36 protein-coding genes are annotated in these 44,931 nt (G+C 56.7%); 17 read left to right on the forward strand and 19 right to left on the reverse strand.

Annotated elements, in window-relative coordinates; translation table 11 throughout:
• The first annotated feature begins 862 nt into the window (after positions 1-862).
• The 3 genes from EXR70_09885 to EXR70_09895 all read left to right on the forward strand — a co-directional run bounded on the left by EXR70_09885 (position 863) and on the right by EXR70_09895 (position 4,453).
• Positions 863-1,714, forward strand: a complete 852-nt coding sequence (locus tag EXR70_09885; protein ID MSP38786.1) for an AAA family ATPase — start codon at positions 863-865, stop codon at positions 1,712-1,714.
• Positions 1,715-1,744: 30 nt separating this feature from the next.
• Positions 1,745-2,761: a cupin domain-containing protein gene (locus EXR70_09890; protein MSP38787.1), complete on the forward strand. Its 1,017-nt coding sequence runs from the start codon at positions 1,745-1,747 to the stop codon at positions 2,759-2,761.
• Positions 2,762-2,995: 234 nt separating this feature from the next.
• Positions 2,996-4,453 carry a M20 family peptidase gene (locus EXR70_09895; GenBank protein ID MSP38788.1) on the forward strand — a complete coding sequence of 486 codons (1,458 nt, stop codon included), beginning with the start codon at positions 2,996-2,998 and terminating at the stop codon, positions 4,451-4,453.
• 3 nt (positions 4,454-4,456) lie between these two features.
• On the opposite strand, the gene EXR70_09900 is transcribed toward EXR70_09895, so the two are convergent.
• The 9 genes from EXR70_09900 to EXR70_09940 form a co-directional block, all read right to left on the reverse strand.
• Positions 4,457-4,960, reverse strand: a complete 504-nt coding sequence (locus tag EXR70_09900; protein MSP38789.1) for a hypothetical protein — start codon at positions 4,958-4,960, stop codon at positions 4,457-4,459.
• Positions 4,961-4,974: 14 nt separating this feature from the next.
• The gene (locus EXR70_09905; GenBank protein ID MSP38790.1) at positions 4,975-5,997 is read right to left on the reverse strand and encodes an ABC transporter substrate-binding protein; all 1,023 of its coding nucleotides are present in this window, start codon (positions 5,995-5,997) and stop codon (positions 4,975-4,977) included.
• Positions 5,975-7,750 (reverse strand): thiamine pyrophosphate-binding protein, encoded by a 1,776-nt coding sequence (locus EXR70_09910; GenBank protein ID MSP38791.1) that lies wholly within the window; start codon positions 7,748-7,750, stop codon positions 5,975-5,977. The genes EXR70_09905 and EXR70_09910 overlap by 23 nt, the downstream gene beginning before the upstream one ends.
• 150 nt (positions 7,751-7,900) lie before the next feature.
• Positions 7,901-8,518: a glutathione S-transferase family protein gene (locus EXR70_09915; protein MSP38792.1), complete on the reverse strand. Its 618-nt coding sequence runs from the start codon at positions 8,516-8,518 to the stop codon at positions 7,901-7,903.
• 3 nt (positions 8,519-8,521) lie between these two features.
• On the reverse strand, positions 8,522-9,775 hold the full coding sequence (locus tag EXR70_09920; GenBank protein ID MSP38793.1) for an MFS transporter: 1,254 nt from the start codon (positions 9,773-9,775) through the stop codon (positions 8,522-8,524).
• Positions 9,776-9,831: 56 nt separating this feature from the next.
• Entirely contained in the window at positions 9,832-10,674 is an 843-nt protein-coding gene (locus EXR70_09925; GenBank protein ID MSP38794.1) for a hypothetical protein, read from the reverse strand.
• A 24-nt stretch (positions 10,675-10,698) separates the two neighbouring features.
• Entirely contained in the window at positions 10,699-11,454 is a 756-nt protein-coding gene (locus tag EXR70_09930; protein ID MSP38795.1) for a hypothetical protein, read from the reverse strand.
• Between the two features lie 24 nt (positions 11,455-11,478).
• A complete protein-coding gene (locus EXR70_09935) occupies positions 11,479-12,909 on the reverse strand; it encodes an MFS transporter (GenBank protein ID MSP38796.1) in 1,431 nt (476 codons plus the stop codon).
• Entirely contained in the window at positions 12,906-13,295 is a 390-nt protein-coding gene (locus EXR70_09940) for a hypothetical protein (protein MSP38797.1), read from the reverse strand. The genes EXR70_09935 and EXR70_09940 overlap by 4 nt, the downstream gene beginning before the upstream one ends.
• Before the next feature lie 194 nt (positions 13,296-13,489).
• Between EXR70_09940 and EXR70_09945 the strand changes: the two genes are divergently transcribed.
• Positions 13,490-14,455 carry a hypothetical protein gene (locus EXR70_09945; GenBank protein ID MSP38798.1) on the forward strand — a complete coding sequence of 322 codons (966 nt, stop codon included), beginning with the start codon at positions 13,490-13,492 and terminating at the stop codon, positions 14,453-14,455.
• Between the two features lie 148 nt (positions 14,456-14,603).
• Here the strand turns inward: EXR70_09945 and EXR70_09950 are convergent, their stop codons facing one another.
• Together EXR70_09950 and EXR70_09955 are read right to left on the reverse strand one after the other, a co-directional pair.
• Entirely contained in the window at positions 14,604-15,617 is a 1,014-nt protein-coding gene (locus tag EXR70_09950) for an ABC transporter substrate-binding protein (protein MSP38799.1), read from the reverse strand.
• Positions 15,592-16,602: a hypothetical protein gene (locus EXR70_09955; GenBank protein ID MSP38800.1), complete on the reverse strand. Its 1,011-nt coding sequence runs from the start codon at positions 16,600-16,602 to the stop codon at positions 15,592-15,594. The genes EXR70_09950 and EXR70_09955 overlap by 26 nt, the downstream gene beginning before the upstream one ends.
• 296 nt (positions 16,603-16,898) lie before the next feature.
• Here EXR70_09955 and EXR70_09960 point away from each other — a divergent pair, with 296 nt between their 5' ends.
• Positions 16,899-17,501 (forward strand): hypothetical protein, encoded by a 603-nt coding sequence (locus EXR70_09960; protein MSP38801.1) that lies wholly within the window; start codon positions 16,899-16,901, stop codon positions 17,499-17,501.
• A 147-nt stretch (positions 17,502-17,648) separates the two neighbouring features.
• Here the strand turns inward: EXR70_09960 and EXR70_09965 are convergent, their stop codons facing one another.
• The gene (locus EXR70_09965; protein ID MSP38802.1) at positions 17,649-19,271 is read right to left on the reverse strand and encodes a fumarate hydratase; all 1,623 of its coding nucleotides are present in this window, start codon (positions 19,269-19,271) and stop codon (positions 17,649-17,651) included.
• Positions 19,272-19,368: 97 nt separating this feature from the next.
• On the opposite strand from EXR70_09965, the gene EXR70_09970 reads away from it, so the two are divergent.
• The 4 genes from EXR70_09970 to EXR70_09985 all read left to right on the forward strand — a co-directional run bounded on the left by EXR70_09970 (position 19,369) and on the right by EXR70_09985 (position 24,420).
• Positions 19,369-20,379: an extracellular solute-binding protein gene (locus EXR70_09970; GenBank protein ID MSP38803.1), complete on the forward strand. Its 1,011-nt coding sequence runs from the start codon at positions 19,369-19,371 to the stop codon at positions 20,377-20,379.
• A 403-nt stretch (positions 20,380-20,782) separates the two neighbouring features.
• Positions 20,783-23,038: a molybdopterin oxidoreductase gene (locus EXR70_09975; GenBank protein ID MSP38804.1), complete on the forward strand. Its 2,256-nt coding sequence runs from the start codon at positions 20,783-20,785 to the stop codon at positions 23,036-23,038.
• Between the two features lie 91 nt (positions 23,039-23,129).
• On the forward strand, positions 23,130-23,690 hold the full coding sequence (locus tag EXR70_09980) for a glyoxalase (GenBank protein ID MSP38805.1): 561 nt from the start codon (positions 23,130-23,132) through the stop codon (positions 23,688-23,690).
• A gap of 82 nt (positions 23,691-23,772) precedes the next feature.
• Positions 23,773-24,420 (forward strand): hypothetical protein, encoded by a 648-nt coding sequence (locus EXR70_09985; protein ID MSP38806.1) that lies wholly within the window; start codon positions 23,773-23,775, stop codon positions 24,418-24,420.
• 43 nt (positions 24,421-24,463) lie between these two features.
• On the opposite strand, the gene EXR70_09990 is transcribed toward EXR70_09985, so the two are convergent.
• Positions 24,464-25,081, reverse strand: a complete 618-nt coding sequence (locus tag EXR70_09990; GenBank protein ID MSP38807.1) for a hypothetical protein — start codon at positions 25,079-25,081, stop codon at positions 24,464-24,466.
• 264 nt (positions 25,082-25,345) lie between these two features.
• Positions 25,346-26,848 carry an Rne/Rng family ribonuclease gene (locus tag EXR70_09995; protein MSP38808.1) on the reverse strand — a complete coding sequence of 501 codons (1,503 nt, stop codon included), beginning with the start codon at positions 26,846-26,848 and terminating at the stop codon, positions 25,346-25,348.
• Between the two features lie 251 nt (positions 26,849-27,099).
• Here EXR70_09995 and EXR70_10000 point away from each other — a divergent pair, with 251 nt between their 5' ends.
• From EXR70_10000 to EXR70_10035, 8 genes are all read left to right on the forward strand, one after another.
• Complete coding sequence (locus EXR70_10000; GenBank protein ID MSP38809.1) at positions 27,100-27,732, forward strand: HNH endonuclease; 633 nt, start codon at positions 27,100-27,102, stop codon at positions 27,730-27,732.
• A gap of 238 nt (positions 27,733-27,970) precedes the next feature.
• A complete protein-coding gene (gene smc / locus EXR70_10005; GenBank protein MSP38810.1) occupies positions 27,971-31,525 on the forward strand; it encodes a chromosome segregation protein SMC in 3,555 nt (1,184 codons plus the stop codon).
• Positions 31,526-31,631: 106 nt separating this feature from the next.
• Positions 31,632-32,558: a signal recognition particle-docking protein FtsY gene (gene ftsY, locus EXR70_10010; GenBank protein ID MSP38811.1), complete on the forward strand. Its 927-nt coding sequence runs from the start codon at positions 31,632-31,634 to the stop codon at positions 32,556-32,558.
• A 78-nt stretch (positions 32,559-32,636) separates the two neighbouring features.
• Positions 32,637-32,984, forward strand: coding sequence for an iron-sulfur cluster assembly accessory protein (locus EXR70_10015; protein ID MSP38812.1), 348 nt, complete (start codon positions 32,637-32,639; stop codon positions 32,982-32,984).
• Between the two features lie 66 nt (positions 32,985-33,050).
• Complete coding sequence (locus EXR70_10020) at positions 33,051-34,145, forward strand: alcohol dehydrogenase (protein MSP38813.1); 1,095 nt, start codon at positions 33,051-33,053, stop codon at positions 34,143-34,145.
• Between the two features lie 56 nt (positions 34,146-34,201).
• Positions 34,202-34,774 carry a 16S rRNA (guanine(966)-N(2))-methyltransferase RsmD gene (rsmD, locus tag EXR70_10025; protein ID MSP38814.1) on the forward strand — a complete coding sequence of 191 codons (573 nt, stop codon included), beginning with the start codon at positions 34,202-34,204 and terminating at the stop codon, positions 34,772-34,774.
• A gap of 14 nt (positions 34,775-34,788) precedes the next feature.
• Positions 34,789-35,283 (forward strand): pantetheine-phosphate adenylyltransferase, encoded by a 495-nt coding sequence (locus EXR70_10030; protein MSP38815.1) that lies wholly within the window; start codon positions 34,789-34,791, stop codon positions 35,281-35,283.
• 11 nt (positions 35,284-35,294) lie between these two features.
• Positions 35,295-36,491, forward strand: coding sequence for a pyridoxal phosphate-dependent aminotransferase (locus tag EXR70_10035; GenBank protein ID MSP38816.1), 1,197 nt, complete (start codon positions 35,295-35,297; stop codon positions 36,489-36,491).
• A gap of 91 nt (positions 36,492-36,582) precedes the next feature.
• On the opposite strand, the gene EXR70_10040 is transcribed toward EXR70_10035, so the two are convergent.
• The 5 genes from EXR70_10040 to EXR70_10060 all read right to left on the reverse strand — a co-directional run bounded on the left by EXR70_10040 (position 36,583) and on the right by EXR70_10060 (position 44,902).
• The gene (locus EXR70_10040) at positions 36,583-40,029 is read right to left on the reverse strand and encodes a type I restriction endonuclease subunit R (GenBank protein ID MSP38817.1); all 3,447 of its coding nucleotides are present in this window, start codon (positions 40,027-40,029) and stop codon (positions 36,583-36,585) included.
• A gap of 234 nt (positions 40,030-40,263) precedes the next feature.
• Positions 40,264-40,623: a hypothetical protein gene (locus EXR70_10045; protein ID MSP38818.1), complete on the reverse strand. Its 360-nt coding sequence runs from the start codon at positions 40,621-40,623 to the stop codon at positions 40,264-40,266.
• Between the two features lies 1 nt (position 40,624).
• The gene (locus EXR70_10050; protein MSP38819.1) at positions 40,625-41,851 is read right to left on the reverse strand and encodes a restriction endonuclease subunit S; all 1,227 of its coding nucleotides are present in this window, start codon (positions 41,849-41,851) and stop codon (positions 40,625-40,627) included.
• A 100-nt stretch (positions 41,852-41,951) separates the two neighbouring features.
• A complete protein-coding gene (locus tag EXR70_10055; GenBank protein ID MSP38820.1) occupies positions 41,952-42,971 on the reverse strand; it encodes a DUF1016 domain-containing protein in 1,020 nt (339 codons plus the stop codon).
• Positions 42,968-44,902 carry an SAM-dependent DNA methyltransferase gene (locus EXR70_10060; GenBank protein ID MSP38821.1) on the reverse strand — a complete coding sequence of 645 codons (1,935 nt, stop codon included), beginning with the start codon at positions 44,900-44,902 and terminating at the stop codon, positions 42,968-42,970. The genes EXR70_10055 and EXR70_10060 overlap by 4 nt, the downstream gene beginning before the upstream one ends.
• Positions 44,903-44,931 lie beyond the last annotated feature (29 nt).

Consider the following 44,931-nt stretch of genomic DNA (forward strand, 5'->3'; position numbering starts at 1 on the left):
GCCAACCGAAGGAGAACCCAACACCAAAATCTAAATCGACGTGCCAGCTCAACAATAAACCCCAGGGGCTTCAAAGCCCTTTTCTCTTAACCTGACTGGTACACTATTGCGCCGCTATCTGGCACATTTTCTCTCCGCCATTGACATGTTGCGGTTCACCAACGCCAGCCGAGCATCGGCCTACCGCCCGACGAAGCTGAGATCGTCGATTACGTACGCACCGTCCTGCACAAACATCGCGTCGCCGAGCCGCAGTTCCAATCCCTACTCAAGCGCCTGGGCGTCGCCGGCATGGTCGAACTCACCGCCACCATCGGCTACTATGCAATGATCTCGTGCACGCTTAACGCCTTGAGCTGACATCGTCGCCCAATCCCAAGGACTACCCGATTTGAGCCCTCACGGGCATAGAGAATGTTCGCCGATTCTTTTCACCACGAAGTGTCGATGAGCATTCGCTCGTCTACAGAGTATGAAAATCAACGATCTCTCAGCATGGCTCGCTACTTGACTCGTCATACCGGCGCAGGCCGGCATCCAGGGGGGCGGAACGGATGGATACCGGCCTGCGCCGGTATGACGGAATCCTTATGTCAATTCATCGGGTAGATCATCCAAGGGTGACTATTTTCGAGGGAGACATAAAGCGCACGAAGTGCGGAGTTTAGAATATCCGAAACCTTCGTGTCCTTCGAGACTTCGTGGTGAGTACCTCTTATTGTGAACTCTGCAATGCCACAAAAACGACGAGCCAACCTGTCGCCGGCTCGTCATGCAATTGCCGCATGGGCCCAAGCTCTTGATATTTTTGTCGGTTAGATTAGCATCTCGGTTTGTGCTTTTAGCTGGGAGATTCTACTAAATGCAATCAAGCGAAGGACATCATCATCTATCCGCTGGAAACGTCATTTCGTTCGAAAAACTTTCATTGCTCTTTGGCGGTACCGACGACACTGGAGTGGTCCGCGGTAGTGAAATGGTCGGCGACCGATACCGCGACCTGTTGCAGGAAATTGCCGCCATCACCGAATATCAATGGCGCTCCGGATCGACTCGGGGCCTGGTCAAAGGTTTCATGCTCAGCGGTCCTCCCGGCACGGGCAAGACCACCCTGGCCAAACGGCTGGCCTATGAACTCGGTCGCAGGTTTGAGACCGAGGACGAGCCGCCAGTCGCTTTAGCGTTTATCGATGGCGGTGAGATTTCGCGCTCCCGGTACGGTGAGAGCGAGGAAAGAATTCGCGATATTTTTCTCCATGCAAGATCGGGATTCACGGCGCAGGGGCAGCGCTCCGTGCTGCTGTTCGATGACGTCGAATCCATTTTCATGGCGCGCGGCAGTCAACACGCCAAAGAGTGGCACTTTTCTCAGGACAGCGTTTTCTTTCATTCCATAGACGATCTCGATACCTCCCGCGCCACGATCATCTTGACCAGCAACCGCCCCGATCTGATCGACGAAGCGATTCGCGATCGCTTCTTGAGTTATGTCGTTGAATATCCGGACCTCGACACGCTCCTCCAGATGGTCCAGCAAATTCCGGCCATTGAGCAATTGTCCGGCGCGCAGCAAGCCACGTTAAAAAACGATCTGATTGCCGCGGTAAAGAATGGCACCGTCCGCAGCATGCGCGACGGCCAGCGTTTCGCAATGCGCCACTTCGTGGCGAAGCTACTGAAAAAGGAATCGCTGGCGCAACAGATCGCCGACTAATTATTTCACACACTGACAAAGGAAATCGTTATGGCAAAGAACTTCTATGAACAATGGCTCGAAACGCCCAACAAACTCCAAGACGAACTTGAACTCGGCCGCCTGGTAGCCGCTGACAAAGACATTCCATGGGTTTCAACGCCTCACGATGTCAAAGTGAAACTGATGGTTGCCAACCATCTCGGCTTTGCCACCATGGGCAGCAACGTACTCAAGTCGGAAATTCCGGTTGGCTGGCATACCGGCAAGCATCGGCATGGTGAAGAGTCGATGCACATCCTCGAGGGCGAGGGGTTCAGCGTGATCAATGGCCAGCGTTTTAACTGGCACCAAAGCAGCACGCTGCAGATTCCATTTTGGGCCGAGCATCAACATTTTAATACCGGCAAGGTTCCGGTCTTAATCATTCACGGCATGTGTTTCGATCTCGAGTCCTATCTCCGCGTTGCGCGCATCGAGCAGATCGAGACCTGCGGCCCCAATGAGCCCTCGATGATCGCTGCCGTGCCTGAGGAGACGTCACAATATTACCCCGATGGCACCCGTGCGATTATCCATCTTGAGCAAGCGCCGACCAACAAAGAAAAGTTGCCTGACGGAGAGAGTTACAATCCGCAGGGGGCGATCGCCGCGACAAAAAACCAGCACGACTTTTCCAACTATCTCATTGTGCCTAAAAATGGCTTCCGTGCCGTCAGCGTCGCGATTACCAATCGCTGGATTGAGCCGGCCTTCCATGAGAGCGGCAGGCACAAGCATCTTGAAGCTGTGGTTTATGCCATTGAGGGGCAGGGGTACACCGATATGCAGGGCAAGCGCATTCCTTGGCAAGCTGGCGACGTTCTCTATGTGCCGCCGGCTATGTGGGAACACCAGCACATTAACGAAAATCCAAATCCGATTACCCAGCTTCGTATCGGCTTCAATATCCGCCAGTGGATCACCTCAATCTGGCCCCAAGGTTTTACCAGCACGCGCATCTATAACGATGAAGGCGACCCAATAGAAGCAGGCCGGATCACGCGTAGACGCGAGCGCTCCTACTAATTAAACCTGGCCATTTCGGCTGCGGGGACTTGACCCCGCAGCCGAAAATATCGTGCTCAGATCTCGCCGCAGATTTTTCGCGGCCACCGTTAGGCTGATCCCGCCTATCTCACGCTCCACATAGTTCGGCTCCGCTCTTAGTTAACTCTCCACTCGTCCTCGGGCTCTACAAGTAATTCTCTGGCTGATCGAGCGACTTGCCGTCGCCGACCAAAGTTGTTACCCCGGAGTTGCATGAAAAAGCTTCTTGGCGTGATCGGTTTGGTCACCGCTGTCCTTAGCGGCGCGCTCGCGATCGGGGTTCTGCGCTCTGTGTCGCGTCAGGTCGACGTCGCCCCCGCAGCGCCGATTCAAATCGACGTCGACGCCGCTGCACAACGACTTAGCCGCGCGATTCGCCATCGGACGGTCGCGCCGGTCGACTCGGCATCACAGGCTGAGTTCGAACGCTTTCATGCTTTTCTTACCGAGTCATTTCCCGAGTTGCATGAGCGCTTAGCGAGAGAAACCGTCAATCAGCACAGCCTGCTTTACACTTGGCAAGGCCGCGAGCCGAAGCTCAAACCGATCTTATTGATGGCGCATATGGATGTCGTGCCGATCGATTCAGCCAGCGAGAACTTCTGGACCCACGCGCCGTTCTCAGGGCAAATCGCCGGCGGTTACATCTGGGGCCGCGGCGCCATGGATGACAAGGCGAGCGTGATGGCGGTCCTTGAAGCGGTCGAGCATTTGCTGAGCGAAGGATTCCAACCAGCGCGCACCATTTATCTGGCCTTCGGTCACGACGAAGAAATCGGCGGCAGCCAAGGCGCGGCCAGAATTGCCCAACTGTTGGCATCTCGGAAAGTCGAATTGGAATTCGTCCTAGACGAAGGGATGAATATCTTGAGCGGTATCGTTCCCGGTATCGCCGCGCCAGTGGCGCTCATCGGCATTGCCGAGAAAGGCTACTTGAGCATTCAACTCAGCACCCAAAGTGACGGCGGTCATAGTTCGATCCCGCCCAATGTCACCGCCATCAGCGCCGTCAGTAAAGCCTTGCAGCGACTCGAAGCCAAACCATTTCCCGCCTCACTGCACGGGCCGAGCCGCGCCATGTTTGAATTCCTCGGACCGGAAATGGCCTGGAGCAAAAAAATCGCCCTGGCCAATCTCTGGCTGCTCGAACCCTGGGTGCGAAAACAAATGGCCAAATCGCCACTCACCAACGCCCTCCTGCGCACCACCGTAGCACCAACAGTCTTCAACGCCGGCGTCAAGGAAAACGTCCTGCCGAGCCAGGCCAGCGCGGTAGTCAACTTGCGGCTGATTCCTGGCAATAATACCACGAATGCGATCGAGCATGTGCGCAAGGCGATTAAGAATCCGAAAATCGAGATCAAACTGCTCGGCGTTCGCATGGAGCCTTCCGCAGTATCGGATATCGAAAGCCCAAGCTTCCAGCTGATCCAGCGAACCATCGGCGAAACCGCGCCACAAACCATCGTCGCGCCGTCGCTGCTGGTCGCCGCCACCGACTCGCGCCACTACGCCGGGCTTACGAAGAATATTTTTCGATTCTTGCCAATAACGCTCAAGGCCGAGGACACCAAGAGATATCACGGTATCGATGAACGGGTTTCGGTTGCCGATTACTTGCGCTGCATCAATTTCTACGCACAGTTGATCAAGAACTCCGCGACGCAATAAAATTCAACGAATGCGTTCCCACTCCGCTTCGTAGGCCTTCGCCAACTCCGGACAATCCAAAACCAGCAGGTTCTCCCAATTGTTTTCCGACTTGAGCGTCCAGTTATACGAACCCGTCAGGACGCGCTTGCCGTCGATAATCGCGAACTTGTTGTGATTCCGGCCGTTGGGCGCCACGGTTTGCACTTCCACCCCGCCGGCTTTGAGCTTGTCGATCAAGGCAAGGATTTTCTTGCTCGCGCTGCGCGCCGTATCGACTTTCACGCGCACGGCGACTTTTTTCATCACCAGAGCGAGCAACTCATCACCGAGCTCGCCGTTATCGAAACCGTACAGCGCCAAAGTCAAACGCTCCTTAGTGTCGCGAATCGCGTCGGTCACTGCTTTGCCAACGCTCCCCTGACTGGAAAATTTCGACGCCACGCGGCAATCCACTAATTCCGCAGCGGCACCGAGTCGTGGCCAAAGAAGCATCGAAATAACAAAATACCAAGTAAAAGATTTCATTGGCGCCTCTTTTTCTAACGACTATACAGCGCCTTGATAAAGCCGTTGTCGTCCAGCTCTTTGATATACCTGTTGTCCATGAAGTCCGACGCTTTGACGTTGGGTGTTTGCGGGTTGCGCTGGCGGATAAAGTCGATGACCGCTTGCAATCCTTTGTCGCTGACGTAGGGAGCCCGCGGAATGATCCGGCCGACGAAATAATCGTAGCTGCCGTTGAGCACGTCGCGGTCGTCAGTGCGCATATATTTAGAAAGAATTTTTAACGTCGGCTCGCGATTGCTTTTCGCGTAGTGAATGCCGGCGACGAAGCCCTTGACATATTTCATTACTAAATCTGAATTGTCGCGCATCAGCGTCCGCGTGGTAATCAATCCCGCCGCTTCGTACGGAATATTCGCCTGGCCCAAATCCAGGATCGAGTGAAAGCCCATCTTCTGACCGGCGACGTAGCCGGACACGGTTACGACGGTCGCATCGACTACGCCCTGGAGCATCGCCCCCAACCGTTCAGTATCGGTGCCGAGACTAATGAAGCTCACTTCCTTCTCGCCGAGTCCAAGCCGCTGCACGGCGACGCGCGCGCCGAGATCGGAGTCCGTTCCCGGCCGGCTGATGGCGATCTTCTTGCCTTTGAGGTCGTTGGCGTTTTTGATTTCCTTTTTAACGAGTAGATAGAACAGCAAACCCGGCGCCGCCGTGGCAATAAGAACGGTATCAACGCCGCCCAGCTTAGCGAGCACCGACGAGCTCGCGCCGAAGGAACCGAAGTGCGCGTCTTTAGTCGCCAAGGCGTTGATCGCAATCGTGCTGCCACGGAAAAATACGATATCGACATCCAAGCCATATTGCTTGTACAACCCCGCGTCGCGCGCCACCCAGAACGGCGTCAGATTCGCTCCGGTCGAACCATAGGCCAACACCGCGCGCTCAAGCTTCTGCGAATACGCGGGTGCGGCGATCAACGTCAGGCTAATTAGCGTGCTGAAAAAAAAACATTGGACAAACTCCCCAAACTCAGCGCATCTGACACACGACATCGACCAACGCCGGCTTGCCTGACTTCACGATATTCACAGCTTCGCGCAAAGTTTTAATCAAATCCTTCGGCTCCGTGATCGGCCCGGCGCCCCAGCAGCCGTAGGTGCGCGCCATGGCGCCGAAGTCGACGTTGGGATCCTCGATGCGGATACCGATGGTTTTATTTTCCACCGGCCGGTTGCGCACGACGGCGATCCGTTCTTGATGCTCTTCGTCGTTAAAATAGGAACGATTGCTACACACGATGCTGAGCAGGGGAATCTGATGGTGCACGGCGGTCCAGATGGAACTGACGGTGAATAACAGATCGCCGTCGGGCTGAATGTTGACGCAAAATTTGCCCGAGCCTTTATGCGCTAAGGCCGCGCCCAGCGATGCCGGCATGCCGTAGCCCAAGCCGCCGCCTTTATATTTGCCGAGAATCTGATTGAACTTGGTCGCCGGCAAATAAAGATTCTCCTTGCCCTGGGAACTGCCGTTGGTGAGCACCCAGTCTTCGCCTTTGAGCGCCTCGGTAATTTCCGCGTAGATGCGCGTCATCGACACCGGCTTGTCGTCCCATTTCGATTGCAATTCTTTTTCCAACGCGGCCTTTTTCTCCTCGTTAATCTTGCCCCATTCGGCGTGCCGCGTGGCGATGTCGTCTTTTAAATCGGCGAGTTTGTTCTCCGCCTTGAGCCGCCGCACCAGCTCCGGCAGAAAAACCGCTGTGTCGGCGAGAATCATCAGATCGGCTTGGCGCAGTTTGTTGAAATCGGTCGCCCAAGCGCGCACCAGCAGATCGTCCAGCGCAACGTTGATCACTTTGGCATTGGCCGCCAACAGCGGCGTGGCGCGCCGGTTGCCGCGCTCTTGCGCCCGCCGCACGGTGGCGCCTTCGAGATCGGGAACATCGAGCGCCAAGATCAAATCGGCGCGCGGAATCACTTTGTCAGCCTGTCCGGTCAGATTGAGCGGATGCTGCACGGGAAAATTAAAGCGGCCCAACTGATCGAGCACCGGCGCCGCCAACAGCTCGGCCAATTCGCCGAGCGCATTGAAGCCAGCCTCGCGCCGCCCGACCCAATCGGCGACGATCACCAGCCGCTTGGCCGCTAAAATCATCTGAATAGTTTTTTCAAAACCTTCTTCAGGCGCCTGTAGTGGCAACGGCGCGGGATAACGCGAGACATCGAATGGAATATCGCCAGCTAATTTTTTTTCCTGCACGTCGCCGTCGTAGCAAATATAAACCGGCCCCATCGGATCGGTGGTCGCCAAACGGTAAGCGCGGATGAACGAATCCGGCACCGCCTCGACGCTCGCCGGCTGATCGTCCCACTTGCAGAAGTCGCGGACTAAATTGCCTTGCACGTTGGCGGTATGCACCCAGTCGATCCAGGGCCGGCGATTGGCGGAATCCATCGGACCCGTGCCGCCGAGCACGATCACCGGCAACCGGTCCGCCCAGGCATTGTAGATCGCCATCGACGCATGTTGCAGCCCGACGACGTTGTGTACCGCCGCGGCCATCGGCCGGCCCTTGGCGCGCGCATAGCCATGCGCCAAAGCGACGGCGATCTCTTCATGGTTACAGAGAATGATTTCCGGCGCGTGATTGCCGCCGTAATTGACCAGCGAGTCGTGCAAGCCGCGAAAGGTCGCGCCGGGATTGATCGCGATATATTCGAACTCGAACGCCTTCAGGAGATCGACGACAACATCCGATCCCCACTCGGCCCGAGGTTTTTCGATTTTTCTGTGTGGTGCCATGGCGACTTCCTTTCGAGCGAGATGTTCGAAAAACGAGCAGGTACGGATTCACCACGAAGGACACGAAGAGCATGAAGTTCGGAAATTAGATTTTCCGAAACCTTCGTGTCCCTAGTGGTGAAAATATCCTCCCAGTAAACTTAATACGCCTCATTTTTTTGGAATCTCCATCCCCCTCTGTACCGCCGGCCGCTCGGAAATCTGGTCGAACCAGCGCTTGACGTTGGCAAACTCTTCGAGCTTGACGTTGTGGCCATCATGGCGGCCGACCCAGGGATAGGTCGCGATATCGGCGATGGAGTAGGCGCCGGTGAGATATTCGCTTTCACCCAGTTGTTTATCGAGCACCCTGTAGAGCCGCACCGCTTCTTTGTAGAAGCGCTCAATGGCCGCGGGATTTTTGTCTTCGAGACGATAAAAATAATTCGCCTGGCCTAACATCGGTCCGACGCCGCCCATTTGAAACATCAGCCATTGAATCACCGTGTAGCGCTGGGCCAAATCCGCCGGCCAAAGCTTGCCCGCCTTTTCGGCGAGATACATAAGAATCGCGCCGGACTCGAAAAGTTTGAAGGGCTTGCCGTCCGGCCCATCGCTGTCGATGATCGCGGGAATCTTATTGTTCGGATTGATCGCCAGATATTCCGGCTTGAGCTGATCGCCCTGACCGATATTGATCGCATGCACTTCGTAGGGCATGGCGATTTCTTCGAGCATGATGGAAACCTTTTTGCCGTTAGGCGTTCCCCAAGTATAAAGTTGAATCATTGGCTAGTTCCTTTCAGATTGAGCTTTGACGGCTTGGCCCGCCGCCCACACGATAAACACGGAGACCACCAAACAGGCAAGGGAAAACCAAAACGGAATCGCATAACTGTGCGTGACGTCGAAAAGATAGCCGCCGAGCCAGGCGCCGATGGCGCCGCCTAGACCGATGCTAAAAGTAAAATAACCGAAGATCGCGCCGAAATGTTTACCGTGAAAAATATCGGCGGAGATCGCCGACAGGACCAAGGCGCGCGAGCCTTGGCCCAAGCCGTAACAAACCGCATAGGTGTAAAGCAGCCACGGCATCGACGTGTCATGGATCGACAACAGCGCGACAATTCCGAAGGCGGAGATGATCTGCACCCAGGTAAAAACCATCTGGCGATTCATCACGTCGGCGAGATAGCCGAACAAGATGCGCCCGCCGATGCTGATCACGCCCATCAGACCGAACATCGACGCGGCGAACACATTGGCATAGCCGACGTCGACGGTGTGGGCGATCTGATGCGTGACGATGATTTGATTGCCCAAGCTCGCCAGCGTGCGCGCGATGAACAGCAGCCAAAACGCGCGATTGCTAAGCGCGCGTTTCACCGTCCAGTCGCTGTCCGAAGTTTTTTCTGACTCCTGGTTCGTCTCCTTCGCTTGCGGTCCGCCGGCTTGATTATCGCGCGGTAAAAAATACAGCACCGGCGGAATGACTAACAAACTCGTGATCGCCGCCAAACCGATGTAGGCGGGCGACCAACCCCATTTGTCGATCATCAACTGCGCCACGGGGACAAGCATGACGATGCCGACACCGCCGCCGGCCCAGGCGATGCCGAGCGCCGTGCCTTTGCGTTCGGGAAAATTGCGCGTGATGATCGCGACGTGGGGCACCATGCCGATCAGTGCGATGCCCGCCGCGCTGACGATGCCGATCCAAAAGTAAAACTGCCAAATCGACGAGATCGTCGACGCGAAACCGAGGCCGATAAACAGCACCAAGCCGCCGAGCGTCAACGTCTTGCGCCCGCCGATACGATCGATCAATCCGCCGGCCCAAGGTAAACAGGCGCCTTCGAAAATGATCGCCAGGGAGATCGCACCCGCAGTGGTCGCCCGCGACCAACCGAAGGCATCGAGCATGGCGACGAAAAACACGCCGAAGGTGCCGTGCAGTCCGCGCCCGACGGCGATGTGGAGAAACGCCAAAGCGACTAAGCCATAGCGTTTGAGCGCCGCGGCGCGACTGTCGATCGAATCAGACATAAGAATAAACGAAAGCCATAACCCGCGCGGATGGAAAAGTCGAATCGATGGCGTAACTATTTCAACAGCAACGGGGCGGCGGCCACGGCCATCTTAGCGTTGTTGTGATCGGCGCCAGCTACGGTGGCGATTTCCCATTGGAATGGCGCATTCAATTGGCTCGCGGCGAGCCGCGCCGCGCGAAAAAAATTCTCGCCGCGCGCCAAACGATGGGCTCCTTGGCGCATCGCTCCAGCGCTGCGATTGAGCTGAGGATGTTTGGGATCGACATCCTTATCGCCCAGCAAGATTAAAAGTTTTTTGCCAAGTGCTGCGGTTAAATCAGTCGCATCGAGGCCGCTGGCTTTCAGGCCGTAAGGAAATCGAACCTCGAAGTCGGGCATCATGTACCAGCCCGCATTCGCGGCCACGGCAGTTTTCGCCCGCGCTTTGGGATGCGACAGAATGAAACGGTGAACGAACTGGGCTCCCGCCGAGTGGCCGTAAAGCAGATAGTCCGATGCATTCAATCCGGTTAGCTTGATTGCATGGTCGAAAAGTTTTTCCAATGCGGCGGACGCAGCATCCTGTTTTGCCGCCGCGTAACCGCCGCCGCCGGGAAAATTCTCCGCGGCGAACTCGGGCACCAACAGCAGAGCCTTGGCGCGCTCAGCATAAGGTTGCCACTCATTGCGATAGCGCTCGGCATCGCGCTGCACGCCGTGCATGACGAACAGAACCGCCGCATTGGGCGACATCTCCTTAGGCCGGTAGCTCCACACCGTGATCGGCCGAATTTTCACAGCGTCTTGATAGTCGAAGTTGAATCGGTCTTGACCGATCTTTAATGCCGTCTCCTGCGCCATCGCTGGCGCCGCCATATTGAACAAAAGCAACAATGCCGCTAGAGGGTTACGCATGATCCAATTCTCGATTCCGTACGGCTATTTCTTCCTCTGAAACTCGAAGGTCACGTTCACCGTCTCACCGCTTTTGAGTTCAACCTGTTGCGCCGCCGAACCCAGCGTCTCATGCCATACTTCGAGGGAATATTTTCCCGCCGGCACATCGGTGAGCATAAACGTTCCGTCGGCCCGCGAAACATCGAAATAAACGTTGTCGGTGACGACGATCCAGCCGCTCATCCAGCCATGCACGTCGCAGCGGAGCGAGATAATCTCCGGCTTGGCGAACTGTTCTTTGATCTCTTTTAAATATTTCGGCTGGGCGCGATTGAACGGCGCATTGAGCTGACTCTGCGTATGCACGTTATGCAGAATGCCGTCGCTGTTCTTGATCGCCACCGTCGCGCCGGTCGGAACGACCAGCACGTGGGGAACGTATTCGCACTTCGCTTGATCCAACAGTGCGTCTTTGCTCGGTGCCTTACCCTGGCTGAGCCCGGCGATCTGCACCACGGCATTTTTCAGGCCTCCGTCACTGCCGACCTGCACTAACGGATCTTGCTTGGCGTCACCGCAAACTTCTTTATCTTTACCGACGGAGAGTTTGCCCGCGCTGTGCGTACCTTTGAAAATCACCTTGCCAGAGATCGTCCCGGTAGCGGACGGTGGTGGATTGGATTGGGAGCTTTCCGCTGGCGACGCTTTAGCTAGCGCGGATTTCTGCTCCGACTCTTTGGAACAGCCGACGGTAAACAGCATTACCAAACTCAGCAACAGTTTTATTGTTTGTATCATGGTCAAGCTCCGATCGTCGCTAAATTAATGCGTCTGCTCCTTGCGTTCGCCGCGCAGCGCTGAAGAGAGCATAGCCAGCAGCGCCATGGAACCGCCGACGAGAAAACTGAAGTTCATCGCGCGCACGAACATTTCCGGATTGGCCGCCGTCGGCGTCGCGGTCGGGTCGCCGGTGTAATAACGAAACGCCGTGGTCAACAACAGGGTGGCGAGCGACACGCCAAAGGTCGTGCCCAAACCGAACATGACATAAATCGCGCCGGTAGCGACACCGCGATGTTCGTTGGGCACCGAGGTGATCATCGCCGTGTGGTTGGCAGTGAAGAACAACGCGGTCGCCAAGCCCCAGAGCGCGAGAACGCCCACCGCCGCGAGCCAATGGGAGTCCGCACGCAAATACGAACCGAAGAATCCCGCCGCGGCTAAAAATGAAATGCCGATGGTGCCCGGCACCCGCGGCCCCATTTTATCCACTGCCCGACCGACCAGCGGCGACAGCGTCACGGTGAAAATCGGCGCGCTGACGAACAGCAAGCCGATGAACGATGGCTTGAGATGCAATACTTCTTGTAAGTAAAAAGGCATCACGAAGCCGATCATCACTTGAGCGACGCCGACCAGAAGTAATGCCACACTACTCAGCGTGAACATGCGAATACGAAACAGCGACAGATCGAGGATCGGACTGGCCGTGGTGCTTTCACGATAGAGAAAGCCGGCGAAGACAATCACGAAGGCAATCATCAATACGCCGCGTAGCGCCGGCGACAACGATTCCATGATGCGATGATCGACGCAGGCGACCAGCGAAGTGGTCGCGGCGATCAGCAGCAGCGCGCCGAGATAATCGATGGTCCGCTGCGCGCCCGTGACCGGCTGGGGCGGCGGCACGTTGCCTTTCATGCGATTGATCACCGTCAACACCATGCCGCACATGGCGATTGGTATCAGCGCGAAAAACACCGCGCGCCAATGAATATAGTCGATCAGCAAGCCGCCCATGCTCGGGCCGATCAACACGCCGGTGTGAAACGCCGTGGTCATGAAGCCCTGGGCCCTGCCGGTCGACTCTTTAGGCAACGCTTCCATCGCCAGCGCCCGCCCCTGGGACTGCGTCATCGACGCGCCGACGCCTTGGAACATGCGAAACAAAATCAGCTGCGTGACGTTTTGCGACAAGCCGCAGGCGAGCGCCGCCAGCGACGAAACGATCAAACCGAGACCGAAGAGCGTGTGGCGCCCATAAATATCGCCAATACGGCCAAATATTAACGACAAACTGATTTGCGAAATCTGATAGGCGATCACCGCCCAAGAAATGCCGACGATGGTGGTCTGCAGACTATTCGCCATCGTCGGCAGCGACACGGAAAAAATCCGGCTCGACGTGCCGGCGAGAAAATTTCCCAGCGCCGCATTACAGAGCAGCAGCCAATTGATTTGCGCGGTGGTCATGACCAGTAGTTTTCGACGATTTCGATGCAGCCAGCCAAAGCGCTTTCGACATCGGCCGTAGTTGGTTCCAATGCATGGCGCGCTTGAGCAAACGCTTTCAAGCGCTCGGCTTCAGTGATCGTAAGCAAATTTTTCGCCGCGGCGGCAGGCACTAAATCCAACGAACTCTGCGCCGACCATTGCGACAGCTGCAAGCGCGCCTTCAACCAATCCGCTAGCGCTTGATCGCACAACACCAACGCATCCCGCGGCGCCAAACCGCCCACCGACCAGCCATTGAGCGCCCGGCTCAGCATACGAATCGCCCGCCCCTCCGCCGAGTGATGGCCGCACAGCCGTTCTTTCTCGGCAAGGTTGGCGAACGTAGATTGAGCATCGAATGCCATAACAACATGAAACAGCAACTATGTTGTGACATAATTCACCACGAAGTTCACGAAGGACACGAAGGTTTCTGACAATAAGAACTCCGAACTTCGTGCGCTTCGCGCCTTCGTGGTGAAACCAATTTGAGGTTGACAGCACCACGCGGCAATAACTAAGGTGAGGCCAATCAATAAACTTAAATGGAGGACACGACATGGAACCCCTACCCCGCGGCGCGAATTTTCAACGGGCCTTGATGCTTTGGGAAATCGGTCTGCATATCGCCGGCGATTCCACCACGCCTTACTACGGCCCACGCGACATGTGCATCACCGTCGGCAGCGGCTCCAATGAAACGATCAAGCCATGGTTGCGCATGTCGACCGGCTCGCCAATCTTGGCCCACGGCATCTGTCGCGGCGATCTTGAAGTCGCGATGATCAATCCCTCCGGTCTGCTTACCCAAGCCCACCGCGGCACCGGTTTATTTCCCGCGCCACTGCCGGTGCGTATCTTAGCGGTCTATCCATCCCTCGATCATTTCGTCTACGTGGTTCATCCACGCACGGGACTCAAATCGTTGGCCGAGATCAAAGCGAACAAATATCCATTGCGCTTGTCGATCCGCGAAGACGCCACTCACTCCACTCGCGTGCTGGTGGACCAAACCTTGGCCGCCTACGGTATGACCATCAAAGACATCGAGTCGTGGGGCGGCAGTTTGCAATTGAACGGCGGCCCCGGCGACCAGCGCCGGCTCGACGCGCTGCGCGATGAAAGTATCGACGCGATCTTCGACGAAGGCTTGCCGCTGTGGTTTGAAGCGGCGCTGACCGCCGGCATGAAGCCGATCACGCTCGAAGATGCTGCGTTCAAATATCTCGTCGACGATCTCGGCTGGCGCCGCTACACGATCAAACCCGGCCGCTTCAAAGGCTTGGATCGAGATTACAGCTGCATCGACTACAGCGGCTGGCCGCTCTATACCCGCGCCGCGCTCCCCGACGGCGACGCCTACAAAATCTGCGACGCCCTAGCCGCCCGCAAAGAGCAAATGTTTTGGGAAGACTCTTACACCGGCATCGGCCAGTTGGGTGAAAACACCGACGCCACCCCGCGCGACGTACCGCTCCACCCTGGGGCGGAGAAATGGTACCGCGAACATGGCTTTAAAGTTTAACGAAGCAGATTGATTTCACCACAGAGCACAAAGATGTCTAAGAAAAACTTTCTCTGTGTGCTCTGTACTCTCTGCGGTGAAATATCCGACTAACTCCCAGGCAAAATTCCACCGTGTGCCGCCAGACCAACGCCGCCCTAGAACCAACTCAGCGCCCCAACTCCTGGGCGACCTGGCGGGTTAGCGTGAAGTCGGCTAGGTCAGCGGGTTTCGCGGTAACTTTCATTTTGCTTTGCTCGGCGATGCGGTTGAGTTCGATTTGAATTTCGCCGTCGCTCAACCAAAGCGTCGGATTGAGCGTCTCCATGATCGCGTCATAGCAGGATTCGGCGACATCTTTTTCCATTTTGTATTGCGAGATGATGAAGCCCACGGTGTCCGCTCTGCGCGCCTTGGCGAAATCCACCGCTTTAATCACGGCGCGGAGCGCGCGGCGAATTTTTTGCGGCTCCTTGGCCAATTTTTCCGTCGTCGTGACCAGGCCGGTGGTCGGCGCGACGTTGATCACATCGCTAGCCCTAACCAAATCGCGATAACCCTGCCGCTTGGCGAGAATGCTGTAGGGCGGTGTCAGCGCCACCGCGGGCATGCCGCCCTGCTGCAAAGTCAAATAGCCGTTGGCGACGTCGCCGGTGGAAACCAGCTGCACGTCTTTATCGACGCCGGAAGGCTTGAGCGCTTCGAGCACTTGATAGAACTGCGTGCCCCAGTTGCCGCCGACGCCAATCATTTTGCCGCGCAGATCTTCGACTCGCAGTATGTTTTTTTGCGCGACGATCCACAGATCGGCCTTCTTGGTGATGTTGAGCACCATTTTGAGCGGTGCGCCGTTGACCGCCGCGCGCAGCGCCGAACCACCGGCGGTGGTGAAGTCGATGCTGCCAGTCGCCAAGGCGGCAACCCCTGTGTTGGTGCGCATGACGATAATTTCGGCGGTCAAACCCTCGCGCGCAAAGAATCCTTCTTTGGCGGCGAGCTGAACCGGCCAAGATGCTAAACCCGGCGACGATGGCGAGATGCGAACGCGCTCTTGGGCGGCAACGGGATTGAAGTCAACCTGAAATACAATGAGGCCGAATAGCGCGACCAAAAGATTTCGCGCTAACCCTAAACTCAAACCCCGAAACCCGAAACTCCTAAATCCCATACAGCGCCTTGGCATTGTCGTAGAGAATCTTGTCGATGATGCGCGGTTCGACTTCGCCTTTCTCCTTGATCGTGCGCAGCGCGGCGATTTCAGACGAGGTATCGTTGTGGCCGTAGTCCGAACCGATGACGATGTTGTCTTCGCCGGAATATTTCAGCACGTAGGGTAGATCGTCGTCGGTTTGGCAGGCCACGTACACGTGATTGTCGCGGATCAGATTGCGCGCCGCCATGTTGTCGGCGCGGTCGAAGCGCCGGGCGATTTCCACTGCCATGTAGGGCACCCACTGGGCACGCACTTCGATGAAGCCAAATCGGAGATTGGGAAATTTCTTCGGCACGCCGTCGTGTACGATGGCGTGAAACGCCGAGAGCACCGGCGCCTTGAAGCGCATGAAGCCGCTCTCGCCGTCGAACATTTGCACCCAGTCGAAGTTACCTGTGGAGGCATGGACGCAGATCGGCAGCCCGGCGATCTCCGCCGCTTGGTACAGCGGAAAGAAAAAGGGGTGGCTCAGCCGCTTGTCGGCGATCAGGCCGCGCATAAAAATCCCGCAGGCGCCGTGCGCCTTGGCGAAACGCACTTCTTCCACCGCGCTATCGATGTCGATCACCGGCACCACCGCAATCCATTCGAGCCGTCCCTCGCCCTTGGCGCAAATATCGATGAGCCACTGATTGTAACTGCGGCAGATAGCGTTCTCGACCTCCGCCTTGGCCGTCAGCGGTCGCAGGAATAGAGAAGGATACAACACCTGCACGTCGATGTTGAGCTCGTCCATGTGTTTGAGCCGGCCCTTGATATCGCGCATCTCGCAAATTTCCATGGGCAAGTTGCGGTCGAAGTTGACGCCGCGATGAAACACTCGACCGTCGACCAACCAGTTTTGCGGTCGCCCGCCGCCGGGTGAGATGAGAAAGGGTCGGAGCTTTTCGTTCTCGATATGACTCCAGGTTTCTTCGCTTTCGATCACATGGGCGTCGGCATCGATGGTCGGCATGAATCTTCCTCCGTGGAATTGTCCTAGCGCTGATGAGTAATAACGCTAATCGTGGCCGTGGGTCAAATAAACTAATCGTGGTCGTGATCGTGTCGAGACGGATATTTCGGATTTAAGCACGAAAAACACGAAAGGCACGAAATTCGGAAACCCCTTTTCGTGATTTTCGTGGTTTATTTCTTATCCGAGGATCTTCGACCGCAAACCCCGCTGAAGACTTTCGCCTTTGCAGCCGTCCAATAGCAAGCTACAATTGGCAATTGAATGATGAATTGTATTCGTAAAGGAGACTACTAATGAGACTGACCAGGCGTCTAATGGCGTTTCTGTCTTTCGGATTGCTGGCGTTAACCGGCTGCCCGGCCCTCGATATTCCCGGCGGCTTGGGCGGGCTTGGCGGCGCTGGCGTCAACAATGACGTCGTGGGTGAAGTGCAGTTCGTCGATAGCCGTAACCGCACAGTTGAGATCCGCACCGACTCGGGGCAGAAAACCGTACTGCGCTACGATAACAACACTCAAGTCGCTTACCGCCAGAAAAACTACCCGGTGACCAGTTTGGAGCGGGGCGACTACATCGCGGCTCGGGTGCAACAAGAGCGCGACGGCAGTTATTCGGTATCGGCCTTCACCGTGCGCGAAACCGCCCAAGATCGGGGCGCGGGCGCGAGCACAGGAAATCAATTCAATCGCCTTGAGGGGAGGGTTGAAAACGTCGACAGCCGCCGAGGAACTTTTGAACTCCGCGATCAGCGCAACCGCATCGTCGTCGTCAGCGTCGCCTTCAACGCGCCGCGCACGGTCAGCGAGCGTTTCAACCGGCTGCGCAACGGCGACTACCTGCGCATCGACGGACGCGGCACCGGTGCCGACCGTTTCGACCTGGAAAACTTTCTTTGAGTGAAACCGCCGACTTCCCCTTCCGTCATTCCCGCGCACGCGGGAATCCAGGTTTTTCCCCGTAGGGGCGGACCTGCGTGTCCGCCCTCGCCTGGATTCCGCGTTCGCGGGAATGTTTGAATCCCTCGAATTATACTCGAGGGTTGGTCAACGCAGTATCTGCTTAAAAAAGTCGTTGCCCTTATCGTCGACTAAAATAAATGCCGGAAAATCTTCCACCTCGATTTTGTAAACCGCTTCCATGCCGAGCTCGGGATATTCGAGAATTTCTACCTTCTTGATATTTTCCTTGGCCAGGATCGCCGCCGGCCCGCCGATGGAGCCGAGATAAAAGCCGCCGTATTTTTTGCACGCGTCGGTGACCTGCTGGCTGCGATTGCCCTTGGCCAGCGTGATCAGCGCCGCGCCCTGCGATTGGAACAACTCGACATAGGAATCCATCCGCCCCGCCGTGGTCGGGCCGAAAGAACCCGAAGGCAATCCTTCCGGCGTCTTTGCCGGTCCGGCGTAATACACCGGGTGATCCTTCAAATACTGCGGCAGCCCCTCGCCTTTGTCCAAGCGCTCTTTGAGTTTCGCGTGGGCGATGTCGCGGGCGACGATCATCGTGCCGCTAAGCGCAAGTTGCGTGGTCACCGGATTTTTTGTCAGCTGGGCGAGAATTTCTTTCATCGGCCGGTTGAGATCGACCTTAATGACATTGCTCGCGACTTTGCCGCGATACTCTTCGGGAATCAGCCGCCCTGGCTCACGCTCCAACTCTTCGAGCCAGATGCCATCCTTGTTGATCTTGCCTTTGACATTGCGATCCGCCGAGCACGACACGCCCATGCCCACCGGACAAGAAGCGCCATGGCGCGGCAAGCGAATCACGCGCAAGTCTAGCGCGAAATACTTGCCGCCGAACTGCGCGCCGTAGCCGGATTTGTACGCCTGATCGAGCATGCGCTTTTCAGTCTCGGTATCGCGAAAGGCGCGGCCATGAACGTTGCCGCTAGTCGGCAGTTGATCGAGATAACCGGTGGACGCGAGCTTCACCGTCTTCAAGCAAGCCTCCGCCGAGGTGCCGCCGATGACAAAGACCAAATGATAAGGCGGACAGCCGGCGGTGCCCAGAGTCATCATTTTTTCGGTGAGAAATTTCTCTAGGCTCGCCGGATTGAGCAGCGCTTTGGTCTCTTGATAAAGCATCGACTTGTTCGCCGAGCCGCCGCCCTTGGTGACGAATAGAAAGTTATATTCCATGCCGTCGCTGGCCAGCAGATCGATCTGCGCCGGCAAGTTGGTGCCGGTGTCGACTTCCTCATACATGTTGAGCGGCGCGGTCTGCGAATAACGCAGGTTTTCTTCGGTGTAAGTTTTATAAATTCCTTTGGCGATAAACTCTTCGTCCTTGACGCCGGTCCAAACCTGCTGTCCCTTCTTGCCGAACACCGTCGCCGTGCCGGTGTCTTGACAGAAGGGCAATATCCCTTTTGACGATGTGTCGGCGTTGCGCAGCATCGCCAATGCGACATAGCGATCGTTCTGCGACGCGTCAGGATCTTTCAAGATCGCCGCGACCTTTTCCAAGTGCGCCTGACGCAGCAAGAACGAAACATCGCGGATCGCGATGTTGGCCAGATAGGTCAGACCTTCGGGAGCGATTTTGAGAATGTCTTTGCCTTCGAACTGGGATACAGAGACAAATTCCTTCGTCAGCAAGCGATATTTCGTGTCGTCCTTCGCCAACGGCAGCGGATCTTGATAGAAAAATTCAGGGGTCGCCATAAGCTTTTCAACCTCGCAAGTTTTTTGTAATCCTAATGGAAAAACAATCCATTGTCGACGCACCGAAGCCGGCCGTCGTTGTTGACACAGCCGGCCCATGTCATCTAACTTGCCCGACATGAAATTGCTGATGGTCGCTCTTGTTGCCGCTCTCTATGCGATTGCGCCCAATAACCTACAGGCCCAGACGCTTGACCAGCTTGTCGCCGGCGCGAAAAGCGAAGGCAAACTGGTGATCTACGCTTCCGCCGCGGCGCAGCAGCTGCAAATGTATCTCGCTGCCTTCAACAAACGCTATCCGTTTATCAAGACCGAGTACTTTCGCACCGACAAACAAAAACTGATGACCCGCGTGCTGCTCGAAGAACAAGCCAAGCAACGCCTCGCCGACGTCGTCCACACCAGCGTCATAGAAACCCATATACTCAAAAAGCGCGGCGCGCTGAGCCGCTACGTGCCGATGGAGTCGGCAACCTATCCCAGTCAATACAAAGATCCCGACGGCTACTGGACCTCGGTGTACGCCAGCGGCACCTTGCTAGGATTCAACACACGGCAAGTCAAACGTGCGGATGCGCCAAAGAGCTACGAAGACTTGTTAAACCCAAGGTGGAAAAACGCCATGGCCATCGACAACACCAAGATCGAATGGTTCTCCATGCTGCTCAAGCTCAAGGGCCGCGGCTTCATGGAAAAACTCGCGGCGCAGAACGCTCAGGTTATGGCGGGCAACACCAATTTGCTCAACCTGCTCGCCGCCGGCGAGTTCGCGGTCATGGCGGGCGTGTACGAATATTCGGTTGATAACCTCAAAAGCAAAGGCGCGCCGGTGGACTGGATCGGCCTCGAACCGGTGATCACCTACACGGTCGCCGCATCGTTGCCGTCACAGCCAGCCCATCCCTTCGCCGCCAAGCTATTCATCGAATGGCTGCTCACCAAGGAAGGCCAGGAAGTAATCAACCAATACGGCCGCGTGCCGATCCGCGACGACATCGATTCGAAGTACGGTAAACTGTTGAAGCAGCACAAACTGCTAATGACCGACGTCGATCTCAGCCAGCGGGAAGTTGAAGTGAACGAGATGATCCGCAAATTATTCCGATGAATTTACCGTAAGTCTAAGTTGCCCGCGCGATGAGAAAATTCGCTCTCACCACGAAGATCACGAAGGACACGAAGGTTTTCGTAGGGTGCGCTTCGCGCACCGGTCAGTCTCGGAATATCTCTCGCAAAGACGCAAAGGTGCTAAGATCGGAGAAGAGGAAGCGAATTTGTTTGTGGACTGTTATTCTTTTTTTCCGAACTTGGCGTCTTTGCGCCTTGGCGAGAGAAATTTCCGAACCCGAGGGTCTTCGACTTCCGGAAAATTTGCGCGAGCTGCGCAAATTTTCAACTATAGTAGTACGAAGGACACGAAGGTTTCGGATGATTAAAGTTCCGAACTTCGTGCTCTTCGTGTCCTTCGTGGTGAATACACCCTCCGATTCCAGCAGGGACAATTCGCCATCATGATCGAAACCCTCCACACCTACTGCGCCATGTGCACTTCGCGCTGCGGCGTGATCGCCACGGTCGAGGATGGCAAATTGATCAGCGTCAACGCCGACCCCGATCATCCCAACGGCTGCATCTGCGTCAAAGGCAGCGCCGCGCCACAAATCGTCTACGCGCCAGATCGATTGCAATTTCCCATGGTGCGCACCCGCGCCAAAGGCGACCCCAATCCCGGCTGGGTGCGCATCGCTTGGGAGCAAGCCCTCAATCTTGCCCAGTTACGACTAACTGACATCAAAGACAATCACGGCGCCGAAGCCGTGATTTTTTCCCGCGCGACCACGGCGGGCAGCTCCGCCATCGATTTCGACGGCTGGCTGCAACGCTTGGCGAATGCCTTCGGCAGTCCCAATCTTCTAACATCGAATCACATCTGCACCTGGAACCGCCGTGTAGGATCGAAATACACCTACGGCAGCACCATGCCGCTGCCCGACTTCGACAACACGAAGTGCATGCTCATCTGGGGCATCAACCCTCCGGCGACTTCGCCGGCGCAGGCGATGCGAATCAGTCGCGCGCGCAATCGCGGCGCCAAGCTGATCGTCATCGACCCACGAAAAACTACGTTGGCAGCGAAGGCAGATTGCTGGCTCCGCGTCCGGCCGGGAACAGACGGCGAGCTGGCAATGGCGATGATCCATGTGCTGCTCGAAGAAGACCTTTTCGACGCCGACTTCGCACGTACCTGGACCAACGCAACCTGCTTGGTTCGCAGCGACAACGGGCAGATGCTGCCAGGAATGGGTTCTGCCGCACTCTTTGGCAGCGTCACTGTGAAGCTCGCCGACGGGAAATCGCTGGAGTACCGGCCCGTCCTACAATTACTCAAAGAAGCCGCCGCGCCCTACGCGCCGGAATTATCCGAAACCATCACCACGGTGCCAGCCAAAGAAGTCAGAAAAGCGGTGCGGCTGTTCGCCAAAGAGAAACCGTCAAGCTACTGCACCTGGGTCGGCCTCGAACAAGACCACGACGCCATGCAAACCAACCGCGCCGTCTGCATCTTCTACGCTCTCACCGGCCAATACGATCGGCGTGGCAGCAATGTGCTTTTCGCCGCGACGCCAACGAATTCGATCACGGGGCGTGAACTACTGTCCCAAGCGCAGGCGGTGCTGCGCCTAGGCAGTGAAAAACATCCCCTCGGCCCGCCGGTTGATCCCGGAATCGTTCAGGCCGCGGAAGTCTACGACGCGATCCTCACCGGTAAACCGTATCCCGTAAAAGCCGCGGTCTTATTTGGCACCGATCCGCTGTTAGGCCACGGCGGTCCATTGCGCGGCAAAGCCGCCTTCGAAGCCCTCGACTTTTACGTTCACGTCGACACGACGCTCAATCCCAGCGCCAACTTCGCCGACTTGATCTTGCCGGCAACGACCTGCTGGGAGCGCGCAGCACTGCTGCCTTCGTTCGAAATCGCCGAGGACACGGTCAACTGGTGCCAGCTGCGTCCCGCAGTTGCGACACCGATTGCTGAATCGCGCTCTGAAATGGAAATCATCTTCGACCTAGCCAAACGTCTAGGGCTGACTCAACAATTCTTCGACGGCGACATGGACGCCGCGCTCGCTCATCAACTCGCGCCGGCAAGCATTTCGCTTGAACAACTAAAACAGAATCCCCTTGGTGTGAGAGCCAACGTCTCGACTCGTTATCAAAAGTACGCAGCGTTCGATGCGACGAGCGGCAAGCCGCGCGGTTTCGACACGCCGTCGGGTAAGATCGAAATCTACTCGAAACCGTTCGCAGCAGCTGGATACGCGCCTCTGCCACAATTCGCAGCGCAAGCAGAATCGAACGATCGATATCCCCTAACCCTGACTTTTTTCCGCGACATCCATTTCTGCGACCAACAACACCGCAACATTCCAAACTTGCGACGCGGCGTTCCCGAACCGTTCGTCGAGATGCATTCGCGCGTTGCGCAGGCACAGGGAATTACCAACGGCGAATGGATTTCACTTGAAACCAAGAGCGGCAAGGTCAGACTCAAAGCGAAATTCAACGATGCTCTGCACGCAGATGTCGTGACAACGGTCTACGGCTGGTGGCAAGGCTGCGAAGAATTGAATCTCGCCGGCCACGATCCGTTCAGCCCCAACGGCGCCAACGCCAATCTACTGATTGACAACTCCGACGTCGATCCGATCAGCGCGTCGGTGGCCCATCGCGGCCAGCGTTGTCGCGTGAGCAAGTTAGTGCATTGAACAGGATTATTGGTAACCGCGCGCTCCCACCCTCCCCCTTTGGAAAAGGCGGAACGAGGGGGATTTTCCTATTTGTCTCAAGCCATTTTCTATGGTAGAAAACCCTCACTCAAACACAAACAAAGTAGTAAGGATAAAATTTATGGCAAACGGAAAAAGTCCCATCGCCGTCAAGAAGCTCGGCCACGTAGTCTACTCGGTGAGCAACTTGGAACGGAGCATGAAGTTCTGGACCGAGATCATGGGCTTCAAATTTTCCGACAAGAACGAAGGCGGCATGGTGTTTTTCCGCACCGCCACTGACCACCACACCATCGCCTTGATGGAAGCAACCGACAAAAATGAATTGCCCAAGCGCGGCCAGTTGGGCTTCGACCACATGGCGTTCGAAGTCGGCAGCGTCTCGGAGCTGTTCAAGATCCGTGAATTTCTCAAATCAAAAGGCGTGACGATTTTCTACGAAGGCCGGCGCGGCCCCGGCGGCAATCCCGGCGTCGAGTTCTACGATCCGGACGGCTACAAGATCGAAATCTACGCGACCATGGACCAAGTCGGCACGGACGGCAAAAGCCGGCCCGCCAACGAATGGAACCGCGCGACCACGCTTGAAGAAGCGGTAGCCAAGCCGCTGCCCCACGCCGAATATCATTAAGCGCAATCTGTTTGTCTCAATCTTCTATCACGCCGCCGCGGCGCCAAGTCACGGCGGCGTTTATGTTTCCTGAAAGTCGAACATGGACACCGATAACCTGTTAGAAATAATCCAACACCGCCGCAGCGTGCGCGTCTACAAAGCCGGCAAGGTTTCCGTGCAGCAACTGGAAACAATTTTGGAAGCCGCGCGTTGGGCGCCGTCGGGGGCAAACACTCAACCCTGGGAGTTCGTCGTTACCCGCGACCGCAAGAAAATGAAACAGGTGCGCGAAATTTATTCGCAAGAATGGCGCGACCGCAAGCGTGAAGACCCGGTGCACTACAAAGGTTTGAAAAAAGATTACGTCGGCGACGTCAGCGTGCTCGTGCTCGCCTGCGGCGAAGCGCGCAGCAAGCAAGTCTATCTCACGACCCGCCAACCCGCCGACCGCGAGAAACTATTTCAAGCGAGCATCGCCAACTCGGTGCAACAAATGATGCTCGCCGCCGCCAGTATGAATCTAGGCACGGTGTGGGTGTCGGTACGCGAAGAAGTCGAGCCCGAGTTGAGAGAACTGTTCCAAGTGCCGAGTGAGCTAAGACTGCTCTGGGTCATGCCCATCGGCCACGCCAGCAGTTGGCCGAAAGCCAAACCGCGCCGGCCCATCGCGGCTTTCACGCACTACGAAGTCTACGACCGCAAGAAACTGCGCCAAGACTCAGATATCCACGCCTGGCCGAAGAATTGACGCCATCTCGAATGGCCGATCACGACGCCGACTTGAAACTCAGTTAGGGCAACAATCTAACGTGATATAGATTGCCGCGTGTGTCGCCGCAGGCGCCTTTCGTTTGACCGAGGGGGCGAGTCTCGCCGTAAACACATTCCAACGTAGTATCTGCATTCGACACAGTTGAAATGATCCATGGCCGATCGCTGAGAATTTGCAGTTTGTTCAGAGTGGCGCGATCCAAGATTTTTGGTTTGGGCCAATCGGTCGCGCCCGGCTTTATCGTCGTAAAAGTGCCTCTGAGCTGCTGAGTCGCAATATCGTTAACCAATGCTTTGCCGCTGCCACTGCCATCGTCGATAAACTGGGCCTCAAGGGCGTTACTCGATTTGATTTTTGGTCCATCGTACGGAACCAACGAAGCTAGAATTTTGGCCTTGGGCTTTGGCGCTTGAAGCGGGGCGACTGGGGGCTGTACAGACGATACAAAAGTCGAATAGGTAGAACCGCTGGCATTGATCAACGCGTAAACAATAAAAACGCTGCCGCCGGTAACCAGCCATGATATTTTAAAAGTCGTCAGCCACGCTTCGGATTCAATCAGGATGTATAGAATCGCGCCGAAGCCGATCCAAATCCCGATCGCGACCATCAACCCTTGGGAATCAACAACGACCATGACTACCGTTCCATTCAAGTTTTCGGGTGAATAGACTGACCGTATAGAACGCGGAAGCAATAGCTTCTTACTAGAAAGAAGGCGCCAACGTCAAACACCGACCGATCCTGCGCACTAGACAGCGCGACAGCGAAAGTCGCGTTTCACAGGAACTAAAGCGCACTGACTTAGTTACGAGAGACGGTCGCACAAACCGGTATCGGGGCGCAGCACGCTGCGCTCCGACGATTGTTTTGCCTTCTTAGCGGCCAAATCACCGAAGCCTTACGCTTCGGTGATTTCGTATTTCTCGTGGTGCAGTTCTTGGCTGGCTTTGATGATGATGCGGTGGTTGATTTCCCGTTCGAGGTTTTCCAGGCTGTTGTTTTTTTCGTCGTAGAGAAAGTTGGCGATGTCGGGGTGTAAACGCACGACGATGTTCTTGCCGCTGTCAACGATCGGATAGCGCCGCTTGATCGCGCGCAGCACATCGTAGGCGATGGTCGGCGCGGATTTGATCCGGCCTCGTCCTTCGCAATGGGGACAGGAGCGCAGCAGCTGATTTTCCAAACTCTCACGCGTACGCTGGCGGGTCATTTCCACCAGGCCGAGTTCGGAGATCTTTAAAATATTGGTGCGCGCTTTATCATTCTTGAGCGCATCCCTGAGCGCGTCGTAAACTTTTTTTCGGTTGCCGTCTTTCTCCATGTCGATGAAGTCGATGATGATGATGCCGCCGAGATTGCGCAGGCGCAGCTGACGGACCACTTCCTGCACCGCTTCGAGATTGGTTTTGAAGATGGTCTCTTCCTGGCTGCGCTTGCCGACGAAGCGGCCGGTATTCACATCGACAGCGGTGAGCGCCTCGGTGCGCTCGATGATCAGATAACCGCCGGAGCGCAGCCAGACGCGGCGGTCCAACGCCTTGACGACTTTTTCTTCGATCGCCTGTTGCTCGAACAGCGGCTCCTTGTCGTCGTGGAGAACGATTTTCGATTTCAGCCGCGGCATGAAGTGGCTGACGAACTCGACCACGCGGCGATGATCCTTGGGCGAATCGATCACCACCTTATCGGTGTCGGCTGTGAAAAAATCGCGGATCGTGCGCGCGATCAGGTCGAGATCCTGATGGATCAAAGCGGGCGCGCTGGCGCTTTCGGCTTTTTGCTGGATACCGGCCCAAAGTTTGGTGAGAAACAAAAGATCGCGCTGAATCTCGCGCTTGCTCAAACCCTCGCAGGCGGTGCGCAGAATGAAACCGCCACTCTCGGTTCCCAACGATTGCGCGATTTCTTTCAAGCGCTTGCGCTCTTCATCGCTTTCGATGCGCCGGGAAATGCCGATGTGCCGCGTGCCGGGCATGAAAACCATGTAACGGCCGGGCAACGAAATATGGCAGGTCACCCGCGCGCCCTTGGTGCCGAGGGGATCCTTGGCGACTTGCACCAAGAGTTCCTCGCCGCGTGAAAGCTGTTTTTCCAGCGGCAAGCGACGCGACGACTGGGGCTTGGGCGGCGCTTCTTCGAACTCGACATCCTCGCCGCCGAGATGCACTTCATCCGGTTCCGAGAAATCCGAGGCATGGAGAAAGCCGGCTTTTTCCATGCCGATCTCGATGAAGGCGGCCTGCATGCCGGGCAGCACGCGCGCGACTTTGCCTTTGTAAATATTGCCGGCAACGCCCATTTCCTCTTTTCTTTCAATGAGGAATTCGGCGAGAAGACCGTCTTCGACGATGGCGATGCGGCTCTCCTGCGGGGTAGAATTGATGAAAATTTCCTGTTTCATATGGCGCTAAGAATAAAACTAACTCAGTGAACGTTGGAGGGATAATTTGACGCGGATCGCTTAAACCACAGCGACGGTCTCCAAGGGAGCACTAATGCAGCTAGCTAAGCTTATAAAGTAAAAAATCCACGACCGCAAGGGAGCTTTTTCCAATCCGGGCTGCGGCGAATTGACATTGACAGCACTGCCGGATACCTTGAACAGAATATCGACGGATCATATAGGCTTCAACGTTAGCGAGAAAGCTGATTATGAGTTTTGCGGCGAGCGCGCCCACATTCACCGTTCTCAACACCAAGGTACTCATCCTCAATCGTTCCTATTTGCCGATCCATGTCACCTCGGTGCGGCGGGCCTTCGTGCTGCTTTATCAAGGCATCGCCCGCGCCGTTAACGAACAGTACCAAACATTCGATTTCGACAGCTGGAGCGATCTATCGATTTCCACCCATGATGAAACGGTCGGCATGGTCAATCGCGTCATCCGCGTGCCCCGAGTCATTTTACTCGTCACCTACGACCGCGTGCCCAAGCGCCAGGTGCGTTTTAGCCGCTATAATATTTACGCACGCGACAAATGCACCTGCCAATATTGCGGTCAACGTTTGCCACGCCCAGAACTCAACCTCGACCATGTCGTGCCACGCTCTCAGGGTGGGACATCGATCTGGCAAAATGTCGTTTGCTCATGCCACGAGTGCAACCACCGCAAAGGCGGCCGCACGCCGCAGCAAGCGGCCATGCCGCTGATCCGTAAGCCCTTCAAGCCGCAATGGACGCCATTCATGCAGGAGACCTTTAGCATGTCCCGCTACAAGGAATGGATGCCATTTCTCAACACCATTGACGTCTCCTACTGGAACACCGAACTGCTGGAAAGCTAGTCGGCTAGCGCCCGCGGCAAAAAATCAGTCGACCCGGTTTCTGGTTTGCGCATGGCCATCAATCCAGGTGGATTTCTCCGGACAAACGGCGCACGCCATCCATATATTGTGGTGAGTTATCCACAGCCCCCACTGTATCTTGTGATTAATTCTTGACACCCTTCCGCCACTGTGAAATATTGCCGTTAAATTTAGTCCGAAAAAAATCGCTTTAAATAAGCCTCTATTAGATTCACCTATGCGCTTAAAACGCCTTGAAATGATTGGGTTTAAGTCTTTTGCTCAAAAGACCATTGTCGAATTGAATCCTGGCATCACTGCGGTGGTCGGACCGAACGGCTGCGGTAAGTCGAATATCGTCGACGCCCTGCGCTGGGCCATGGGCGAGCAGAGCGCCCGCCATCTGCGCGGCCACCAGATGGAAGACGTCGTCTTCGCCGGCAGCGATAGTCTGCCGCCCACTGGCATGGCCGAAGTATCGATCATCTTCGACAACGAAGATGGCCGGGGACCGGCCGAGTACGCCAACATGAGCGAGATCATGGTCACTCGCCGGCTGTTTCGTTCCGGCGAATCGGAATATGCCATTAACAAAGTCGACTGCCGCTTGAGAGATGTCGTCGAGCTGTTCTTGGGCACCGGCGTTGGCAGCAAGGCCTACTCCATCGTCGAGCAAGGCAAAGTCGATGAGCTGGTCAATTCCAAACCGGAAGAGCGGCGCGCCTTGATCGAAGAAGCCGCCGGCACTAGCAAATATAAGAGCCGTAAGATCGTCGCCGAAAAAAAACTCGAACGCACCCAGCAAAATCTCTTGCGCGTCACCGATATCGTCCGTGAAATCGAGCGGCAAATCCGCTCCATGGAACTGCAAGCGAAAAAGGCCGAGCGCTATCGTGGGCTGCGCAGTGAGCTCAAAGACAAGGAACTCGCCTACTCGGTTTTGCAGCGCGATGCGTTTCAACACGAGATCGCGCAGCAAGAAGGTCAGCTGACCGAGGTCGAGAATCAGTTTGCCGAACACCTCGCCGCGCTGCACCGCAAAGAAGCGGAAAACGAATCGGTACGGCTGGCCTTGATGGAAGCAGACCAGGCCATCGGTTTGCAGCAGGAAGAAGTCTATCGCCGGCGCACCCAGATCCAAACCGACGAGCAGAAATGCGAATTTTACCGCAAAGATTTAGCGCAACTAGAACAGAGCGAAAACGAAACCCGCGCGGCGTTATTGACCCTCGACGATCGCACCAAGACGCTGGCGCAGGAAATCGCCGAACTGACCAAAGCCCAGGAGAGCTTCATTCAACTGTCGCTCTTCGAAGAGACCTTTCTGCGCGATCAAGAAAGCCAGCTCGGCAACCTGCAAGCCGAGATACACGGTCTACAAAGCGAGATCGAGCGTGAAAAGGATGCGCTCATCGATTGCGCCAATCAGATCGCTTATCTGCGCAACGACGCCTTGGCCAAGGAAAAACGCCACAGCGAAATCAGCCACCAATTTGGCCGTTGCGAAACCGACTTTTCCCAAGCTACCGAGGCATTGAGCGCCAGCGAAACTCAGCGCGGCGGCAGTGCCAGCGCCTTGGCGGTCTGCCTCGACGACCTACGGGACCGCACTCTCGATGCCGCGCAAGTCAGCGCCGCGATTCAATCGCTCAGTCAAGCCAAAGACGGCCAGGATAAAAAAATCGCCGCCCTCAAGGCACAGATCCAAGAGAACCATTCACGACTAGTTTCCTTGGAAGACTTGCAGCGCAACTACGAAGGCTATCAAGAAGGCGTGCGCGCGATCATGCTCAAGAAACAGCAGGAGACCGATGACGAAGGCGTCTACGGTCTGGTCGCCGAAGTGATCGAAGCGCCGGAAAGCTACGAAAAAGCGCTCACCGCCGTGCTCGGCGACCGCTTGCAATACGTCATCGTCAAAGGCCAGCAAGAAGGCATCGAAGCGATCGAGTATTTAAAGAATGAAGCCCGTGGCCGGAGCAGTTTCATTCCCCGCGAGATGACCCGCAAGCAGCACAAAGAGTTGCCTTTGGGCGAGGCCGAAGTGGTCGCGCCGCTGCTGGAAATGATTTCGATCAAAGACGGCTACCGCGACGTCGCCGAATATTTGCTCTCCGATGTCATGATCGTGCGCGATTTACAGGCCGGCATCGCGCTGTGGAACCGCAACGGTTATTACAGCACACTGGTCACCCCCGACGGCGAAGTCATCGATCCCATGGGCATCGTCACCGGCGGCAGCGGCGCACCTTTGGAAAGAAGTTTTTTGGCCCAGCGCCGGCGCATGCGCGAACTCAGCAACGTGCTCGGCGAACTGGAAGCGCGCCTGCCCTTCGAAGAGCGCGAATGTGAAACCGTCAAACAACAACTCGAAGAGGCCGAAACGAAGAAAACCTTGCTGGGTAGCGAGATTCACCGCCTCGAACTCGAACGGGTGCGGCTCGAAGCGGAAAACCGCAGCGCCAGCCAGGAATTCGACCGCTTAACCCAGACCGTGCGCGCCTTGAGCCAGGAGCAAAGCGAACTGCGCACGACGATTCAGCTACTCGAAGACGAAATCGCGCGTTGCCAGAGCATGACCGAGAGCCGCGCCGAAGAAAAGTTGCAACGCGAACAGTCGCTCAATCGCCAACAAAGCGAATTCACCACCGTGCGCCAAGCCTTGGAAGCTGCCGAAGCGGCGGTCACCCAATCGCGCATCCGCAACGCCGCCCTGGGTGAAAAGCGCGACAACACCCATGTCAATTTGGCCAATCGGATCAAGCTGCAAGAACAAACCGGCCAGGAGTTTACCGGACGCCAAGAACGTCTCGCCGACTGCCAGCGCCAACGGGGCGAGATCGATGAAGGGTTGGCGCAAACCGAGCGCGCCCTCGAACAGAGCCGCGGTGAACTTAAACTTATCGAAGAACGGCTGCAGAACGATCGTCAGGAGTACCGCGCTATCTCCATGCGCTTGGCCGAGATTGGCGAAGCGATCAAAGAGCTGCGTCCCCAGGGCGAAGCTTGCCAGGAGGAAAAGAATCGCTTGCATCTGGCGCTCAGCGAACAGCGGCTGCATTTGCAGCATCTGGCCGACAATTTGCGCGAGAAGTACGACAGCGACCTGACGACGTTACGCGTTGAGTTCGGCGAAGAAGTTCCGGTGAAAGCCGATTTGCAAAGCGAGATCGACGATCTGCGCGGTCGCCTGGAACGCATGGGCGAAGTCAACTTGGCGGCCATCGGCGAGTACGAAGAGCTGACCACCCGCTTCCAGTTCATGAGCCAGCAAAAAGACGATCTGGAAAAATCCATGGCCGACTTGCAGCAGACCATCGTCAAGCTCAATCGTTTCTGCCGGCTGCGCTTCAAAGAAAGCTTCGAAGAGATCAACGAGAAATTCGAAGCGATCTTTCCGCGCCTATTCCGCGGCGGCAAGGCCAAGCTCGTTCTCACCGACGAGAACGATTATCTCGAAACCGGCGTCGACATCGTGGTCCAGCCGCCCGGCAAAAGACTGCAATCGATCACGCTCATGTCCGGCGGTGAAAAGGCGTTGACCGCCGTGAGCCTGCTGTTTGCGATCTTTTTGACCAAGCCGAGCCCGTTCTGCTTCCTCGACGAGGTCGACGCGCCCCTCGACGACGCCAACATCGACCGCTTCAACGACTTGATCAAAGAGATGAGCGAGTATTCGCAGTTCATCATGGTCACACACAATAAAAAATCCATGCAGGCCGCCGAGATGCTCTACGGCATCACGATGGCCGAACCGGGCGTTTCCAAAGTCGTCTCCGTGCGCATGCAATAATTCTCTCCGCGCGCCGGCGCATCGTTCCGTCCGCCGTTCACGCCGCGCGCGTTTTTTGCTCTCCCCCACGTTTGACTCTCGGTCAAGCTTCCAACAGAATCGGAGCATGGCCGAAGGTTCTTTTTTTCAACGACTCAAACAAGGGCTAACCAAGAGCCGCGAAACTTGGGTGCAAAAGATTGGCACGATCTTTCAAAATCGTCAGTGGGACGAAAGTTCCCTCGACGCCATGGAAGAAAATTTGCTCACCGCCGACGTCGGAGTCAAAGCGACTGAAAAGTTAATGGCCGTGCTGCGCCGCCAAGCGCCCGCTGGCGACCAAGACTTAGGCCTGGAAATGGCCGCGCGTCTGCAAGCGGCGATGACCGACATGCTCGAAGGCTCGGCGATCGCGCCCAAGCTCGCGCCGCTGTCGGTGAAGCCTTGGGTGGTGCTATTTCTCGGCGTCAATGGCGTCGGCAAGACCACCACCATCGGCAAGCTCGCCGCCCAATACCGCGCTCAGGGTAAAAAAGTTTTGCTCGTCGCCGGCGATACTTTTCGCGCCGCCGCCGTCGAGCAACTCGACATCTGGGGCCAGCGAGCCGGTGTCGATGTGGTCAAGCATAAAGCAGGATCGGATCCTTCCGCGGTGGTCTTCGACGGCATTCAAGCGGCGAAAAGCCGCGACGTCGACGTGGTGCTGATCGATACCGCCGGCCGTTTGCATACTAAAGTACATTTGCTCGAAGAACTGAAAAAGATCCGCCGGGTGATCATGCGCGAGCAAGCCGACGCGCCCCATGAAACGCTCTTGGTCCTAGACGCCACCACCGGCCAGAACGGCTTGCAGCAAGCGCGCGTCTTCAAAGAAGCGACGGATATCACCGGCATCGTCTTGACCAAGCTCGACGGCACCGCCAAGGGTGGCGTCATCATCGGCATTCAAGAGGAACTCAGCGTGCCGGTGAAATATATTGGCGTCGGCGAAGACGTGGACGATCTGCAGCCTTTCAATGCCGCGAGCTTCGTCCAAGCATTGTTCGAACGCTGAAGTAATTGGCTAATAAGCAAGCTTACCTTGACTTACAGCCGAGCCGGCACTAACCTTAGAAGCATCAGGAACAAAGCCATGGACAACACCGACACAGCCTTAGATCTAAAATTAACTGAAAGCGCCATCGAACAGGTGCGCAAGCTCTTGGCCCGCGACAATCGCGCCGGACAAGGTTTGCGCGTCGCGGTCACCGACGGTGGCTGTTCCGGCCACTCCTACAAGCTCGACTTCGACAAAGCGCAAAAACCCGAAGACACCGTGCTCGAATGGAGCGGCGTCAAAGTTTATATCGACCGCGACAGCGCGCCGCTGCTCCAAGGCATGGTCATCGACTACGAATCGGGTCTCTACGGCGGCGGCTTCAAGTTCAGCAATCCCAACGCCACCGCCACCTGCGGCTGCGGCACTTCCTTCTCGGCGTAGCCGAACTCCGCCCCTCGACGACACGTCGCGATCGGCAAGCGGTGTCAGCGATGTTTCGCCGCCCCTTTGAATTTCACCAACGATCCTGCTACCCCAATAAATAAATTTTATCCGAGGTTTTTTCTGAAAGCGGTACAATTTCATCAGCATGGCGGCGTCGATCAACTGCGCTACGAAGAGCGCGCCGACCCCGAGCTGCAATTCGCCGGCGACGTCATCGTCAAACTGAAGGCCGCCGCGCTCAACCATATCGACATCTGGATTCGTCGCGGTCTCACCGGCATTGAAGTGCCGTTTCCCCACATTCTCGGCGGCGACGGCGCCGGCGTGGTGGTCGCCATCGGCAGCGAAGTCAAAAATCTTAAACTCAACGACGCGGTCTGTCTCTATCCGCCGAGCGGCTGCGGCCAGTGCGAGTTTTGCGTCACCGACCGGGAATGGATGTGCGTGCGCATTCGCGTGCTCGGCGAACGCGAACACGGCACCTATGCCGAATACGTGCGCGTGCCGGCGCGCAATTGCTTTCCGATTCCGGCCGGACTGTCATTTACTGAAGCCGCCGCGTTTCCGTTGGTGTTCATCACCGTCTGGCACATGTTGGTGACCAATGCCCAGGTCAAAGCCGGCGAATCGATTTTGATCTTGGGCATCGGCGGCGGCGTCGCCACCGCGGCGTTGCAACTCGCCGCCGCCATCGGCATGCACAGCATCGTCACATCGAGTAGCGCGGCGAAGCTGGAGCAAGCACAAAAACTCGGCGCCGCCCATGGCATCAATTATCGCGAAGCCGATTTCGCCAAGGAAGTGAGAAATCTCACCGCCAAGCGCGGCGTCGACGTGGTGGTCGATTGCGTCGGCGGCGAAAGTTGGGTGAAAAGTTTGGCGTCCCTCGCCAAAGGCGGAAGGCTGGTTACCTGCGGCGCCACCGCCGGCGCCACGCCGCAAACCGATTTGCGGCGGATTTTTTGGAACGATCTAAAAATTTTCGGTTCAACTCTGGGAACCCGTGAAGAGTTTCGCCAAGTGCGGGAGTTCATATCGCAGTCGCGCACCAAGCCGGTCATCGACAAGCTTTACAAGTTGCAAGACGCCGCCGAAGCGCAAGCGCGCTTGGAAGCCGGCCAACAGTTCGGCAAGATCATTTTGACCATGGACGATTGAGCGCGCCGCGCCAGTGGCAATTCGGCACAGCGAAATATTTCCATGAATGAAACCCCATGCGAGTGATCGGCGGCGCGGCGCGCGGACGGCGCTTAAAAGTTCCCAAGGGACAATCCGTCCGCCCCACCGCGGCGCGGGTCAAGGAGTCGCTGTTCAATATTTTGCCCCATGATTTCACCGGCCTGCGCGTGCTTGATTTGTTCGCCGGCAGCGGCAACGTCAGCATCGAAGCGCTGAGCCGCGGCGCCGAGCAAGCAATCTTAGTCGACGAATCGCCGCGCTCGGCGTCGGCGATCAAAGAAAACCTGCGGCTGCTCAATTTGAATCAGCGCAGCCAAGTGTGGATCGCTCCGGTGGCGCGTTCGCTACGCAAGTTGGCGCAAACCGGCGCGAGCTTCGATGTGATCTTTCTCGACCCGCCCTACGATCGCAAATGGGTCGGCGCGACGCTCAAGGCGATCGGTGAATTTCACTTGCTGCGCGGCGGCGGCAAAGTGGTGGCGGAACATAGCGCGCGAGAAACCGTCGAGACGCGCTACGGCGAGCTCGTCTTGAATGACCAACGCCGTTATGGTGATACTCTGCTGTCGTTTTTTATTAACCAACCTAGCGCTCAGTTATCGATCTAAGGACAAAAGCAAACATGGCTAACAACGCTATCGCAATATATCCCGGCTCCTTCGACCCGATCACCAACGGCCACGTCGATCTGGTCCAACGCACGCTGCGCGTGTTCGACAAGGTGGTCGTCGCCATCGCCACCAATCCGGACAAAGACCGCTCGCTCTTCTCCCTGCAAGAACGCATTGCCATGGTCCAAGAAGTATTCGCCGGACTGGGCGAACGGGTCACCGCGGATTCATTTCAAGGCTTGTTGGTCGACTACGCCGAGCGCAAAGGCGCGACGGTCGTCATTCGCGGCCTGCGCGCGATTTCCGATTTCGAGTATGAATTTCAGATGGCGATGATGAACCATCGGCTGAAGCCGAAACTCGAAACTTTTTTCATGATGACCGGCGAATCGGAATTTTACACCAGCTCGCGCCTGGTCAAAGAAGTCGTCAGTTTGGGCGGCGACGTTTCCGGCATGGTGCCGGACAACGTGCTCGTCAAGCTCATCGATAAATTTAAGCGTTAAGGAACCGCGCCATGACAAAACTCGCTGAACGCACAGCGCTGATCAAACCATCGGTCACTCTGGCGATCGCCGCCAAGGCGGGAAAACTGCGCGCCGAAGGCGTCGATGTCGTCAACTTTTCCGCCGGCGAACCCGACTTCGACACACCGGAACACATCAAAGCCGCGGCGGTGGAAGCGCTGCGCAAAGGCATGACCAAGTACACCGATGTCAAAGGCATCGAACCGTTGCGCGCCGCGATCAGCGATAAATATCAAAAAGAATACGGCCTGAGCTATCGTAAAGAAGACGTCATCGTCAGCTGCGGCGCCAAGCATTCGCTCTATAATTTACTTCAAGCGGTGGTCAACCCCGGCGACGAAGTGCTAATTCCCGCGCCCTATTGGGTAAGCTACGCGGACATGGCGCTGCTCGCCGGCGGCGCGCCCAAGTTGATCCCGACCACGGAAGCCACCGGCTTTCGGATTAAAGCGGAACAGCTCCAAGCCGCGCTGACGCCCAAGACCCGGGTGTTTATATTGAATAGTCCATGCAATCCCACCGGCGCCACTTACAGCCGCGACGAATTGCTGGCCATTGGCGCGGTGCTCGAAAAGCACGACTGTTTAATTTTCGCCGACGACATCTACGAAAAAATTATTTACGACGGCTTTGAAGTTCACAATCTCGTCGCGCTCTGTCCGGCGCTGCGCGAGCGCACTCTGATCATCAATGGCGTATCGAAAACCTACGCCATGACCGGCTGGCGCATCGGTTACGCCATCGGCCCGAGCGATGTCATTGCGGCAGCGGCGAAAATCCAAAGCCAGAGCACGTCGAACCCGACGTCGATCGCTCAAGCCGCGGCCTTGGAAGCGATCCGCGGACCACAAGATGAAGTTGCCATGATGGTGCGCGAGTTTCAAAAACGGCGTAACGTGATCGTCGACAAGTTGAATGCGATCCCCGGCATTCGCTGCCTCAAACCCGAAGGCGCGTTCTATGTATTTCCCAATATCGCTGGACTGCTCGGCAAAACCGCCAACGGCAAGAAACTCGGCTCGCCCTGCGATGTCGCCGACTACTTGCTCGACGAAGCCAAAGTCGCCGGCGTCCCCGGCGAAGACTTCGGCTCCCGGGAACATATTCGCTTTTCCTACGCGACTTCGCTCGAAGACATCGAAAAAGGCTGCGCCCGCATCCGCGACGCAGTCGCCAAGCTGAGCTAAATAATTCGCGTCACGGCTTAGGCCAGCGCGCGGTTTTTTTTGATATTGAAATAGTCGCGCAAGAAAGAATGGCCAGGGCCGCAACCGTACACTACGCCGCCAATCCAAAGTTCCCGCTCGCACTCTGTTGCCAGACGTGCTGGTATACTTGCTTGGCCATGCTCTGCTTCTCGTCGTCGGTGAAAGGCGGGCTTGGCAGTTCGAAAAAAACGTGGTCAGAGATGAGCACTTCCACTTCCGCCTGTGTTTGCTCTTTTTCCGTCCAGCGCTCACGCTGAGCGATGAGTTTGGTCACTGCTTCCAGCAGACTCCGGCTCGCCAGCTTCACCTTCTCTCGGTCGGCTTTGGTGAGGTTCTCTTTCTGCAACAGGCAGAACAGCGCGTATTCGTCTTCGCTCAAACCTTCCTCAGCGGCGCGCCGGTCTTCGGCGTCCAGACCGCTCATGAAGTTCACCAGCAGCGCCAACGTTTCTTCGATGGTCACGCGGTCCTTGTCGCGGTTGTAGTCGGCGATGATCTCGGAATACTTCTTGTAGAAATCCATCCGCAGCGGATTGCGCGCGAGCATCTGTTCCAGCTTCTTTTCGACTAATTGCCGGATGTCCTCCAGTGCCGACGCCTTCCGTGTCACCTTCTTGGCGAACTCATCGCGCAGCTTCTCAAGGTCGATCGTGCTCATATCGAACAGCTTCGCCTCTTTCTGATCGTCGCCCGGTGCGGCGGCACGAATGGCTTCATTGACGATCCGGTGCAACTCCTTGAGCAAGTCCGTCACGTCCGCCGTGTCGCGGCGCTCCTCCAGCTTCTTGTAAATCGCCTCGATGTTGTCGTGGCGCACCGCGTAGGTAAACGCCGGCGGCTCCATCACCAAAGCCTTGAAGCGGATGAAGACTTGCCGCGCCAGAATTTCGAACCGCCGCCGTCCTTCGTCGCGGGCATTGACAACCGCCTCTGCGCCGTCCGCGAGGGCGGCGATTTTCGTGAAGCCTTTCGCGCCCGTCAACCGGTTCGGCTCGAATCCCAGCTCGCGCAAATGTTTCTCCGTCTCTTCGATAGCCGATAGCAACGCACTTATACGCTCCTCGATGGGCGCGACGATTTCTTCCTCGCCGTCGCCGTCCTCGCCGAGAGCGTATTGCGCCAGAGCTTCGCGCAAACTCTTGAGCATTCCGTTGTAGTCCACGATGAGTCCGAAATCTTTGCCGGGGTAGACGCGATTCGCCCGTGCGATGGCCTGCATGAGCGTGTGCGCCTTCATCGGCTTGTCCACATAGAGCGTCGAGAGGCACTCCACGTCGAAGCCGGTGAGCCACATGGCGCAGACGATGGCGATACGAAATGGGTGTTCTGGATTCTTGAACGCTGTCTCCACGTCTACCCGTTTGCCGTCGGCTGTTTCAAATCCCTGTTTCATCAATAGGCGGTGCGGAATAATGTCCACGCCCCATTTCTTGAAATCAGCGACTTCGTTCTGTCCTTCGCTGATGATGATTTCGATCAGCGTTTCTGCCATCCACTTCCCCTGACCTTGGAGCCATGCCAACTCCTTCACCGCCGCGTCGCGCTGGTCTTGTTCCATTTGCGCCGCCAACTCTACTGCCTTCTGCGGAATCAACGCCTGCACCTTTGCTAGCTTCGCCTGCCAGCGCGGGATGATGCGCTGATACATCCGCCCGCAGGTGATCTTATCAATGCACACCAGCATGGACTTGCCGGATTCCCAGCGCGTCGCACAGTGCTCGACGAAATCGGTGGCGAGCTTGTCCAGCCGGTCGTCGGCGGTGATAACTTCGTAATCCTGCCCAAGCAATTTCTCCAGCAACGCTTCCTTGTCCGAGTCAAGTTCGGCCTTCTCGATGGCGTCGGCGATGCGGTCGTTAAGGTCGAGCCGAGCTATTCCCAACTTCTCGCCGCGATTTTCGTAAACGAGTTTCACTGTCGCGCCATCTTCTTCGGAGCGTTTGAAGTCGTAACGAGAAACGTAACTGCCGAAGATGCGCTTGGTTAGATTATCGTGCTTGAACAACGGCGTGCCGGTGAAGCCGATGAACGCCGCGTTGGGCAGCGCCAGCCGCATGTTGCGGGCGAGCTTGCCGGCCTGGGTGCGGTGCGCTTCGTCCGAAATCACGATGATGTCGTCTCGCGTGCTGTAAGGTTCTCGCGGGTTCACGTCCTGATTGAACTTGTGAATTAGGCTAAAAATGTAGCGATGGTTTTGTTTGAGCAGCCGTTTCAGATCCTCACCAGTTGCGGCGCGTGGCGTCTTTTCGTTGGCGACTCCCGCGCCGACGTACGTGCGATAAATCTGGCTGTCCAGGTCGTTGCGGTCAGTCATCAACAGGAAAGTGAACTTTGCGGAGATTTCCCGCCGCACCTTCTCCGTGAAGAACGCCATCGAATACGACTTGCCACTGCCCTGCGTATGCCAGAACACACCCAGCTTGCCGAGGTCGGGATGCGCAGACTCGACCACATTGAGCATGCGCATAGACTCCTGCTCCTCGGGAGATTGGACTGCCACATCCGAAGAATGACTCTGATCGCCGGGAACCGATTCTGCCGCGAGCAAAACTGGCAGCTCGACGACGCGATAGGTGAGGCGCTTCTCAGGCGGGAACTGCCGCTTCAATTCCTCCTGCCACTGCACCGACTCCACCGCATTGTTGACGCCGAGCACCTGATGATTGCGGGCGAGAACTTTTCGCGTCGCGCCAGGTTTGCTGTCATCGAACAGGATGAAATTCTCTACCAGGTCGAGCAACCGATCGTGCGCAAGCATCCCGTTGAGCAGCCGCTCCGCGTCCACGCTGCCTTTGCGGTCGTCCTCGTCCAGCCTTTTCCACTCGGCGAAATGTTCCCATCCGCTGGTGATCGAGCCGTAGCGGGCGCGATGGCCGTTGCTGACGATGAGCAAGGCGTTGTGATGAAACGCATGGGCGATGACGTGTTCGTCCATGTAGTCGCGTAGGTTGCCGTCGAAGCCGGCGCGGATATTTTTGTAGACCGCTTTCAACTCGATGAACACCAGCGGCAGCCCGTTGACGAAGCAGACGAGGTCCGCGCGGCGGTTATAGCCCGGCGTGCGCAGGCCGGTGAGCTTCAACTCACGCACAGCGAGAAATCGATTGTTAGGTTTGCCGTCCGCGCCCAGCCCGTTTTTGAAATCAATCACCCGCGCCCGGATCTCGCGCAGCCGGCCTTGCGCGTCCTTGTAGCTCACCGGCACGCCGTCGCGGATGAACTTGTAAAATTCCTGATTGTGCTGAAGCAGCGAGCGAGAGAAATCATGCCGCGTCATCGCCTGCACCGCCTCGGTGATGGCGGTGGGCGGCAACTGCGGATTCAGCCGGAAGAGCGCCGCGCGCAGGTCGTGCGTGAGCACCGCTTCCTTGGTATCGGCCCGCCCCAGCGTGCCGTCCGGCCCGAACGTCTCATCGTTCCAAGCATATACACTCTCCCAGCCGAGCACCGTTTGCAGATGATCAGCGAAGGTCTTTTGGACGAGCCGGTCTTCGCTGTTGATGTCGGTGAAAGCCATGATTCAGCGCGTGGTTTTAATTTTGGTGATTTTCATTTCTTCCTTCAATCGGTTACGGGCTGCGGAAGTGAACCGTTCTCCATCCATTGTGAATTGCCCGTACCCGACGAGTAAAATGCGCTCGAAGGTGGACGCCTGTCCGAAACCGGACTCAAGACATTGCTTGTAGAGTTTCCTCCCGGCCTCGAAGTTGTCCGGCTCGCCATGGGAATGTGGGTAGTTCTTCGGCAGGAACTACAGTGCTAAATCCGCGCCGTGCTGGAAGTAGGTGTGGAACTTCAACAGGTCGCGCAGTATTTTCTCCCAATTCGCCTTCTCTACCTCCACCACGACTTGTTTGTCGCCAAACGAGAAAGCGAAGTCGTATTTCTGTTTGATATGCGGCGGCAGCTTGAATTCCGCTTGAATTGTTCCTTGTGCGAGCAGTCTGGCCTCAAGCCGTGGATCAAAATCGTAGGTAAGTTGGTGGCTGTTTCGTGCGCCCACCGTCACGGGGAACCGCACCTCGTTCAAACCGGCAATCAATGGCCCAAGCAGCCGATCGGCAGGCGAGCCAATTGGAAAACATTCAAAGTTGCACGCGATGAGTTCCATATCACACCGCAATCTCCCCACTCATGAGCCGCGGCAGCAGCAGGTCGCGCGCGGCGCGGAGTTTTTGGTTCTGGAAACAGAGGTTACGCAGTTGGTCGGTAATCGCCGTGGCCGTTTCAGTGAAGGTTGTCAGCAATCCCTTCGGCGGCAGAGCCACGGGAAACTTCGTCATCAGCTTCCAGTCAGCACGCGGCATCTTTGAACCTTCGCGCATGGTCTGAGAAGCCTCCGCGACAAACTTGTCGCTGGAAACCGTCGTCAGTACAAAGCTCCGTAGCTCATCCGTGGACGGGCGAATCACAATCGCGTCGGACGACGCAACGCCATCGGTGAACGCGATGCCGACTTTATGGAAGTATGGCCGAATCTTGCCGAACAGAATGTCGCCGGTCTTGAAACGGTGCTTGGTGCTGGTGACGGCTTCGGCTTGTCCCCATTCCGTCAAGGAGATCGAACGGCGCGGCATGTGTTCAAGACCGATGTAAGGCGTGTCCGGTTCGAGTTCTTCCGGCAATACGGTTTCGCGAATGTCCGAGCATATGTCACCGAGAGTTTCTTGTTCCCAGCCTTCCGGGATGCCGTTGGTAAGGCGGATGTGTTCGTGGCCCGGGAAGCGGAGGCGGACGAACCACTCCCGGTAAAGCAGCCGTGCCGCCTCCTCCAACAACCCCATCCGCCGCCGGTTGTTCTCCAGCATCTCGTCGTAGCTGGAAAGGGTCGCGACAATTTCGCGCTGTGTGTTGAGCGGCGGCAGCGGCAACTCGAACTCACGAAGAATTCCGAGATTGATGTGCGGAACGCCTGAAGTAATCGCCCGGTTCTTGATGGACTGCACAGTTCGCGGGTGGCGGAAAAAATAGAAAACGAACCGTGCATCAGCTTTAGCCGGGTCAACGGTAAGTTTCATTTGACTCTGAGATACCAAGTATCTTGGAAATCTTGGTTCGGTCGGAATGAGTCCCACCTGTCCCAAAGTTCCGCGCTGGGTAAAAATGACATCTCCGGGATGAGCGTTGTTGGCTATGAGGGCATCAGCTTTTTCATCTCGCACGAACACAAAATCGTCGTCCTTGAATGAGCAGTCGTCGGGAAGGTTTGCACCTCGGATGACAGGCACGCCTTCATCCACGTAGTCGCGTGTCGTCAAATCAGAGCCGAATGGTCCACCAACAAGCGAATGTCGAGTCGTGGCGCGGATTCCCTCAATGGTCACTTGTGGCCACTTCATATTCCCAACCCCTCAAAGTTTTCCTGAATCTGCTTCGCCAGCGCGACGGCTTCCTGATTCAAGTCGGCCAGCTCAACGTGGATGTCGCTCCGGGTAGGTTTCACGGCGCGGCTTCCAGCAGTTTGATGATTTGCTCGGGCGAGGGCAGTTGTCCTTTCAGATTCCCGGGCAGCCGTTTGACGGTGCGATAGGTGGCCACGCCGATGGGTTTGCGGGCGTCGTGCAGGGCATACTCGACAATGGTGCGGCGCTTTTCCTTGCAGAGAATGATGCCGATGGAAGCGTGCTCGCCCTTGAGTCGGACCTGGGCATCCAGCGCGGCGAGGTAAAACTGCATCTTGCCGACAAACTCCGGCTCGAACGCGCCAATCTTCAAGTCCAGGGCCACGAGGCATTTCAGGTGGCGATGGAACAGGAGGAGGTCAATGAAGTATTCCTGAGCGTCCACCTCCAGCCGGAACTGGCTGCCAACGAAAGCGAACCGCCCGCCCATCGCGCGCAGGAAATCTTCGATGCGGGCAATGAGGGCGCGCTCCAGTTCGCGCTCGCTGTGCTGGTCACCGAGTTCGAGGAAGTCAAAGGTGTATTCGTCCTTCACGGCGAGTTTGGCCTGGGCGCGCAGCGCCGGGGTGAGGGCGCGGTCGAAATTCGTCTGGCCGAGGAGGGTTTTCTCATAGCTCTGGTTTTCGATCTGGTGGATGAGCACGGCCTTGGTCCAGCCGAACTTGGCGGTCATCCGCAGGTAGAATTCGCGTTCGAGCAGGTCTTTGCAGCGGGCCATGATGACGATGTTCTTGGCCCAACTGATTTCTCCAACCAATGGTTGGAGTCTTTCGGAGGCGTGGTAGGCCAGGTAGAACTGGCGCATATACCACACGTTCTGAACGGAGAAACCCTTGATGCCGGGAAACTCCGCTTGCAGGTCGGCGGCGAGTTTTTCAACGACGGATTTTCCCCACGAACCGCCGGCCTGGCGCTGGGAAATCAAGCGGCCAATATCCCAATACAGCCCCACCAGTTCCTTGTTGACCGCCCGCAGCGCGTCATACTGGGCGGCGAGGACACGTGCTTTCACCTCGGCCAACAGCGCGGCGTAATCGGTGGGCAATAGCTTGCTCATATTCCAAGCCCATCGAAGTTTTCTTGAATCGTTTTCGCCAAAGTGGCGGCTTCCTTGTTCAAGTCAGCCAGTTCAACATGGATGTCGCCCAGGGTTTGCTCGAAATCGAAATCCTCATCCACCTCCGGCGGGGCAACGCCCACGTAGCGACCCGGCGTGAGACTCCAGTCGGCGGATTCAATTTCCTTTCGGTCCACCAGCTTCACCAGTCCGGGCACATCCACTAGTTTCGCGTCAGGAAAGCGCGAGAGCAGCCAGTGCGCCTGCCGCTCGAAGTAGGCGGCGGCCTTGAGTTGTTCCACCGTCTCCCTGCGCCGCGCGTCCAGTTCCTTCTCCAGCCTGCCAATGGCGCGACCGTCCCAGGCTTCGTGCTCCTTCGCGTTGGCGTCCTTCTCCGTTGCGTCCACGACCCGCGCCGCGAGTTTGAAAACCAGGTCAACGTCTTTGACTAAGTCGCGGCATGCGGTGGCGAGTTCGTCCAAATCGGCGAGCAGTTTCTTCTGCGCGGACAGTTTCGAGTCGCACGACTTCTTCCAATCCTTGGCGATACGCGCCGTCCATTTGTCCAGCGCCGCGAAACAGGACTTCGCCGCGTCGTCGCGCTCTTTCACGAATTCGCGCAACGGCGAGTCTTTGGGCAGCGTTTTTAGGAACGGCACAGTGGCATTCACCAGTGCCTCGTAACTCTGGCGGAACGCGGTGGCTTTGTCCGCGATGGCGGAGGCTTCTGTCAACGTGCGTTCCAAATGTTGTTGGACGAGCGCGATGAAACGCTCGGATTGCCCGCGATACAGCCAGACTATGGAGGTGAGGTTGGCCAACTGTTCCGGCGAGAAATCGTAAATCTTGCGTGTGACCTTCCGATAAATGTTCCGCGCGTCAATCATCAACACCTTATCGCGACCCTCTGCGGGCTTGCCCTTGTCGAAGTGCCACAACTCGCACGGCACGGTGCGGGTATAGAAGAAGTTGGAGCGGATGGAAATCATCACGTCCACCGCACCCGTCTCGACAATTTTGCGGCGGACTTCGGCCTCACCATGCCCGGCGCTGCTGGCCTGCGACGACATGACAAATCCGGCGCGGCCAGTCTTATTCAGATAGCTCCAGAAGTAGGAAATCCACAGGTAATTGCCGTTGGAGACTTTCTTCTCCTTGTTCACACCCGGCAGACCGAACGGCAACCGGCGGTCGTCTTTCACCTTCTCGGCGTCCACCTTGTCCACGTTGAACGGCGGATTGGCCATGACGAAGTCGCACTTGCCGAACAGTTCGTGCGGGTCTTCGTAAAACGTGTTGGCCTCGACGATGTCGCCCTCCAACGCATGGACGGCGAGATTCATTTTCGCGAGGCGCAGGTTGCTGGTCTTGGCTTCCTGGCCGAAGAAGGTCGCCCGGTGCGTCGCGCTTTGGCCGCGTTGCTCGATAAAGTAGCTGGACTGAACGAACATACCGCCCGAGCCGCAGGCGGGATCGAACACCGTACCGTGGTCTGGCTCGATGACGTTGACGATGGTCTGAACCAGCGAAGGCGGGGTGAAGAACTCGCCGTTGTCCTGGGCACCCTGCATGGCGAACTTCATCAGGAAGTATTCGTTGATGCGCCCGAACACATCGCCGCTGGCGGTGCGCAGCGTCTCGCTGTCGAAAACGCGGAGCAGGTCTTCGAGCAGGGAGTTCTCGAACTTGGTGTATTCCTTGGGGAGTTGATTGAGCAGCGGCTCGAAGTCGCGCTCGATGGCGTCCATCGCCTTGACGAGTGCGTCACCCAGATTCGCTCCTTTTGGCAACGCTATCAACGTATCGTAGCGGGCTTGTTGTAGCAAAGTGATTATGTCAGGGGTTAACGGCAACGTAATTATGTCAGGGTGGAAGGATGACAACCCTGACAATGAAAGACGAGAAACGACTAGACGTAATTCAACGAGTATATCGCAGCGAGATCACCGTGGTTGAGGCC

Source organism: Deltaproteobacteria bacterium (genome assembly GCA_009692615.1).
GTDB lineage: Bacteria > Desulfobacterota > Binatia > UBA9968 > UBA9968 > DP-20.

Bases quoted from the DNA above. Each gene is read 5' to 3' on its own strand.
- EXR70_09990 (MSP38807.1), bottom strand. From the start codon at position 25,081: ATGGTCGTTGTTGATTCCCAAGGGTTGATGGTCGCGATCGGGATTTGG.
- EXR70_10015 (MSP38812.1), top strand. From the start codon at position 32,637: ATGGACAACACCGACACAGCCTTAGATCTAAAATTAACTGAAAGCGCC.
- EXR70_09895 (MSP38788.1), top strand. From the start codon at position 2,996: ATGAAAAAGCTTCTTGGCGTGATCGGTTTGGTCACCGCTGTCCTTAGC.
- ftsY (MSP38811.1), top strand. From the start codon at position 31,632: ATGGCCGAAGGTTCTTTTTTTCAACGACTCAAACAAGGGCTAACCAAG.
- EXR70_09940 (MSP38797.1), bottom strand. From the start codon at position 13,295: ATGGCATTCGATGCTCAATCTACGTTCGCCAACCTTGCCGAGAAAGAA.
- EXR70_09945 (MSP38798.1), top strand. From the start codon at position 13,490: ATGGAACCCCTACCCCGCGGCGCGAATTTTCAACGGGCCTTGATGCTT.
- EXR70_09970 (MSP38803.1), top strand. From the start codon at position 19,369: ATGTCATCTAACTTGCCCGACATGAAATTGCTGATGGTCGCTCTTGTT.
- EXR70_10000 (MSP38809.1), top strand. From the start codon at position 27,100: ATGAGTTTTGCGGCGAGCGCGCCCACATTCACCGTTCTCAACACCAAG.
- EXR70_09905 (MSP38790.1), bottom strand. From the start codon at position 5,997: ATGTCGTGTGTCAGATGCGCTGAGTTTGGGGAGTTTGTCCAATGTTTT.
- EXR70_09890 (MSP38787.1), top strand. From the start codon at position 1,745: ATGGCAAAGAACTTCTATGAACAATGGCTCGAAACGCCCAACAAACTC.
- EXR70_10055 (MSP38820.1), bottom strand. From the start codon at position 42,971: ATGAGCAAGCTATTGCCCACCGATTACGCCGCGCTGTTGGCCGAGGTG.
- EXR70_09910 (MSP38791.1), bottom strand. From the start codon at position 7,750: ATGGCACCACACAGAAAAATCGAAAAACCTCGGGCCGAGTGGGGATCG.
- EXR70_09920 (MSP38793.1), bottom strand. From the start codon at position 9,775: ATGTCTGATTCGATCGACAGTCGCGCCGCGGCGCTCAAACGCTATGGC.
- smc (MSP38810.1), top strand. From the start codon at position 27,971: ATGCGCTTAAAACGCCTTGAAATGATTGGGTTTAAGTCTTTTGCTCAA.
- EXR70_09975 (MSP38804.1), top strand. From the start codon at position 20,783: ATGATCGAAACCCTCCACACCTACTGCGCCATGTGCACTTCGCGCTGC.
- EXR70_09885 (MSP38786.1), top strand. From the start codon at position 863: ATGCAATCAAGCGAAGGACATCATCATCTATCCGCTGGAAACGTCATT.
- EXR70_09930 (MSP38795.1), bottom strand. From the start codon at position 11,454: ATGATACAAACAATAAAACTGTTGCTGAGTTTGGTAATGCTGTTTACC.
- EXR70_10040 (MSP38817.1), bottom strand. From the start codon at position 40,029: ATGGCTTTCACCGACATCAACAGCGAAGACCGGCTCGTCCAAAAGACC.
- EXR70_09980 (MSP38805.1), top strand. From the start codon at position 23,130: ATGGTAGAAAACCCTCACTCAAACACAAACAAAGTAGTAAGGATAAAA.
- EXR70_09985 (MSP38806.1), top strand. From the start codon at position 23,773: ATGGACACCGATAACCTGTTAGAAATAATCCAACACCGCCGCAGCGTG.
- EXR70_09955 (MSP38800.1), bottom strand. From the start codon at position 16,602: ATGCCGACCATCGATGCCGACGCCCATGTGATCGAAAGCGAAGAAACC.
- EXR70_09925 (MSP38794.1), bottom strand. From the start codon at position 10,674: ATGCGTAACCCTCTAGCGGCATTGTTGCTTTTGTTCAATATGGCGGCG.
- EXR70_09960 (MSP38801.1), top strand. From the start codon at position 16,899: ATGAGACTGACCAGGCGTCTAATGGCGTTTCTGTCTTTCGGATTGCTG.
- EXR70_09935 (MSP38796.1), bottom strand. From the start codon at position 12,909: ATGACCACCGCGCAAATCAATTGGCTGCTGCTCTGTAATGCGGCGCTG.
- EXR70_09900 (MSP38789.1), bottom strand. From the start codon at position 4,960: ATGAAATCTTTTACTTGGTATTTTGTTATTTCGATGCTTCTTTGGCCA.
- EXR70_10050 (MSP38819.1), bottom strand. From the start codon at position 41,851: ATGAAGTGGCCACAAGTGACCATTGAGGGAATCCGCGCCACGACTCGA.
- EXR70_09965 (MSP38802.1), bottom strand. From the start codon at position 19,271: ATGGCGACCCCTGAATTTTTCTATCAAGATCCGCTGCCGTTGGCGAAG.
- EXR70_09995 (MSP38808.1), bottom strand. From the start codon at position 26,848: ATGAAACAGGAAATTTTCATCAATTCTACCCCGCAGGAGAGCCGCATC.
- EXR70_10045 (MSP38818.1), bottom strand. From the start codon at position 40,623: ATGGAACTCATCGCGTGCAACTTTGAATGTTTTCCAATTGGCTCGCCT.
- EXR70_10030 (MSP38815.1), top strand. From the start codon at position 34,789: ATGGCTAACAACGCTATCGCAATATATCCCGGCTCCTTCGACCCGATC.
- rsmD (MSP38814.1), top strand. From the start codon at position 34,202: ATGCGAGTGATCGGCGGCGCGGCGCGCGGACGGCGCTTAAAAGTTCCC.
- EXR70_09915 (MSP38792.1), bottom strand. From the start codon at position 8,518: ATGATTCAACTTTATACTTGGGGAACGCCTAACGGCAAAAAGGTTTCC.
- EXR70_10035 (MSP38816.1), top strand. From the start codon at position 35,295: ATGACAAAACTCGCTGAACGCACAGCGCTGATCAAACCATCGGTCACT.
- EXR70_09950 (MSP38799.1), bottom strand. From the start codon at position 15,617: ATGCCAAGGCGCTGTATGGGATTTAGGAGTTTCGGGTTTCGGGGTTTG.